Here is a 57,671-nt window from a genome sequence, read left to right as displayed (position 1 = left end):
TTTGATCATTTATAAATTACAGCGCATTTCAAATGAATCAACCACGTTTTTTTTCTCGCAAAGGCGCAAAGGCGCAAAGAGAATCTTTATGACAATTAAAAGTGTAGTTTAATGACATGAAAAATGCTGTAATTAAAAATAATCTTAGTTCAATTTATTGAACGAAACACCGTTAGCAATTCATTACACGGTGGGTAAATTGCGAAGACACAATCTTTTTATAAAAGATTTACAGAACTTGATATAGACTTAAAAATGAATAAAATTAGAGGCAAATAATCCAAAGCCTAAGTTAAACTGAAAAATGAAACCGTCAGAAAAGTAATTTTACGATGAATATTCGCTTTGCCATCGCTTCTGATTTGCATATTGCCTTACCAGAAACCATCGAAGACAAGCCCAACCGTTTCCACTTAACGCAGTATAGCACCTCCGCATTAGATGCAGTCTTAAATCACCTTAACAATCTCCACCTCGATTTTTTACTGTTACCCGGCGATTTGACTCAAGATGGTGAAGCAGTCAATCATCAATGGTTACAAAAAAAATTAACTTCTTTACCCTATCCCGTTTATGTCATACCGGGTAATCATGATATTCCTTTCCTAAATCCTCCAGCTGAAGTAATTAAATTTAGGGAATTTGCCGACTATTATTCACAATGTGGTTATCAAAATTATACCGATACTCTGGACTACACTGTCGAAATAGCGCCCCATTTGCAATTAGTGGCGTTAAATTCTAATTATTTTGATGAAGAAGGCAAACAACAAGGGGGATTATTACCTTCTCAACTGATATGGTTAGAAGATACCCTGTCATCATTAGCGGATAAAGTGGTAATGGTGATGATTCATCATAACGTCATTGAGCATTTACCCCATCAATCAAAACATCCTCTCGGCAGACGTTATATGTTAGATAATTGCTGGGAATTGTTAGATATTTTAGAAAAATATAACGTAAAATTAATTTTCACGGGACATTTACACATTCAAGATGTTAGTAAATATCACAATATTTATGAAATTACCACAGGTTCATTAATTACTTATCCTAGTCCTTATCGAGTGTTAGAGTTACAAGATAATCATGGGGAATTATGTTTAAGTTTTACCTCTCACCATGTAGAAAGTTTACCAGAAAAAGAAGATTATCAGTTATTTTGCCGAGAGTGGATGGGAGGGCGCTCTTTTCCTTTTATCATGAAGTTATTAACATCCCCTCCTCTTAATTTGAGTGAGGATAATGCTTGTGAATATGCAATAATAATGCGTAATTTTTGGGGTGATATAGCTAAGGGTGATAGTGAGTTTAATTATCCTGAATTACCTTTTTTAGTTAATCAATATTTTCAACAATTTGGCGTGAATAAAATTAATGGTATTCCTCAATTTATTGACAATCAAGCTACATTAACTTTAGTTTAAATATAAAAATATTTTATCTTCGTAATTTCCCCACTGTGTAATGAATTACACGGAACCAATGGTATTTCGTTCAATAAATTGAACTAAGATTATTTTTAATTAGGGTGGGTGGGCTGAATAAATCAAAACCCTTGTCAAATAAAGGTTTTAGGTATTAGGTTTGAAAATTACACCTGAAACCTGCAACCTGAAGCCTGAAACCTAGTCATCTTTTAACCTTTCAACTTTGCCCTTAGAAAGAGTGACATTAGAACAAAAATCAAGGATAATGTAACTGATTTCAAGATATTTTATCGTATATGAAACCCATTGTAGTTAGTTTAAGTGTGATTTTGGTATGTGCGGTACTATTAATTTTTAGCACGATTTTTAGTAATCCCAAAGTAAATGCCAGCGCCCCTCAAACTATGCCAACCACCAAGGAAGCGCCCATCACGGTAGCTTCTGCTAGTCAACTTATGCCCCAAGGAAATATGGACATCGATTTATCACAAGCACAAACCACAGCCACTGGCTTAATGTATTTGGAAACCCAAGCTGGAGAGGGAGAATTCCCCACTAGAGGGCAAAAAGTAACGGTGCATTACACCGGCTATCTTGCCGAAGAAGGTTTTAAACGAGGCAAAAAATTTGATAGCTCAAAAGATCGTGGTCAACCTTTTAGCTTTACCATTGGGGTAGGGCAAGTCATTAAAGGTTGGGATGAGGGTGTGGCAAAAATGAATGTCGGTAGTAATGCCACTTTGATTATTCCCCCCGATTTAGGTTATGGGGCGAGGGGCGCTGGTGGCGCTATTCCTCCTAATGCTACTCTTATTTTTGATGTGGAATTATTAGGAATTAAATAGCCGTTGATGAAAGAGTGGAATCGTGAAGGTAATGGATAATTGAGAATAGATTGGATAATTGACAATTAATTATCCATGTCATGATTTCACTCCCTGTATTTTTAAAAAATGACCCAATAAATACAATGAACCACATAGTACAATCGTACCTTGTGTTTTTTGTTTTAAATCCAGCGCCCTCCGCAACCCTAAAAATAAATCGTCTTTAGTCTCAACGGTTGCTAAATTAGGGCATATCTGTGAGGCGAGGGGCGCTAAATCGAGGGGAAGGGCGCTACTATGGTCAGGTACTGGTACTAAAATTAAATGGTTTTGGGGTTGCAAAATTGCCTCAAATATGCCTTGATGATCCTTTGTTGATAACATTCCCATCACCCAAATAATGGGATTCGGTAAACTATCCACATAGTGGCGTAACACTTCAGCCGAAGCCACATTATGCGCCCCATCGATGAGAATATCCACTCCTTGCCATTGTCGCCACTCCATGCGCCCTGCCCAGCGCACTTCCTCCATTCCTTTTCTTATCGCTTCCGTAGAAATCCCCCAGCCTTGTGATTGCAAAACCTTGATTACTTCCAACGCCAAGGCAGAATTTTGCAACTGTATATCACCTTGCAACATCAAAGGATACTCAAAACCTTGATAAATGGCGCGTCGTGGTGCAAGGGAGATCATTTGTGCTGGTTCAACCCACCGACAGGGAGAGTGGAGGGCGCTGGATTTTTCTTTTACCACCGCTTCGGCTTCCGCTGGTAATTTTCCAGCTACTATCGGGCGCTGGGCTTTAATCACTCCGGCTTTTTCTCCCGCAATTTTCCCTAACGTATCCCCTAATCTTTGCCAATGCTCTCGACTGATGGATGTAATCACGCTGACGAGGGGGTTATCATTAACGTTAGTTGCATCCAAGCGCCCTCCTAAACCCACTTCCATAACGGCTATATCCACCTTACTCTGAGCAAAATAGAGCCATGCTACGGCGGTTATTATTTCAAACTGAGTAGGAATTTCATAATTAGGATCATTTTCCGCAATTCTTTGCTTAATTTTATCATTAATTAGCATTAATAATTCTGCTAATTTTTCATAACTAATAGGTTGATTATTAATGGTAATTCTTTCAGTCCAACTAACGAGATGGGGTGAGGTGAAGCGCGCTGTTTTATACCCTGCTTCCGTGAGAATTGAAGATAAATAAGCACAAACAGAACCTTTGCCATTAGTACCGGCCACATGAATAAATGGCACTTTTTGTTCAGGATTATCTAAGTCTTTTAGTAGTGTTTTAATACGACTTAAACCCAGATTAATCCCAAACTTTTGAAAAGGTTGTAATAAATCGTTAATTTTTGCTTCTTGGTCGAACATTTAATAATAGACAATGGGTAATTGATAATAAGTTAAAAGGGCAAAGGAAATTCATAATTCATAATTCATAATCTTCCCCCTCTCCCTTTCCCCAAATTACCTATTGATAGGCTTTAACACATTCTGCGACGAGGGGCGCTACCTTATCAATATCCTGCCAACCTAAAATTTTAGTTTCCTTTTTCTCCAAATTTTTATAACTGCGGAAAAATTCAGCGATTTCCTCCAAACGATGAGGAGCAATATCTTTTAAAGATTTAACATGATTGTAGCGAGGATCATCAGCAGGAACGCAAAGAATTTTCTCATCACGATCGCCACCGTCTATCATTTCTAACATACACACAGGACGAGAAGCGATGACACAACCGGGGAAGGTAGGCTCATCCATAAGTACCATACCATCTAAAGGATCGCCATCATCAGCGAGGGTATTAGGTACAAAGCCATAATCATAAGGATATTTGACGGAAGAGAATAACACTCTATCGAGGATAAAAGCATTCATATCCTTATCAAATTCATATTTATTTTTGCTACCACCGGGGATTTCGATTAAAACATTAATGATACCGGGTTTAGGTTGTGCGGGAATGCGAGATAAATCCATGACTGTAAACTCCTTGATTGATACGGTTTTTATTTAATCATACATCGGTATATTTTTGCTATTTTTTAAGCTACAGTGGAATTTAAAGCTAAGGTGATAATATCAAAATTCAGCAAAGCCTACTTCAATATTTTATGAAAAAGCAAAATAAAAGTCTTACTATTAATATTTTCCTGATTCTCTTTACCTTTGTCTCATCTATTTCATCAGCAGTAGCTCAAGATGCACAAACATTAACTCCTCAACAAGAAGACATTTACTTACTAATAGAGCAGTATAACCGAGCCAGAGAAAATAAAGATGTTACTGAATTAGAGAAAATTTTAACCAGTGATATTGACCAATTAGCTTCTTCGGGAGAATGGCGAAGGGGTATAGAAAGTTCGATAAATGGTATGTTACGCAGTTCTAATCAAAATCAAGGTAAACGAACAATTACCATCGAAAAAGTTAGATTATTGGATGCCAGTGTAGCCATTGTAGATGCGCGCTATCAGATAGAACTTAATAATAATACCATCAGAAATTTGTGGAGTACCTTTATTGTTGTACGTCAGAATAATGAATGGCAAATTAGTGCCATCCGCAATATGTCTCCAACTCAAAACCCTTAAAATTGAGTAATTTTTGTTAAAATTAAAGTTAAGATTTGTAAAGAATCTTAAAGAAAAAAATAAAAAAAGTAATACTTCCTGAATAACTATGCAAAATCACCCCTTCCAGAAAATTACCCTTGTCTTGATTGTTAGTATCTTATCTTTGGCTACTTGGTTGGTTAACCCCGATCCTGCTTCGGCAGTGAATAATCCTGAACTGTTACCGGCAGAAGTCACTCCTGTGGTAGATTTAGCCAATTATTTACCTGATTTACAAGAACAATCATTAATTGAACAAATCGAAACCTTTGAACAGGAAACAGGTTGGAAATTAAGGGTTTTGACTCAATATGATCAATCTCCGGGACGAGCGGTAATTCCTTTTTGGAATTTAGATGATCAAAGTGTGTTATTGGTGGCTGACGGCAGAGGAGGAAATCTACTAGCTTTTAGTGTTGGTGATAATGTTTACCCTCTTTTACCTCGTACTTTTTGGATTGAATTACAAACTCGTTTCGGTAATATGTATTATGTACGAGAAAATGGTGAAAATAATTCCATCGTCACTGCACTTGGCACTGTTAAAACTTGTTTAGCTGATGGTGGTTGTTTGGTTGTACCGGGATTACCTCAAGAGCAATGGATTTTAACTTTGATTACTTCTGTAGTTGGTGGCGTTATTTTTGGTTTAGCGGCGCTTCCTCGCAAAAAAGGACAAGTTTTCGCATGGCAATGGGTGCTAATTATTTCTCCTTTGTGGGGTATTTTGTTTATTGCTTTCGGGATGGGACCTGTGGTTACTCGTACTAGCGACTGGCTTCCTCTTTTTCGGAATGTGATGGGGTTTGTGTTAGGGGCGCTGGTGGCTTATTTTTCCCCTCTACTCAATCAAGAATCCCCTTCTGAAACTTAAAGATAAAAAAGGGCAAAGGTTAAAAGATGACTAGGTTTCAGGCTTCAGATTGCAGGTTTCAGGGGTAATTTTCAAACCTAATACCTAACACCTGATACCTGACACCTTTACAGCTATGCTTAAAAGAGACGTTAAACTATTTTAAGAGGTCAAGAAAAATAGTGGCTTGTGTTACTCCATTTTCTGTGCCTTCACTGGTAATAGTCAGAGATTTTAGGTTATCAAATAGTGGTTTAAAACTTAATTTAGCTACTTTTAAAATAGGAAATTCCTTAATTAAATAAGGTTCTATTTCCTGCCATTGTAAATAAAAATAACCATTATTTTCTACAGGCATATCAGCAATAGTTTCCTTAAATATTTCGTTATTTAAAAGATTTTTTTCCGGTTCTGCTAAAAGATCGCTTAAAGTGTCCACGGAGTTTGTAATAATTTCGTAAGTGTCTTTTTGGGTATGAACTCCTTTAACTTGAGCTTCTAGTTTTGCAAAGTTATTTTCAGCTGTAGTAACTAATTTTGTCCAAGCGGTAATGGTGGTATTTTCTAATGGTAATTTGCCAACACTTAAACCTCTATTTTGAGCAATTAGATCAAAGTTTTCTCCTAATGATTGTCCTAGATTTTCGTTGACAAATAGCCAGTCTAATTCTTGAGTCATTTTATCTATCGACAGGGATAACCCATATTCTCCTGTTACTAAAGGAAAAACATCTTCTGCAAAATTTAAATTGAGAGAAGATTGTAAGGGTTTCAGGCTTTGGGTGATAAGTTGTTGCAAAGGGCTATTTTCAGGTAATCCTTGTTTAATCAGCGCCCACAACCCTTGCAAGTTAACCCCACTGGTAGCAAAAATACTATCATCAGGGATATATTGAAGGGCGCTGGGGGGATGGTTTAATGCCGGTGGTTGATTTTCATTTCCTGTTACTCCTGATAAAGCGGAGTGCGCTATTAAGCCATTTTCACTGACAGCGAGAGAAATTATTAAATTTTGTTCGATGGGTTGATTTTCTGGTAAAGGTTGACTCGTAATCCAAGCAGAAGTAGCCGGTAAATTAAGATAAGCTAGACTAACTTTAGGTTGCGTGATGGTTTCCAGCGCCCTCCCATAAGGTTGATAATGAGATAAATTAAGATTAATGGCTTGGGCGTTATTGATAGCATCCTTTAATACCAGTAAGTCATTCGCAAAAAGAGTATAATTGGCGATAACGGCGGCGGCAACTTGGGGAATATCAGCAGTTTTGGGTTTTTGATAAATTAGATTAACCCCTTGATAGGTGTCAAAAATTAATTTAGCTTCCGTGGATACTGCCTGTTTAGCGTAATAATCCCGCAAAAATTCCCTAGCTAAACTAGGATTATTATTTTTTACTACTAATAAATATCCCGTTTGAACGCCGTTATCTCGGTTATGATCTAAATCAAGGGATGTTACTGCTAAAGTTATCTCATCTCCTAACCAGTCTTTTAAGGCTTCGGGATCATCAATTTTAACTTTATTTAGTAATTTTGTTCTAATTTGCTCTACGGCTTGAAGGACTTTTTTTTGATCACTTTTAGTAGGTAAAAAATTAGGTAAAAGATTGATTTTTTCAGGATTAACTAAAAGGGATACCATGAAGGGAGACTGTCGAGAGATGAAAATAGTGCTATCAGGATTTTTTTTCACTCCACCACTGGCAAGATAATTATTAAAAGTTTGATTAATAAACACTAACGCAGTGATGGCAATTAGCACAAAAGCCACAACAATAGGTAGAAATTTTTTAATGGTGGAGTTTTTACTCATACTGATAGCTGTTTCCCCTCAAATATGTTACTAAAGTTATATCCCTTCCAAGATAGCAAATGGTGGACATCGGCAAATTAGTAATTTTGGCTTTGCTGAGTTTAAATTTTAATTTTTTTCTCTTGACTTAGTTTTTCGATTAAACTATGTAACACGAAACCTAAAACAGTAAAGTGCTTGACACCTGATACCTAACACCTGACACCTGACACCTGACACCTGAAGAAAAGAAGGGAACTAAAATTTAATAAATCAATCTATGATAGTAACATAGCCAAGAAATAAGCTGAATATTCTCACCAAAAAACAGTTCTATCAAGCTCAAATTATCTTATTATTGATTATTTATCCACATATATTATGGTTACTAAATTGAATAGTTGGCAGAAAATAAAAATATCCTCTCCTCAAATCCTCTTGGTAATAGGGTTGAGTGCGCTGGGAGTCTTCACAGGAGTAACCCCCCAATATGATAGCCTTAATCATCAACTCACCCAAGAGAATGAAGTTTTAGCACAAAATATAAGTAATGATGAATTACAGAGATATGCGCGCGCCGCCGTAGAAATTGAGCGATTAAGACAAGCAACATTTGCTAAAGTAGAAGGCATTGTAGGGAAAGGGCAAACTAATCAATTAGCCTGTCATCAACAGGAAAACATCACCCAGTTACCTACCAGCGCCCGCACCATGGTAACAGATTACTGTCAAATCTCAGAAAGTATCGTCCGTAAAAACGGCTTGAGTATTAATCAATTTAATCAAATTACCCAACAAGTCAGAGAAAGTGACGAATTAAAAAACCGTTTAAAAGAAATTACTCGCCAACTCTAACCATCTGGTAAAATTAACCCCAAGACGTTAATTTTAAACAGAAATAAAACTGATGGCATTAGCTAATCAACAAAAACCAGTCGAAATTAGACGACTAGCACATAATTCCCTGATGGTTGATGAAGGGAAAGAAATCAGAGAGGGGTTAAGCAATACCATCAAAAGTTTACCCCCAAAATACTTTTATGACCATCTTGGTTCTCAATTGTTTGAGCAGATTTGCCAACTACCCGAATATTATCCCACTCGCACCGAAACTGCCATTCTCTCAAATGTAGCCACAGAAATTGCTTCTCTGACGGGAGTATGTCAACTGGTAGAATTAGGTAGCGGAAGCTCCACTAAAACCCGTTTACTGTTAAACGCTTACGAGAAATTAAGTAATCCATGGCAATATGTGCCTATCGATGTCAGTGGTACAATGTTAGAAAAAACGGCTTTTCAATTACAGAAAGACTATTCTTACCTTTCCATTATCGGCTTAGTTGGAACTTATGAACAAGCCCTAAAGCAGTTACCTTACCATTCTTTACCCCATCGATTAATTATTTTTTTGGGTAGTAGTTTAGGCAATTTTACTCCTCAAGAATGTGATTCGTTTTTTCATCAACTTGATATGATTCTTCAAGAGGGAGATTATTTTTTGCTAGGAGTCGATTTGGTGAAATCAGTGGATACTTTAGAGAAGGCTTACAATGATTCTCAGGGTATTACAGCAAAATTTAACCTCAATATGTTATCTCACTTGAATGATCGTTTTTTAGGTAATTTTGATCTTGATTTATGGCATCATGAAGCGATTTTTAATCAACAAAAAAGTCAAATTGAGATGTATTTAAAATGCCAAAAACCTCATAGGGTAAATTTCAAAAAGTTAGATTTTGAAGTTATTTTTACAGCTAATGATTTTATATTAACGGAAATTTCTCGTAAATTTCAATTAGAAAATATAACTAAAAATCTTGAATTATTTAATTTAAAAACAGTTAAATATTGGACTGATACAAATAATTGGTTTGGCTTAATTTTATTTCGTAAATAGGTTATGCTGAAAAATTTTAAACTAAACATAATCAGAGAAGTGTAAAGACTTTGAAGATTGATTTTACGAGTAAATCTAAAGTCTTTAATTGATAACCCTTTTCACTATCCACTTCCCACTCCCCTAACGACACCACTTTTTCAGCAACCCCTAACTAATAATACTTTTACTTTTTTTTCCCATGACAAAGCGCCCTTCACCGCTCAAATCATGATAAGTAGTAACATCATCATATTGATTTTCTTGTTTAAATAAGTCCATCACCATGGGTGCTTGTCCTGCCATGATCTCAATTATTAAGATACCATTAGGAATGAGGTAGGAGGGCGCTGTAGTGATTAAATGACGTATATCTCTTAAACCGTCTTCTCCACCATCTAGCGCCCTTCTCGGTTCATGATTTGCTACTTCTGGTTGCAATTCTCCGATGATTTCACTGGGAATATAAGGGGGATTTGTCACAATACCGCTTACTTTCCCTTGTAAATCCGTAATTGGTTCAAACCAATTGCCGAGACGAAAATAAATATTTTTGGTAATGTTTAAAAGATGACTATTTTCTTGAGCAATAGACAGCGCCCCTCGACTTTTATCCACCGCAAAAATATTACTATTGACAAGATGCTTTGCTAAACTGAGGGCGAGGGCGCCGCTACCAGTTCCCAGATCAAGCCAGTTTCCTGCTCTTAAAGAAGGATTTTCAGAGATAAGGTCTAAAACTATATCGATAATTAACTCCGTTTCTGGTCGAGGGATTAATACATCTGGAGATACTTTTAAAGTTAAATCTCGCCAAAAACAACTACCAATTAAATACTGAATAGGGACTCTTTTTTCTATTCTTAAATCCCATTTTGCTTTTAATTCTTCAAAACTAATTAATAACTCAATAGTATGATAATTTTGATAATTTTTAAGTTTAAGATCAAGATTACTAAGGTTAGTATAAAATTGCAAAAAAAGGTCAATTTCTAGGGGCGAAATAGCCAAAAAAAGCGCCCGTCGCCGTGCATCTTGATACCAATTAAATAACTCAACCCCAGAAATAACCTCAGTCATGATGTATTAAGTTAGTTTGTATCTAAGTTTATTGGTAGAGGTAGGCAAGAGGCAACAGGCAAGAGGCAATAGGTAAGGCTTTAATATCAAGTTCGTTTGATCAGCCGAAGGCTGCCGCTGCGCGATCACTTATAAATCAATTAAAAATAATCTTAGTTCAATTTATTGAACGGGATATATTAGCCGTGTAATTCATTACACGGTGGGTGTAAGGCGAAGAGATAATCTATTTGTAAATAATTATCCGAACTTGACATAAGTCGTCAAGTGAAGATAGGCAATAAGTAAGTAAGCCTCAAAATGCTTTGCCCTCACCCCCAACTCCTCTCCCACAGCAGGGTGTTTTCAAAGTCAGGATCAAAATTGATTTGTTTTTGACAAGAAGACAATATAAGGATGATCCCCCCCAACCCCCCTTAAAAAGGGGGGAGATTCAGGGAGACAGGAGGATTTTTTACTATTAATTGATTTATTAGTAGTTAAAAACCTCTGAATTTCAGATTATTGGCTAGTTTGAGAAACTAACATTTTTGAGAATGAAAACGCCCTGCTCCCACAGGAGAGGGGAGTAATATTTGAAAATAACTAATCAACTAACTTTAACACCCTTCCAAAAAGCAATATAACCTTTAATATTACTGGCTTTTGGTTTGGGATCGGGATAATACCAAGCACAATCAGGATTTTGTTGACCATCAACTTCAACAGTATAGTAACTGGCAACCCCTTTCCAACCGCAAGTAGTATGGGTATCACTAGGTTTAAAATATTCCTCATTGATGCTGTCAGGGGGAAAATAATAATTACCCTCCACTACTTCACATTGATTACTTTGCGCTAAAATCGTACCATTCCAAGTTGCTTGTACCATCATCTTTTAACCATATTTTATCTTCACTTATCATAACCATAATCGGTAATCAAAAGGGAAGTAAGAATTATGAATTATGGGTTATGAACTTTTAATACTTATCATCGGTGCGTAAATTGCCCTTTGCCCTTTGCCCTTTTGAGTAATTATCCATGTATCCGTAAATTGATGTTAACTACTATTCGTATTGATAATTTTGCCTTGGTGGATCATATTGATCTGGAATTGGGAAAAGGTTTGAATGTTTTAACTGGGGAGACGGGCGCTGGTAAATCAATTATTCTTGATGCGATTGATGTGGTATTGGGGGGAAAAGCCAGTAATCGCATGATTCGTCACGGCGAAACTAAGGCGGTAATTGAAGGTACTTTTCTTTGTTATCCTAATTTGGAAGAATGGTTAGAATTACAACAATTAGAGTCTTTCCATGATGGTACTGTAATTTGTAGTCGGGAGTTAACTTATAAAAATGGGAATTTTCGTTCCCGTTGTCGAGTAAATGGCGTATTAGTTAATAAGCAGGTAATTAATGCTTTACGAGAGCTTTTATTAGAAATTACCGTGCAGGGAGAAACAGGGGAATTGTTTTCCAGCGCCCCTCAACGAGACTTATTAGATGCCTATGGGGGGCAAGAAATCTTACAACAAAGAAAATTAGTGGCAGTGGCATTTAGCAAAATGCACAGCGCGGAAGAAGCGTTAATTTCGCGCCGACAATCTGAGCAACAAAGGTTACAACGTCTCGATTTACTAAAGCATCAAATCAAAGAATTAAATAGCATGAGGCTTCAGGATGCTGATGAATTAGACACCCTCGAAACGGAAAGCGATCGCCTTACCCATGTGGTAGAGTTGCAACAACTCAGTTATCAAGCCTATAACTTGCTTTATCAGGGGGAAGGGGAAGAGAAGGCAGGGGCTGACATTTTGGGAGAAGCGGAAAAAGTCTTGACAGATATGGCAAACTATGATAAGGAATTAACCAGTATTTTAGAAATGGTGCAAGGGGCGCTGAATCAAATCGTCGAAGCTGGACATCAAATTCATAGTTATGGTTCAGCGTTAGAAGGCGATCCAGAGCGATTGGTGGAGGTAGAGGAAAGAATTAGGACACTAAAGCGTATTTGTCGCAAATATGGACCTAGTTTAGCGGAAGTAATTAATTATCATCACGGTTTGCAACAGGAATTATTAGATTTAGAAAAAAATGAACGCTCCATCGAGGATTTAGAGCAAGAATATGAGGAAATTAAAACGGAAACCCTTGCTCTGTGTGAAAAATTAAGCCAAATGCGCCACCATGCCAGTAGTAATCTGGAGAGTCAATTAACGGCACAATTAAAACCTTTGGGCATGGAGAAAGTGATCTTTGAATGTCGTCTTACCCCCATTAACCCTACGGTGACGGGCGCTGATCAAGTGGATTACTACTTTAGCCCCAATCCGGGGGAAGAATTACAACCCCTCGCCATGACAGCATCAGGAGGGGAAATGAGCCGTTTTCTTCTCGCCCTCAAATCTTGTTTTAGCCAAACCAAAACCGATGCTAAAACGTTAATTTTTGATGAAATTGACGCTGGAGTTTCGGGGAAAGTCGCCCAAGCCATTGCGGAAAAACTGCACCAATTAAGCCAACAGCATCAAGTTTTATGTGTCACCCATCAACCCCTCGTGGCGGCTATGGCAGATCATCATTTCCGAGTTAGTAAACATTTGATAGAATCTAATTTAAACGGTGAAAAGGATATTAGGACTATTGTTAAGGTAACATCTCTTGATGACCAAAATTTACGGCGCAATGAGTTAGCGGAGTTAACTGGTGGGCATTCTGCCACGGAAGCCATCGCTTTTGCTGATTCTCTCTTGGCTAAAGCTAATCTTAGTAAAAATCATTGATAACAATGTTTTGAAAAAAGTTTTCCTTCTCCTTGACAAAAATAATATGGTTTCTATCACAGATTACCTGAACTTGATATCGCAGATACGATAGTAAAGCCTCATTAATCAATGGATTCAAACTGAAAACCAGCGCCCCCCGACCCACTTTTGCCCGGCACTACTTGTACCAAAGGCACTTCCGAAAAAACCTGAAACTTCGTAGTAGTATCAGGTAAACGAATACCATCCTTAAAGGCTTTAGCAATAGCCCGGCGCTCAGGATTAGAAGCAATGGCATATACTAAGGCTTTAGTAGTATCATAAGCGGTGGCGGTGCGCCAACTAACTCGCCCACGCCAATTTTTTTCCGCCTCTTGCGCAAATTCGTCATCAGGATTAAAACTCCAAGGCACAGCTAATACTAACTGATCCACCGCTTCTTTTCCTTGCGTTAAAGTATTAGGATGAAACAACTCGTCACTACCTACCGCCGTCAAGAAATGATTATTTACCTTTAAAATTTCAATGGCAGGAGTAAGCTCATTTTGCCCTAAAGCGAGAAAAATAGTATTAGTATCTCCCGGATCATTTAAAGCCTCTTGGGGATTACTATTAGTTTTAAGATCAATTTCCTTGACTAATTCTCCCTGAAAATTAGGTAAAGCATCTAACATTTTCTCTCGTAACTGCATTCCATAGGGATTATCAGAGTGATAAAATAACATCACACGGGGAGGAGAGTTAAAATCATTAGCAAATGTCAGCAATGTGTCACTAACCGATGCTAAATAATCTCCTAATAATTCATTAGATTTCTCTTGGGGTGAGATTCTTTTCAGTATAGAAATATTATCCTCTTCCGTTACGCTACTGGTGAGGGGAGAAAGTACCACTAAATCACTGTCATTATACTTATCCAGCGCCTGTTGACTACCAATATCCACACCGTAACCCATGACTCCTAACACTTTTGTCGCCCTAATCATTTCTTGGGCAAGGGCTTCGGCTTGATTGTAGTCACTACTATCAATAATTACCACTTCTAATAGTCTATCTTCTGGAGCAACTCTAGGCTTGTTAAAATCTTCCTGATAACTGGCTACTCCCCGTAGTATTTCCAAAGCGGAATTATTATCGCTGTTGACTTCTAGGGCTACGGCTATTGTCATGGGATTGCCGTTTTGATTGGCTTTAGCATTTTGTAAATAAATTTTTGCTTCTGGATCAGTAGAGTTAGTTGCTATGTACTGCTCCAATAAAGTTACAGCTTCAGCCCAGTTTTTTTGAGTAAAGGCTTCCACAGCTTGTTGTTTGACATCCCCTGATTCAAATAAAATCTTTTCCCCTTGACTGATAAATTCTGGCAATTCTGACTCTAGGGAGATAATTTGTGCTTTATTGGGATTTTTCACTGCGGTGATATTATTACCGTTATCACTGGCACTATTTTTATTTAACAACTGATAACCCACAACTCCAAAAGCACCTGAAATTATTACGCCTATACCTATACCAATGCCAAGATTTAATAAGTTATTCCCTTTTTTTGGTGGCTGTTTTTCCTCAACTTTCCCCCCTGAAATGCCAGTTTTCTGGCTATCATCATCTAAAAAAGGCGGGGGCGGTATATTTGTTTTATGATAGTTGGAGGGCGCTGGAGAAACTCTTGTGGCATCATTATTAGGGGGAGAAACCCTTGTGGCATCATTACTGGGAGGAGAAACTCTTGTGGCATCATTGTTAGGGGAAGAAATACGAGTAGCGCCTGTATAAGGCGTTAATAACGATGCTTCTTGCGGTAAATTACAAATGGGGCAAACTGAGCTAAAATTCTCACAGGGGTAGTGTTGCCCTTTTGCTTGAGGATATTCTAAGCCGTTTTTGGGAATGCCGTCACAAATCCAAGAATCTAAATTTCCCATTTGATTTACTATTTAATAATCAGTGATGTCAGGTAATTAATTTTACTAATTTCCTCTAATTTATTCTAGTATTAATAGGTAAGTATTTTCCCTGACTTTTTCAAGTTATCATAACTTTAGTTTCCTTACCCATAACAGCATGAATCACCATGAATCGAACAACTTTTCTTTAACTGTTACCTTAGTCATATTTGCTTTATTTACTACTTTTTTCGCTGTTAATTTAAATTTACCTGCATCTTGGTTTATAACTCCCTTATTTATAGCTATTTTATTTAGTTTAAAAACAAAAGATTCTTTTAATTTACATCCTTTTTTCTCTATTTTTGGTCAAATTATTCTTGGTATTGCTACTGCTAGTAGTTTTTCTTTTGATAATTTTTTATTAATGAAAAGCTATATTTTTCCTGTTTTAATTTGTATATTTTTTACCAGTTTTTTTAGTTTAATTAATGCTTTATTAATTGCTAAATTTACTAATATTGATTTTTTTTCTAGCTTTTTAGGTTCAATACCGGGTGCTAGTGCTAGTTTAGTTGCCATTAGTGAAGATTTAGGAGCAAATACGGTAGCGGTAACTGTTTTACAATATCTTCGTCTCATTCTTATTGCTTTTACTGTGCCTAATTTTATTGGTTTTTATTTTCCTTCTACAATTAATGTCGCTTCCCTTTCTCCTCATTTTGTATCCATTTCTCCTGATTTTGGCTTTCATCTTTCTACTATTAAGTTAACATGGTTGGGCATACAGGGAAGGGCGCTGGTTGACTATTTCATGGTGAATTTTATTGATAAAATTAGTAGAGAAATATTTTCTTTACACCATTGGTTAAATGTTTCTTGGCAAGTTTTGCTAATTATTTTTGTATCTTTTTTAGGTATAAAGTTAGCTGAAAAAATTAATTTACCTTCTAAACTATTTTTAGGGTCTTTTTTCGGATGTTTAATTCTCTTTAATCTTAATATTTTTTCGGTTCATATGCCTCCAGCTATTGTTTCCCTAGGCTTATTTTTATTAGGTTTAGCCATCGGGATTAAATTTGATCACCAATCCATTGGGGATTTAATTAAAATGGTCATAATTGAGGTGATTTTAGTAATAATTTTAATTATTATTTGCTTAATTATTGGTTATGAATTTCATTTATTAACCGGAGTTGATATTGTCAGCGCCCTCCTCGGCACAACTCCGGGGGGGTTAAATGTCATGACGGCTACCGCCATCGAATTAAACGCTGATGTTAGTATTGTCTTAACTATGCAGATGATGAGAATGTTTTTAATCCTTTGTTTAAGTCCTTTTTTAGCTCGTTTTGTTATGGAAAAAACTTCATCATTAAATAATAGTTACGAGGTGCTGAAAAAGTAATATCAGGGGGGAGGGAAGAGAGAAAAGTGAAGAGGGGAGGGGTTTAAACCCCTTGTTGCCAAATTTTACTTTGCTAATAATATTGCTTACTACAGCAGTTTTCATTTCCTTAAACCACAGGATTATTACAAATATATCTTTGCGTCTTTGCGCCTCTGCGAGAAACAAAAAACGTGGTTTATTCATTTGAAATGCGCTGTAAACTATCTTTTGAGATGACAGTTTAAACCCCTTGTTGCCAAATTTTGCTTTATCCGTTGCGTTAAAATTCTAAATACCAAAATTCCTCTTTTAATTCCCTAGCCATCAAATTTTCTACCGCTTCTTGAGCAGTAATTTTCCCTTTCAGTAATAAATATACTTGATAGGCGATGGGCGCTGGAATTTTCTCTTTACTAGCTAATTTAATGACGACATTAGCCGTATTTACCCCCTCTGCTGTGCCTTCGAGGTGCGCTAAAATATCATCCAAACTCTTACCTTCAGCTAATCCAGCGCCCACCTGATAATTACGAGATAAAGGGCTATCGCAGGTTGCCAGTAAATCTCCTAACCCTGATAAACCGAAAAATGTTTCAATAGATGCACCTAAATGAGTACCAATTCTAATCATTTCTGGTAGCGCCCGTGTCAACAGCGCCGCCTTAGCGTTAGTACCCAATTTTAAACCATCACATACCCCAGAAGCAATAGCCATGACATTTTTCAAAGTTCCACCCAACTCTGTACCAATGGGATCGCTATTGACATATACTCTAAAAATATCGGAAGCAAACATGGATTGTGCTAACTCAGCGCCCTCCACCACATTACTAGAAACCACCGTGGCGGCAGGTAAACTTCGGTCAATTTCCTTCGATAAATTAGGACCTGATAACACCACAATAGTATGATCTGGAAAAGACTCTTGCCAAATCTGCGAAGGAGTGCGAATAGTATCAAAATCTAAGCCCTTGGTAGCGGTAATAATCATGGCTTTTTCTTTGATGCCGATTTCCTTTAACTGCTGTATGATAGGTATAACCCCTTTCATGGAAATAGCAGATACAATCACATCCGCATCCTTAATGGCTTCGGTGAGGGAGATGTCTGAACGGCGACTCCAAATGGTACACTTAGAACAAGCATGATTTAACAAAAAGGCTAAACTCGAACCCCATGCACCAGCGCCCAACACCACAGTTTTTAGATTTTCACCCATAATAATTTCTTCAGATTCTACACTCTTCATTCTACATTCTTCATTCCTTCTACTGTCCATTGTGATGTTATGTCCCCTGTATTTCTTTGGTTGATTGTCGGTGCTATTTTTTGTTTTATGGAATTAGTATTCCCCAGCGCCTTCGTGGAGTTGATGATGGGGTTAGGGGCGCTGATAGTGGCTATTTTGGCGTTAATCATCCCTTACCATAATATTTTGATTGTCCTTTGGATGGTTATTTCCTTCTTATTAATTTTACTTGCTAAAAAATATTTTACTCCCAAACGTCAAAACTCATTGCTCCTAGAAGAAGACGAAGCCGTTACCATCACTACCGTTGAAGCAGGAAAAACAGGAAGGGTACTTTATGAAGGTACTTCATGGATGGCGAAGTGCGCTGATGAAAACATTGATATAGAACCAGAAGAAAAGGTTTATATTGTCAGTAGAAACGGTAACACCTTATTAGTGTTACCCCAAAAACTATTATAAAATTAGAGAATCTTAGTCATGGAACAATTATTTATTATCGTTGCCCTAGCCGGTTCAGCAATGTTTGGTAGTGTTAAGATTGTTAACGAAAAAAACGAATATTTAGTAGAACGTTTAGGCAGTTATAACAAAAAACTTTCTTCTGGTTTAAATTTTGTTGTCCCTTTCCTCGATAAAATAGTTTACAAGGATACCACCAGAGATAAAATTTTAGATGTAACTCCTCAATCCTGTATTACCAAAGATAATGTGGCTATCAGTGCCGATGCCGTCGTCTACTGGCGCATTGTGGACATGGAAAAAGCCTACTATAAAATTGAAAATTTACAATTGGCAATGGAAAACTTAGTTTTAACCCAAATTCGCTCGGAAATTGGTAAATTAGAACTAGATGAAACCTTTGTGGCGCGCGCCGAAATCAACAACGTATTATTGCGAGAATTAGACGTTGCCACCGATCCGTGGGGTGTTAAAGTCTTGAGAGTAGAATTAAAAGATATTACCCCTTCTACTGCCGTACAACAATCCATGGAACAACAAATGGCAGCCGAAAGAAAAAAACGTGCCGCCATTCTCAACTCAGAAGGAGAAAGAGACTCCGCCGTCAACTCCGCCCAAGGTAAAGCAGAAGCCAAATTATTAGAAGCAGAATCCCTGAAAAAAGCTGCCATCCTAGAAGCAGAAGCCCATAAACAACAACAAATCTTACAAGCCCAAGCCACGGCAGAGGCGCTACAAATTGTAGTCAATCAATTACGAGGTGATACCTTAGCCGAAAAAGCATTACAATTCTTGCTAACTCAGCAGTACCTAGAAATGGGTAAAGTCATTGGTAGCAGTAGCAGTAGTAAAGTGATGTTTATGGACCCTAGCAGTATAGTATCTACCTTAGAAGGTATTGGTTCACTCGTTGATCGTGGCGTAGAGATTCCCACTAAATCGATGATTAATTAATTGGTAGTGTGTAGGTTGGGTTATGCTGTCGCTAATCCAACCATAATTTTTCTGAATTTATATCAAGTCCGCTTGATTACTTACAAATCAATTAACAATAATCTTAGTTCAATTTATTGAACGATCGGGTTGTTGGTTCCGTGTAATTCATCACACGGTGGGTAAATTGCGAAGATAGAATCTTTTCAGAACAAATTACCCCAACTTGAATTTAGTTTTTTGTTTGAATTAGCTCAATTTTATAGCCAGTAGGGTCTTCCACAAAAGCGATCACTGTTGAACCATGCTTCATTGGACCCGGTTCTCTCACTACTTTACCACCCAAATCCTTAATTTTGTCACAAGTACCATAAATATCATCAACACCTAAAGCAATATGACCATAACCATCGCCTAAATTATAACTATCTTGCCCCCAGTTGTGGGTTAACTCAATCACCGAATTATCCGACTCATCACCATAACCCACAAAAGCCAGAGTAAATTCTCCTCCCGGATAGTCTTTTTTCCTTAATAACTTCATTCCCAACACATCACAGTAAAACTTGATAGATTCTTCCAAGTTACCAACCCTAAGCATTGTGTGTAATAAACGCATCAAAACATCTCCTTGAATTATTGATAATTAATAAATCTGTAGGTTAGATTAGCGATGGCATAATCTAAGTAAGTAAGCAAAATTAATTGTGATTTTTATTTTTCTCAAAGCTATGATAACAGAGGAAGGCAAGGGGCTAATATCAAGTCCGTTTGATCAGCCGAAGGCTGCCGCTGCGCGATCACTTACAAATTAGTAATATCAGTATCTTAGTTCAATTTATTGAACGTAAACCTGTTGGTTCCGTGTAATTCATTACACGGTGGGTAAAGTGCGAAGAGATAATCTATTTGTAACTAATTATCAGAACTTGATAAATACTGCGGTGAAATGATAAACCTCATAATTGTCAATTATCCATTGTCCATTGTCCATTTTCCTAATCGTCTTTTTCCATAACCAGAATTTCTTGAATAATAGGCGATAAATCATTACCTAATTCCCCCTTGAGAATTAAATCGGCATAAGTATCAGCTTCAATAGTTAGTAAATTTTCCCGCAATTTCTTCATAGAAATAGTTTTTAAATCAGGATTAACCTTTTGCAAATCGATAATTTTTTCCTCAATAGTATGTAATTGCCCTTCAATTAATTTGGTTTCATAGGAATAAAAATCAGGCTCAATTTCAGGAATTTTACTAGGAGGCATTGATGTTAAATAATCAAGCACATTATTCAAAGCCGTGCGCCTTGCGAGTAATTCAGAATATCCCTGCTTGACATCTTGATCGCCCACTAAATTCAATGCCTGTAACAAATATTTAGTAGTCAAACCCTGTACTAAAAGTGTAAATAAAACAACTCCAAAAACCGTTTCAATAACTACCGAACGATCAGTTAAAATTACAGGCACACTTAAAGCTAAAGCCACAGAAACAGAGCCTCTCAAACCTCCCCACCAGAGAATAAGTTGTTCACGCCAACTAAGATCAATAACTGTAATTAAATTACTGATATAACAAAGTATAAATACTGCGACAAAACGACTAATTAACAAAGAAACAATCGCTACTAAAATTAAATTCCAGTTAGTAATAAAGCTGGAAAAAATAATTTGGTCGCCAATGAGTAGAAAAACAATGGAATTGACAAAAAAAGCTAAAAAATCCCAAAATTCAGACACACTTAAACGGGTGCGAGGATTCATGCCAATTCTTGAGCCAAAATTTCCCAGAACTAACCCTACCATTACCACACCAATAACCCCTGAACCGCCTAAATTTTCGGTAATTAAATAAGTACCATAGGCAGAAACTAAAGTCAAAGATTGTTCTACTAAGGGTAAATCAAAGCGTTGAGTTAGATAGGAAATGCCAAAACCGACCAGTAAACCAACAGCAACCCCTACCCCAGTGAAGGTAAAAAATTCGATAATGGAATCAGTGATGGAAAATTGTTCTTCTCCGAGGGGAATTCCCACTAAAAGTAAAAAAGCAACTACTGCCACACCGTCATTAAATAAACTTTCTCCTTCCATGACGGTGGTTAATTTTTTCCCAGCGCCCAACTCCCTAAACAAAGCGATGACAGAAACTGGATCACTTGCTGATAAACTAGCGCCCACCAACAAAGCAGTTGCCAAGGAAAGGTTAGTAAAATGACTGAGGGCAAAAGAAACTCCAGTTACAGAGATAATCACTCCGACAATAGCCAGTAGGATGATGGGAGTAAGACTAGCTTTCAATTCCTTCCATTTGATATTCCACGCTGCTTCAAATAGTAAAGGAGGTAAAAATATTTCTAAAATCAACTCAGGGGAGAGGTTAACTAAACGAATATTGACGAAAGCTAAACCTGAACCGACAATTACTAATAATAATGTGTAGGGGATTTGTCGAAACCAACTAAAAACCCTTGAAATGGTTGCTACCGCTAAAGATACGGACAAAACAATCAAAAACTGTTCTAAGTTTTGCTCTATGGTAACTTCTGCTAAAGATGAGGCAATAATCATATTGATTTTAGATAATTTACTTCGTCTTTATCATAATAGTCAAAATCATAATATTCAAAACAACTTGGCTGTTTCTTTCATAGCGACCTAAAATGATCACTATAAATAGTTTATACTTTAGTTTATCTTATTTCTTTGTTTAAGTACCGTTAGAATGAAATAGCCCTGGCTTATATACAATTAATTTTGAGCGAGAACTTACTAAATTTGAAAATAAATAATGGGCAATGCCTACAATAAGATAATATGACCAAAAAAATTATATTTTTCGGAATTTGGTTAATTTTTTTAACCTATGGATTTTTCTTTTCTCCTGCAGATGATCCAGAAACTTTGAATCTAATTATCAATCTTTCTTCTGGTAAAGTAGAAGGTATTAACCCCTTAATTGTTAGTTTATTTAATCTCATGGGAATTTTACCAATGCTTTATGCCACTATGCTAATTATTGATGGTAAAGGTCAAAAAATAAATTCAGCGCCCTTCGTCGTTGCCAGTTTTTTTGTCGGTGCATTTGCTTTATTGCCTTATTTTGCTCTAAGGGAATCTCAAGATAATTTTACAGGAGAAAAAACAAAATTAATTAAATTTTTAGATAGCCGTTTCTTAGCCATAATCTTATCCATAGGAGCGATAATCTTATTGTTTTTTGGACTAACAAATGGTAACTTTTCTGATTTTATTTACCAATGGCAAAATAGCAAGTTTATTAATATAATGAGTCTCGATTTCTTCTGTTTATGCTTACTTTTTCCCATCATTATCAAAGATGATTTAGCCTTAAGAAGTCAAGAAAACCAGCATAATTGGTTATGGTGGATTAGCTTTATACCATTGCTAGGGGCGCTGGTTTATCTTTGCGCGCGCCCTCCACTCAAAGCAGGGTATTTTCAAAGTCAGGATCAAAATTGATTTGTTTTTGACAAGAAGACAATATAAGGATGATCCCCCCCAACCCCCCTTAAAAAGGGGGGAGATTCAGGGAGACAGGAGGATTTTTTACTATTAATTGATTTATTAGTAGTTAAAAACCTCTGAATTTCAGATTATTGGCTAGTTTGAGAAACTAACATTTTTGAGAATGAAAACGCCCTGCCCCTCAAAGCAGGAGAGTTATGAATTATGAATTAATAGCTAGGTCAATAATTAATCATCCATTATCCATTATCTTCCACAGGTATTTAAATGTTGTTGGGCTTTTTCTGTAGTAACTCGCCCCCGTTTCGTGCGATTAAGAAAGCCAATTTGTAGCAAATAAGGCTCATAAACTTCCTCAATGGTTTTCACATCTTCTCCCGTGGCAGAAGCCACCGCTTCCAAACCCACAGGACCACCGTTAAACTGTTCTATGATAGTTGATAAGATCAAACGGTCTGCCCAATCTAAGCCCATAGGGTCAACATTATGTAAATCCAGCGCCCTCCCCACCAACTCTTGATCGATTTTTGTTTCCCCTTTCACTTGGGCATAATCTCGCACTCGGCGCAGTAATCTATTGGTAATACGAGGTGTGCCACGAGAGCGTTTGGCAATTTCCAGCGCCCCTCCCTCGTCAATATCAAGGTTGAGAATTATGGCAGAACGTAATACAATTTGTGTTAATTCATCCCACTCATAAAATTTTAGCCTTTGGATTAAGCCAAAACGGTCTCGCAAAGGAGAAGTAAGAGAGCCAACTTTAGTGGTAGCACCAATGAGGGTAAAGGGTTTTAGGGGAATACTGCGGATTTTTGCTGATTGCCCTTTACCGATGGTAATATCCAAGCGCCCGTCTTCCATGGCAGGATACAATAATTCTTCCGTGACACGATTAAGGCGGTGGATTTCGTCCACAAATAAAATATCCTGAGCCTGTAACCCAACCAGTAAGCCAATTATATCCCTTGGACGTTCGAGGGCGGGGGCGCTGGTAATCTTACATTTAACCCCCATTTCCTCTGCTAAAATTAAAGACATGGTAGTTTTACCTAACCCCGGTGGTCCATAAAATAAAAGATGGTCTAGCGCTTCCTGACGCTGTTTGGCTGCCGTAATAGCGATGGTTAACACTTCTTTTAAGTCTTTTTGTCCGATATAATCCGCAAAACGGTGGGGGCGAATTTTCTCCTCATTTTGTTCTAAATCATCGGGGAGGGCGCTGGGCAAGAGAATCTCAGCATCTTGAGTAGTAGGGATTTTTATACCTGATTTATTTTTTCTTTGTTGGGGTAGTTTTTCATTTTTACCCTCAGAAGACGATCTTTTAATAGCCATAAATAATGGACAATTGATAATGGATAATTGCAGAAATGCAAAATGTAGAAGTAATTGTTTTCTAAATTCTACATTCTAAATTCTACATTCTAAACTTTATCTCTCTCTGCTTCCCCTTCTCCCCTTGAAAAAAAAGCCGCCTATCGGACTTGAACCGACAACCTCGAGATTACAAATCACGCGCTCTGCCAATTGAGCTAAGGCGGCAAGGTGTCAAACTAACACGCAGAAACTATTATAACTTAGGTGATTGGGGATTTGTCAAGACTGATTTAAACTAATTGTGCTTGTATTGCCCATCTCGATAACTCAGTGCGGTTATGAAGTCCAGTTTTATTAAGCATATTAGAAACATGACTTTCTATGGTGCGCTGACTTACCCCTAACTCCGTAGAAATTTCTCGATTAGATAATCCTTGTGCCACTAAATTAACTACCCTCGTCTCTGTAGGAGTTAACTCAACGGATTTTGGTACTTGAATGCGAATGCGATTATCACTAATAATAGGATTACTACCCATCAATCGATGAGTTTGATTTAGGGTTGATTGTACTTGTGCCACTAACTCTTCAGGCTCGAAAGGCTTAACCATATAAACATCAGCGCCCGTCGTCAATCCCTTAATTTTATCCTTACTTTGACCTTTAGCAGAAAGAAAAATAACGGGAATGAGATTCCATTGGGCGTTATTTCTCACTTCCTCCACAAAAGCATAACCATCCATTTCCGGCATCATGACATCACAAATGATTAAATCAGGAATTTCCCGCCCTAAAACTGTCAATGCCTCTCGCCCATGACTTGCTGTGGCAACCTCATAACCACTAAATTCCAGATAATCTTTCACCAAAAGAATAAGATTAGGATCATCATCAATTAAAAGTAACTTAGCATGAAGGGGGTTTTTTTTGCTGGTCATGGTTTTTCAGGGTTTAAAAATTCTTGCTGATTGGTGCAGAAAAGCCTCTATCTGTAAACAAATAACAGTCATCCCATTTTAACGCAAAAGTAGTTTATTTTTATAGGTTGGAGAATGCAAAACCTTTAAGTAAAGGTCGATAAACGGGTTTAACTTATTGTTAACACTTATGGCAAAACACTTCACTTCGGAGAAGGCAAAGAATGACTATGAAACAAATATTCTTCTACCACTTCATTCTTTAGTAAATGTTGTTGAATAATCAATTCTATTACTTCGGGGGTGGCGTGACGATACCAAACTCCATCAGGATATACTAATAAAATAGGACCATCACAACAGACTCTCAAACAATCTGCCTTAGTTCTAAATACACAAGTATTATATTCAGAAGAGGGTTGATGGATGCCCAATTCTTTTAACCTTTGTTTCAGGTATTGCCACGACTCTAAACTATCTTCACGAGAACAACATTTAGGTTTAGCTTGATCGCAACAGAGAAAAATATGGCGCTCAATTTTGTCTAAGTGTAGTTTTTGGACAATCTGCTGTATATTTTCACTCATTATTTGTTTTGACTTATCCAATAGACATCTCCCACAATAGCTATTTTAAACTATGAAGCCCTGTAAGGGTTGAATAATATTCAACCCCTACCAAAAATAAAAAATAATTTCTGGAGACCTATAATAATAAAGGGTTTCAATCTCCTATTTAGAGAAGTGAGCAAATTTAATGGTAGTCTAACTCATCTTTTAATTCACCTTTGCTCTTCAAAAATCATTGTATGACAATCCTATAATAGTTTAGGCTTGTTTATAGTTCTATTTTTCAAGTAATTATGATTAAATCTATCTTTACTATTCTCATTGCCTTTTTTTGTTTGGTGGTATCACCGGCAATGGCAACGGAAACGATTATTACGCCAGATGATTTGGCTAGGGGAGAGGCGCTGACGCAACAGGCGCTTGATGCTACCCAACAAGGGGATTTCGTTACGGCTGAAGCCTATTGGAGTCAGTTAATTGAGGCTTTTCCTAGTAATCCGGCGGTGTGGAGTAATCGGGGAAATGCGCTTGTCAGTCAAAATAAATTGACGGAAGCTATTGCTGATTATAACCAAGCTATTGTTCTAGCGCCCTCCGCCCCTGATCCATATCTCAATCGTGGCACTGCTTACGAGGGTTTAGGGGAATATGAAAAAGCCATCACTGACTATAATCAAGTCTTAGCTATTGATCCTCAAGATGCCATGGCATACAATAATTTAGGTAATGCTAACGCTGGTTTAAATAATTGGGATTTAGCGGTGGAATATTATCACAAAGCCACGGAAATCGCTCCTAATTTTGCTTTTGCGCGCGCCAATGAATCCCTCGCCATGTATCAACTGGGGGATAAGGCAGGGGCGCTGAAACAAATGCGTAACATTGTGCGAAAATATCCCATGTTTCCTGATATGCGCGCCGCTTTAACCGCCGCCCTTTGGGAAGTGGGTAAACAAGGGGAAGCGGAAAGTAATTGGGTGGCAACCATCGGCATGGATAGCCGTTATAAGGATTTGGATTGGTTAAGGGAAATCAGACGGTGGCCTCCTAGTATGGTAGATGCTTTGGACAAGTTTTTAACCATTGAGGTTGGTAAAAACTAGAATTAATTGTTGGTGTCGCGGTGTTAGGTTAGAGAATTGACAAGAAACTTATCTTTATTGATCTTTTTCTTGTACAAGAGTCTATGGAGGGAAGGGTTTTAAACCTGAAACCTGCTACCTGCTACCTGAAACCTCCCTTAATAAAAGTCACAATCAAATAAACAGCAATATGTGCGCCTAAAATGCCCCAGTTTAAGGTTAAATTGGACAAAATTGGTTCATAACTTAGGGATGCTTCTATGCCTTGGGCAATTTCCTTACCGTCTGGGGTTTTGATAGGCTCTGGAATCATACCATTAATATCCACTAATGTACCATAAGCGCCCACCGACCAGCGACTAATCATCAGCCATGACAAAAATTTGGCAATCCCTTCCATTTTAAATAATACCCCTGAAAAAATAATTTGCGGTATCAGTAAAAGGGGGAGGGCGCTGTTGGCTTGGGTACTATTACTTACGGCAGAAGAAACCATCATGCCAAAATTGTTACTAGCAAAAATGGTCAAAAAACTGGTAATTCCTACCCCTAATATCCAAGAAAACATTTCTGGCTCAGGAGATTTAAAACCAATTAAAACTACTATTACTACTAAAATACTCTGTAATAAAGCAATGATTCCTAACACAGATATTTTAGATAATAAATAAGAAAAAATACTTAAATTAACTAACCTTTCTCGAAAATAAATATCTGCTTCTTTGACTATTTCTTGTAATGAACCGGATAAACCTACCCATAAATTAGCACAGGTAAAGACGAAAACTACACTCAAAGCGATAGAAGCTAGTTCTGGATTGTCTTTTGTTGGAATAATTAAAGGGTCTAAATCATTAATGGCAAAACTGATTAAAGAGATACCGACGGGCGCTGTTAGTAAAGCAATTAATAAATTAATTTTATCCCTTAAAACTATTTTTTTGTAACGTTCAATTAAAGTTAAAATTTGTTTAAAAACAGATGCTTTAACTTGTTGAGGATTATCATTTTTTGATGAGGTGGAGGGCGCTGGGGAAATTTTTTGCGAACTAGATTTGTCATTTTGCAACTCAAATAATCGGTCAGTAACATTTTTTTTGTACAACTCCGATTGTTTAAACTCTTGAGTTTTATTAATTACCGCATCAGTGGTTTCTAAACTAATATAAATATCGGCAAAATTATTACTAGCAATATTAAAAAACTTAACCGCCGACTCTGGCTCTCCATAATAACAAAGATTACCGCCTCGACCTAGAAAAACTAAACGATCACATAAGCTAACATTACTGGTAGCATGGGTAACAAGAATGATCGTGCGCCCCTCATCCGCTAAACGGAGCAATAACTCCATCATTTTCTTATCCAAGCCCGGATCTAATCCTGATGTTGGTTCATCCAAGAAAAATAACTTAGGATCAGCTAACAATTCCACCCCAATACTAACTCGTTTTAACTGCCCTCCGCTCAACTTTTTTACCAAAATATCTTTATAATCGGTTAACTCAATTTGTTGAAGAGTTTTATCGACAATTTCTAACAAATTAATATCAGGAGGTAAACGTAATTTAGCAGCATACAAAAGCGCCTCAGCCACAGTCAAATCTTTATGAATAATATCCTGTTGTGGAACATAACCAATTTGGCTACGATAGATATTAAAATTTTTGTGCAAATCCTGCCCATTAAGATATACTTTACCTTCCGTAGTCGGTTCAATGCCCAAAAGAGTACGCATTAAAGTAGATTTTCCAGCGCCACTCCCCCCCACCAAAGCGACAAACTGCCCCGGTTCAGTGGGTAAAGAAATATCATTGATGATAGTACGATTTTTACCCGTTTCATCCTTCACCACTCGCAATAAATCAAAGGCATCAAGGCGAATATTATCACCCAAATCCGCCACCACTAACTTATCACCCTGAATTATTAGGGTGTAAGGACCAATTTTGATGGTAGAATTATCAGCTAGTACAGTAGAACCACTAACTTTTTGACCATCGACAAAAACACCATTAACGCTAGTATCTGTTAAAACATAGCGCCCGTCATTGTTAGTATCAATAGTGGCGTGTTGGCGAGAGACGGTGGGCGCATCTAACCGTAAATTAGCGCCCTCATCCCGACCTAAGACTACCGATTTATTTTTCAACGAGATAGACTGTAGAGGTGGAGGGTTGAAACCCGTACTCACATCCATGGAATGATACTCGATCATCACCCAATCTTTGGGATTTTGACCAAATAAAGACGATCACCAGCCCTTAATAAATGACCTTCTGCAGGAATTAAGCGATTATTCAGAAAAATACCATTAGAACTGCGTTTTTGTCCATCCCCATCAAAAATATAATAGCTTTGACCATGTTCTACTAACAACGCTTGAAAACCACTAACTAAACCCCAAACCTCATCATCTTGGGGTACAGTCAAATCAGCAAATTGTGGATTTCTACCAAGACGGTGCTCCATTTTATGTAACTCCATAGGGGCAAGAGTTGCACCATGACTACTTAACACTAAATAAGGGTTAGCGGTATCGAGGGTTGTTTTTTGATTGGCAGACGAGTTCATACACTATTTAAGTGGTTAAATTGATCAAATCATAGCAATGTACTTATCAAAAAGATCAATTATTTAAGGTTCGATAAAAAGTGTAGTCGTGAAGTGAAGGGAAAAGGGCAAAGGTTAAAAAAGGGCAAAGTTGCAAGGGCAAGGTGCTTATAAATCAAAGATATTAGCATAACTAGAGATTTTTAGAAATTCCTAGTTTTCATGAATAATTGTTGATTTAGAAGAAGGTAGATTGACAATTATAGGGAAAACTGCGAATAAACTTATCGAATAGAAGGCTGATGACAGACAAAAGTATCTGCATCAAAACTATTAATCATCTTAATCATTTGGTAAATACGACTGAATTTACGCTCATTGAAATAAAACCCAATACAAGGTAAATCATTGAGTAAATAAGGATCATGGCTCAACTCACTGTTTATGGTATTACTATCAACGCTAATAATTTTTCCTTTGGTTAAAATATCACTAAATTTATCATTTAATAACTCAATTTGTTCATCTTTTAATTGACAATTTAACCTCATTAAGAAAAAGTCTTTAACATACATACTCGAATGATAAACCCGATAAAAGTCTGTAATAATTTTACAAGCGCCCTCCACCGTATCAGTAATCGTATAAATTTCTGTATCTTCTGGGTTAATATAACCTTCTGCGACTAAATTTTCACAGAGATAGTTATGCCAATTATGCCAGTAATTTCCGTCCGGTTTATCAATCAAAATTAAAGGTATAGGCGGTTGTCTTCCTGTTTGACAAAGAGTTATGGTTTCAAAAGCCTCATCTTGAGTGCCGAATCCCCCCGGAAAAAGAGCAATGGCATCGGTTTCTTTCAAGAAAAATAATTTACGGGTAAAAAAGTATTTAAACTTAACTAATTTGTGATCATTTTCAATAAAATCATTGGCGCTTTGTTCAAAGGGTAATTTAACATTTAAACCAAAGGAATTGTCAGTCCCAGCGCCCTTATTCCCCGCTTCCATTATCCCTCCTCCAGCGCCCGTCAACACCATAAAACCTAGTTGACTGATCTTTTTCGCAAATTCTACCGCTAAACCATATTCTGGAGCATCGCAAGGGGTTCTAGCAGAACCAAAAACAGTGACTTTGCGAGTATGACGATAATTAGCAAATACCCGAAAACCTTTTTCTAAATCCTTGAGGGTAGAAACGAGAATTTTCCATTCTAAACGGTCAATTTGATTTTTTTTTACAATTTTAGCGAGGGATTTAAGAGACTTTTTTAACCATTTATTATGAGAATAAGGAGGTAAATTAGTGAGTAAATTATCAAGGTAACTAGAACGATAAAAAGAGTTTAAATCTAACTTTTTTGACAAAACAATAACCTCAAAATATAAAAATAAAAAACTTCCCACACTCCAACAAGGTGGGAAGATTACGGCATCACGAGAAAAAATCCTATAGATGTTGTTCCAAGGTTTTAGCGAGGCTAGTTTTAGGCACAGCGCCCACCAACATATCCTTTTTCTCTCCGCCTTTAAACACCATTAGGGTAGGGATGCTACGAATACCATACTGACTAGCGATTTGAGGGTTTTCATCGGTGTTTAGTTTAACAACCTTGACTTTACCTTCATATTGTTGCGCGATTTCTTCCACGACGGGCGCTACCATGCGACAAGGGCCACACCAAGGCGCCCAGAAATCAACCAACACAGGAAGTTCATTATCTAAAACTTCTGCTTTAAAATCTGCTTCTTTTACTTCTGTCACTTCTGACATCTTATTTATTCCTTAGCTAAACTATATGGGCATCTAAAATGCTATCAGATTTTACCATAACAAATTATCTGATTTCATTCTGCAATTATTTCTATATTTTTACAATTAGGCTTTAAGTAAAAAGTGTTTTAATGGTAAAGGTAAGCAAAAAATAGGCAATCAGGAATAGTATTAAAGGCTTATTAGGTTATCAGTTTGGCTTATAATCTTTGTTTGATAAGACTTATAAGGTAATGTCACAGCTTTCTCCTTGTTCCCAAAATCAAGGATTTGAGATTATTTGGTTTTGCTTGACAGTTTTGGCTCATCGGGCTTTAATCTTATTCAATCCTTTCAATAAAGTAATTTTTTAAAATCCTGCTTTTTGAGAACTTATTTTTAAAATTCCTAATCATCCTAAATTCCCTTCATTGAGGATGACTTTTCCTCAAATGCCAGCGCCCTTCACACAATTTCAAGAATTATTGATAATGTTACTATTTAATTTTTTTTGCATATCAGCGATTTTAAGGGAAGTGTTATTATCTTGATTTCTTTCCCATGCTTCTTTAAAATAATTTAATGCTGATTGCCAGTCTTGCATTTTTTCATAAACTAAGCCTAAATTATAATAAATATTGTCTAAATTATCAGCAAACTTTAAAGCAGTAAACAGGTATTTTTGAGCCGTATTTAATTCCCAAATTTCATAAGCATCATAACCACAATCATTAAAATAAATTGCTAAATATTTATTTAAAATATGCTCATTAAGCAAGGTTTTTTCATCATTAATTAAACCTAATTTTTGCCATAAATCACTTAAAGTTAATTCTTCAAAATTAAAACTTTCTATAATTAACTTACTTTGAATTTTTAACTGTTGTGCCAAAGAAATTTTAAGATCATCCCCTAAAATAAATTTATTTTCACCATCAATTTTTGTCTCTTGTAATAAACCTTGTTTCAGCATTTCCCCCACCATAATCAATATTTCCCCCAAGCTGACACTAGGGAAAATATCCTTTTGAATTACTGTTAAATCAATTCCTGATTTATTCAGCAGTAAAACATAAAGTAATTGCATCTCTTGCTTAGATAAATAAGATAAACTAATATCTTCACTTTCTATGCTTATATCCATCTCAGCCTTCTGAGATTCATTTTGGCGATATTTTTGATATTCCTCCACTAATCGCTGTTGTAATTTAGCTAATTTTCCCGGTCCAAAACCGAGAATTTTGAATTTTTTATAAACTTCCCCTAGTCTTTTTTGCAAGGCATCTCTGGAAATGCCTAATTCTTGGGCGATGTCGTCGAGGGATTCCCCTTGAATCGCCCTTGATAATACTTCTGATTCTCCTTCGGTGATGCCAAAAGGTTTGGTTATGTTCTGTAAAAATTTTTTGGGTATCATTTTTTATTTATTTTGTTTGTAATCAGCGCCCTCCCCCTCACACCAAACCCTGCGCCCTCCACTCCTGCGGGAGAGGAGGAATATTTTTCTATAAATAATTAAGTTAAAGAAAAAACAATTTTTAAGGCATTATCTATTTGTTGAATAAAATCATTTTCTAATTCTCCTCTGAAACTGACAAATCGAGAATTATAATCAATGGGGCGAGTTTGTAAACAGTCAGCAATAGATTTTTTATCTAAATTATTTACTAAAGAAGGGGTAATTTCAATGTTAGTTTTTATTTTAGCTTTTTTTTCAGTCCAATTTGTTATGGGGACGACTTGAATTACTGGAACTCGTTGATTATAAATATTATTTGTTACTATGACACATGGTCTTATTTTTCCTGTTTCTGAACCTAAAGTCGGATTAAGATTGACATTGATAATCATACCTCTAGTTAAAATCATTCTTCGATAAAATCCTCACAAGCTATCTCCGTTAACTGTTGTAAATCTAAATCTTCTTGATAAATTTCAGCGTATAAATCGGCAGATTTTTTTAATTCATTGATTAAGTAAAATTGCGAAGATTCATCAATTACTTGAATTTGATATTCTTTATCTGTATCTAAGTTTAATTTATCTTTGGGTTTTAATACTTTTCCATCGTAGGTTACGGTAATTAGCATAATTTCATTAATTGACTATTAATTATTATTCATTATAGATGATGATACAGCGCCCTCCACCCTCACCTCCTCACCCTTAAAATTTGCCCAACCCCTCTCCCACAGCAGGGGATTTTCAAAGTCAGGATCAAAATTGATTTGTTTTTGACAAGAAGACAATATAAGGATGATCCCCCCCAACCCCCCTTAAAAAGGGGGGAGATTCAGGGAGACAGGAGGATTTTTTACTATTAATTGATTTATTAGTAGTTAAAAACCTCTGAATTTCAGATTATTGGCTAGTTTGAGAAACTAACATTTTTGAGAATGAAAACGCCCTGCTCCCACAGGAGAGGGGCTAATGTTGTTTATTCGTTGTAACCTCATTTAAAAAATCTTATCTCATGTATTGACATTCTCTGATAACTGAGATTATAATAAAAATGTCGAAATTAAAAATAAAATCATGGCAAAATGGCGGAGGGCGCTGGGGGTAGCAAAACAAGCGTTATCACAACAGCAAGGGAAATTTGCTGATACTAACACCTTTGCTGACACTAACACCATAGAAACTATCACAACGGAGAATCTTCAACCAGAAACATCCGATAATATCAACACTGACAAGATAGAAACGGAAGTTGTTAAAACAGAAACCTCCGAGAATATCAACACTGACAAGGTAGAAACGGAAGTTGTTAAAACAGAAACCATTGATAATATCAACACTGACAAGATAGAAACGGAAATGATTGAGTCAAAAAGTGTTGATGGTGGTAACACGGAAACCATTGAAACGGAAAATGTTGAAGGTGAAGATATAAAAGTCAAGAAAAGTTGGCGACAAAGATTATCCCCTTCAAACAAGGCGAAGGGCGCTGGGAAAAAGGCATGGAAGGGCGCTAAATTCATGGGCAGATTTTTTAAACAATATGAACCCATACCAATGACATTTGGCGAGGTAATGACTGTAACATTTGGCGTTTTAGTTATTTTAACTATTGCCTTTCTTTATGTTTTAGGTTTATTTCTCGAAGTAGGAGGTTGGTTAGGTTCGATTATTGATCTTATTACCTTTATTATCAATAGTTTCTCCAGATTATTTTTTCGAGCATCCTTTCCCCATTAACAACGGAAAAATTTTAATTTCAGTAAATATTGCATAAATCTGTATTTTTTTACTGATAAATAAATAGCAACATATAATTTTAATTACTACGGAGAATCAATCAAGTTCATGAATATTGACAACAAACTAGAAAATACTCGAAACATCCTCAGCGAATTAGGGAATGCAGTTTCTAACCTTGTTAACTTCTCCCCTGAAGTGTTTGAAGATGAAACCATCAAAAATAATTTAGACGACTTCCGCACAGCGCACGCCGAAGCAACCCAGCGCCTGTCACACCCCACCTTATCCATTGCCACTATCGGCACAACTTCATCAGGAAAATCAACAGCAGTTAACGCTTTGATGGGAAGAAGTATAGCGCCCATCGAAGCAGGGGAAATGAGTGGCGGTGTATTGACATTAAGACATTCTGATGAGCGTAGATTAATCATCGAGCCTACTCCCGATGCAGTTTGGGAAACGGGAGAATGGACAAATTTAAGTGATGACGAGCTTTATAATAAAATTCAAGTGGTAATGCACAGTTACCATGAAAGAAGGAAGAAAAAAGAACTAATTGCCCCTAAAATTCAGGCTTTTGCTCCTCTTTTCCCTGCCAATGAATTAGGTTTATCAGGCTTCCTCAAGGTATCGGAGTTGAATTTTTAGACTTACCCGGACTAAAATCCATACAAGACAGAGATAATTTAAAAGTAATCAATCTTTGTTAATCTTGATTTTTGTCGCTATCAGAAAATAAGCTACAATCAAGTTTGGTACTAAGCAATATAAATCAACTTATGGTCATTAGTAAAGAGTTAATTTCTAGTTTAAAAATTGAAAATAGTAATGAAATAGGTAATTTAATTTCTAAACAAAATGATGTATCAACCATTAATTTTATTCTTGAAAATTTAGGGAAACTACCTTCAAATTTTGATGGAAAATTTTTATTTAATTTATTAAATCATTCTCATAAACAAGTTAGAGTCAATGCAATTAAAGCTATTGGAAAACTTGTTTATAAATATAACTTAGACAGCTTAAAACAACTTTTTAAAGAGGAAAAAGAAACTATTGTTAAGAGAGAAATAATTTCAACAATAGGAAGACAAAGAGATTTTAAAAACGTTGATTTTCTTTTATCTGTTTTAGAAGATGAAGATCCAAAAATTGTATGTCAAGCAATCCGTAGTTTGATGATTTTTGATGACATTAAAAAAGTATCTCAAGAACTAAAAAAATTAATTAATCATCCTAATGAAATGGTAAGAACTGCTATATATATAAAATATTTTTCTACCGAAGAAAATAATAAAAGTAAATTACCTCATACTAAAACTTATGAATTTCTTAAAAATGTAGTTGTTAATGGAGATGTTTTAAAAATATTAGAATATGTACCAGATGATAGTATTCATTTAACCTTTACTTCTCCACCTTATTATAATGCGAGAGATTATTCGATTTATCCTAGTTACGAATCATATTTAGAATTTTTAAATCAAGTTTTTCAACAAATTCATCGCACAACAAAAGAAGGTAGATTTTTAATTGTTAATACTTCCCCTATTATTATTCCGAGAATAAGCCGAGCGCATAGTAGTAAAAGATATGGTATTCCGTTTGATCTTCATTATTTTTTAGTTAAAAATGGTTGGGAATTTATCGATGATATTATTTGGTTAAAACCTGAAACTAGCGTCAAAAATAGAATTGGTGGATTTATGCAACATAAAAAACCATTAGGGTATAAGCCTAATCCAGTGACTGAATATTTAATGGTTTATCGAAAAGAAACAACTAAATTATTAGATTGGAATATTAGACAATATTCAGAGGAGATTGTAACGGAGAGTAAAGTTACTGGAGATTATGAAACATCTAACGTTTGGAAAATTGATCCATGTTTTGATAAGGTACATTCAGCAGTTTTTCCTCAAGAACTTTGTCGCAAAGTGATACAATATTATTCTTATAAGGGAGATTTGGTTTTCGATCCTTTTGGTGGTAGTGGTACTGTTGGAAAAGTAGCAAAAGCATTAGATAGACTATTTTTTTTAACAGAACAAAATGTAGAATATTTTAATTATATTCAAAGTCAAGAATCTACTCCTTCTTTATTTCAAAAGAGAAAAACAAAATTTTTAACTTTCACTGAGTTTCAAAATATTTCTTTCTAAGAAAATGACATTAACAGACCAAGTTATTAAAAATATTATTAAACGTTTAATAAAAGGACAGGACTATAGAATAGAAGTTATTGCTTTAATTAATGCTGAATTTTTACAGTTTGCTATAGAATTTTTCAAACAAATTGTTGATGCTAAACTCAAAAATAAAGATTTAACTCAAGATTGGTATAAAAACTATTTTTTAGATACGAAATTAACGTCAAAGGAAATAGCAATTAATTCTGGTTTAAATACAAAAACCATTACTAATATGTATAATTCAGCCTCTAAACAAATAGTTATCAATGCTTCTAATGAACATTATGACGTTTTATATGAATCAATTAGTAACTTAATAGAGAATGAAAATGAGATTGATTTAACTCTCACTATTAAATTTAGGGGTGTTAGCGTTGATTTGAATATAAATGAAAGTCTAATTGTTATTAATACTTTAGCGGTAAAAAGGGCAGCTTTAAGAGGAGGATTATGGAGTACGGCAGGGAAAAAAGTAGAAAAATATTTAATGGCTTCTTTATGTTATTTATTTGATGTTCCTTTGGTTCATTTTGATCAAACTAATATTCCTGAAAGTATGAGAGAAGTTGATTTTTATTTAATAAATAATGAAAACTATTATCGTTGTGAAGTGAAATTAATGGGTAAAGGCAATCCAGAAAGTGCTGATGCAATCTTTGCCAGAGAAACCAATATTTTTGTTGCCGATAAACTATCTGATTTAAACAAACAACAAGCGAATATTTTAGGCGTAAATTGGATAGAATTAAGAGGAGAAAATGGATTTATGAAATTTGCCAAAATTTTAGAAAAATTAAAGATTCCTCATCATTCTTTAAGTGAAGATTTAGACACTAAAGTAACTAAAATACTTACTCAATTAATAGATATAAAATAAAAATAAGCTCATGTACAAAAAACCTTAGAATAAGGCTTTAATGCGGTTAATAATCGCCTTGACAAAATGTCTGGACAACTGGCTTATTTATACTTATTAGTAGAAGATAGTAGAGACAAACAAAACAGTTTAGCCAAAGCAATTTCTAACATTCATAAAGCCATATTAATCAAAGAAATTGCCCATTTACAAGCAGAATTAAACGACTTAAAACGCTTTCCTAATGGATTCCCAAGACAAGCATTAAAAACAGTTTCGGCGGTGCGCTTATTTCTTAGTAGTCAAGCCATGCAATGCACCCCAGAATTAGAAGCGGAATTGATGTTAAATACGGATATTGCCATTCAAGGTTGGGCAGTGGCAACAGCAACGGAAGCTAATTTATTATTAGAATTAGGAGAATTTGCAGAAGCAAGAGATTTATTAGCGCAAGAAGTGCCAAAATTTCAGCAAGTGACGCAGAATTGGGGGAAAGCATTAATTAGTGTTGATATGTTTAGGAATGATAATTCTGCTTTAGCAACGGCTTATCGCTTTTCGGCATTGCCTTTTCGGGAATATATCACAGAGGAAAGAGTCAAAAGAATTACGCAAATTTCAGAAGCAGATTTAAGGTTAAATGATGACAAAATTCGCCGTCAAAAAAATGAAATTGAGGTGGAATTTGAGATGTCTTACGCGCCCGAAAGATATAATCAAATTTGGCTACATCAACAAATCGCCATTGCGGGATATTTAGACACTTTAAGCGAGTTAGGCGCGCGCCTCGACAGCTTACAATATTTTGCTCAGTTATGCGAAGATCAAGGGGTTAAGAGTAGTAAGGATTTATTACCGTCGGAGGGTGCTGAACAGGGTTTATATTTGCTGTAATGGTGGAGGGCGCTTTTTAAGTAAGAAGTAAAAAGTAAGAGGTTTTGGTGTGGGGTGGAGGGCGCTGAAAATAAACTAATATTGATGATTAAACATCCTATCAATAACCGCATTTTAGATGACTTTAGATAAAGATTTTTTTTGGACATTACATCCATTAGAAAATTTACAAAAAAGGTTAGAAATCAAACCGTTGTGGATATTTCTAACACTCAATTATCCCGACCGTACTGATTTCATTACGGAAAAAATCTATTACTATAAAACCATAGCAGATTTTGATGATCGAGTTTTAAAAGTTGTTGTATCACACACCACACCACCAAGAATTATTACATTTCACTTTCACAGAGGTTTAAAAGGAAAAATATGAACATTAGATATGATAGTGATATAGACGCTATTTACTTTGATTTAATTGATATACCATCTTATGATTCTGACGAAATTAATGAAGGCATAATCATAGACTATGATAAAGAAGATAAAATTGTGGGAATTGAAATAATTGATTTTAAGAAAAAAGTAGAAAAAGGTTTAACCGTTGATGATTTACCTTTTTCAGACTCTGACAAGTTAACCGCTTCTCAATATTTTAGTTATTCTATGGCTGTTTGAGGGTGGAGGGTTCATTTTTGGGGTTGAGGGCGCTGGAGCAGGGTTGTATTTGATTTAAGATAAAATAAATTATTAATTAATTAGACATTAAGCCATGAATCAATTAAATATTTCTGTTGCTGAAGATTTACAAGATTTTATTGATGAACAAATCCAAACAAAAGGTTATAGTAACCTCAGTGAATACATTAATTATTTAATTCAAAACGATAGGGAAAAACAAGCAGAAAAGTATTTAGAAGAATTACTTTTAGAAGGATTAGAAAGCCCTGAATTTATTGAAGCAAATGATCAATGGTGGGAGGAAAAAAAACTCAAATTAAAAAATCAAGTTAGTAGTAAAATTTTATGAGCTTATTAATTAAAATATTAACTAAAGCAAGTCAAGATTTAGAGGATTTATTTAACTATTTAATACGAGAAAATGAAAATATTGCTTTGAAGTTTTTTGATTCCTCCAGAGAAACCATTGCTTTACTTGCTAAAATGCCAAATCTTGGTAAATCTTGCCAAATTAATAATCCTAAATGAAAAGGTTTACCTCAATATCGAGTGAAAGATTTTAACAAATTGTTAATTTTTTATTTTTATACTGATGATTTGCTGATTATTGTGAGAATCATTCAGGGAAACCGTGATATTGAAACTATTTTAAATAAAGAATAATGATAATAATTATATTAAAAACTATTTATTCAGCAAACCCTAATTAAAAAAGTAGCGATCTGGATTAAACCAAATCAGCTACTATAAAAATATAGATAAATAAGCTATGGACAAATTTCCCAAATTGTCCGTCAATAGTGAGAAAGGCAGTATTTGTCAAATGTAGTAGTCCTTTCTCACTATACTTTTTCTAGGCTTCCAGAGACTCAAAGGCTTTTTCTACTCGGCGAAAATCAAAGCCTAAAGCGCGAATGGCGTGCCAAAGATGACCTTGTAAGAAGAAGAAAGCGAGGAAGAAATGCGCATTTGCTAACCACGCACGAGAAGTATTTTGTCCGTAGGGTAAATCGATGGTATCGGCAAAATAGGGCATGATACCCAGCTTAACTTCCAAAACAGGACCATAAAACTCAGGGGGATAAGCGAGGGTATTCACGGCACAGAAATAGGCAGCAACGAAACCAGCTAAGGCAATTCCTCCTAAAGAGTAGGATAAAATTGCTTCTCCTGAGAAAACTAACACCTGCTTTGCCCATTTCAAAGGCGGTACGAGAATATGCCAAATTCCTCCGCCAATCAACATAATACCGACATAAATATGTCCGCCCACCAAATCTTCTAAACTGCTGATACTAGCAAAGTGGGTTTGATAACCGTAAATGGTGGCAATGTCAAGGGTAGGATTGGTAATCAAGCGCACGGTTTGGGTGGTGGAATCGTATAAACCGCCCCAATACATGGCTTTTCCTGCTAAAAGTAGCGCCCCTGCCCCTAAAAATAATAAATGGTGTCCTAAAATTAATCCTAGTTGCTTAGGATCATTCCAGTCAAAATGAAATTTTTTAGCTTGTCCAGAGGCTTCGCTCAGGTCGGAGGGCGCTTTGAGGGTATGGAATAAAGCCCCAGCGCCCAAAAATGCTGACGAAATCAAATGAATTGCCCCAATGACAAAATAAGGATAAGTATCCACTACTTGCCCCCCGTCACCTAACCCCCAACCGAGGGTAGCTAAATGAGGCAACAAAATTAATCCTTGTTCACCCATCGGTAAACCGGCATCAAAACGAGAAATTTCAAACAAGGTAAAAGCGCCCGCCCAAAACACAGTTAAAGCCGCTTGAGCGACGTGCGCTGCAATAAATGAACCGCTAAGGGCCGCAAAACGGGCATTTCCTGCCCACCAGTCATATTTTACGTTCGGATTATCGTAAGTTTGCATACAATAGTTATGTTTATCTTCTTTTTGTTTTACAGGCTTATTAAGATTTTTATTCAATAAGCCTGTACATAAATTAACTTACTTGATAATTTTATGCAATAAAAATAAGTTAAGTTTTATTACAATCCAAACTCGGATTTAATTTGTTTTACCCAAGCCTGAATGCGCTCATCAGTCAAGTCAGATTGGTTATCTTCATCAATGGCTAAACCAACGAACTTGCCATTTTTAACAGCTTTAGATTCATTAAAATCATAACCTTCTGTTGACCAATAACCAACGGTTTTGCCACCATTGGCGGAAATTTTTTCTTCTAATAAACCCATGGCATCTTGGAAGTTATCACCATAGCCAATTTGGTCTCCAGCACCAAAATAAGCAACCTTTTTGCCTTCAAAATTGAGATCGTCCAAATCTTCGTATAAACCTTCCCAATCGCTCTGTAATTCTCCTACATTCCAAGTAGGACAACCGATAATTAAATAATCATAGCCTTCAAGATCACTAGGTTCAATATCAGCAACATCATATAAATCAACGATACTATCACCACCAAGGGCGCTTTGAATTGATTCGGCGAGAGTTTCGGTGTTACCGGTTTGAGTGCCATAAAATAAGCCAATTTTTGCCATATTCTTTATCTGTTGTTAATTTGATCGTTAATACTAATTATTAGTGTTAACTTAATAACTACCTTAGCTCAGTTGCTATATATTTGCAACAATTAAGCAACACTGAATTATTACCTCCTTTACGTCTGCTTCCTTTAGATTTTTTAATGGGTTAGCAAACAAACACATCAATTCAAGCTATCTTTACCATTGCCCTTTATTTTTGTAGAAAAATATTACAGCGCATTTCAAATGAATAAACCACGTTTTTTGTTTCTCGCAGAGGCGCAAAGACGCAAAGATAATATTTGTAATAATCCTGTGGTTTAAGGAAATGAAAACTGCTGTAAATAAAATTAATATGAGGGTATGAAGAAATTAAGGGTCTTCACTAGATAGTATGCTACCGAGACTGTAAGCCTTACTCTCTCGTTCTCAAAATGCAATTTGCATACCAAGTAATGAAGAGCCGAAATTAACAAATATCAAAAAAAGGTTATTTTAAACAATTAAAAGATAAGATTTAGTAAGACATAGCGTATCTTAACTAAACTAAAAATGAGTTCAAAAAATATATTATCCTCGCAATACTACGCCAATTTAAAATTAGGGCAAAAATTAACGGCTGTTTTAGGAGGGATTTTCATTGCTGGAAGTATCCTCAGTGGTTTGGCTTTATCGAGTTTGTTGAATCAAAGCGCCCAACGGGAAATTGCTTCCCAAGCATTGATTTTGATGAATACCATGAATTCCGTGAGGAATTATACAACTAATCAAATTCAACCGGAGTTGGTGGATCGTTTGGATGAGGAGTTTTTACCACAAACTGTACCGGCTTACTCGGCAACGGAAGTATTTGACCATTTTCGCACTAATGAAAATTATGAACAGTTTTTTTACAAGGAAGCTACTCTAAATCCCACTAATCCTCGTGATCAAGCTGACGAATTTGAAACTCAAATTGTTGAACAATTTAGAAATTCTAATGATTTAGATATTTTACAGGGTTTTCGTAATAGTGATGGTCAGGAAATTTTTTATACGGCTAAACCTTTGAAAATAGGAGCGCAAAGTTGTTTACAATGTCATTCTACCCCTGATATAGCGCCCGTCACCATGATCGAAAAATATGGCTCTGAAGGGGGTTTTGGTTGGCAATTAAATGAAATTATTGGCTCTCAGGTGGTTTTTGTTCCTGCTAGTATAGTAATTGACAGCGCCCGTCGTTCATTTTTCTTGAGTATGTCTATTGTGGTGGGCATTTTTGCGTTGGTAATTGTGGCGGTGAATTTTTGGTTACGCAAAACCGTTGTTACTCCCATTACTCGCATGACACAGGTGGCGGAAGTGGTTAGTCATGGGGATTTAGAGGCGGAATTTCAGCAACGTTCTAATGATGAAGTTGGACAACTGGCGGAATCTTTTAGCCGAATGAAAACCAGTTTCCAACTTGCCATGAAAAAATTAGAGCGTTTAAAACAAAAATATTCCAGCGATTAAACTCGACAATATCGTTTAAATTCTTCTTTTTGCTCTTGTTTGGGAATCTCCTCACAAATTAGCTCTACTAATTCTGTTTTGCTAAGGTGGGGATTTTCTTCGTATAAATCTTCCACAATCATTTTACCAATAGGTCCTACATATTCGATTAATCTTTTTTCACAAGCTACGATAAAGTTTTGGTCGATAAGAGGTTTTGGTTTGTTTTTTTTCTCTGATTCAATTGGCTCTGATTTGGCGGTTTCTGGTGAGGTGAAGGGCGCTGGTTTATCCGCAGGAGAAGGCGTTGGTAGGGTGAAGGGCGCTGGTTTTTCTATTTCCTCTGGTGTGGGAGTGACTTTTTCTTTCCACAAAATAAAGTTATAGTTATTTTCAATAGCAATACATAAACATCCAGTATTTTGTTCTTCTTGACAAATCTGTAAGACATTTTCCCTTGACTTTTTAGACATTGCCACACTAGGTACTAATGTTTTTCCTTGAAAAACTATCTCATTAGATTTAGTAACAATTATGCTGTTTTCTTCTAACTCTTCTGCTTTGTAAATAAACATATTTTGGCTCTCTTATTATGATAAATTGCTGGTTGAGAGAGGAAAAAAGTAAGAAGGAAAAGGAGAGAAAGGGAAGCAAAAATTTAGAATTTAGAAAATAATTACTTCTATATTCTGCATTTCTTCCATTATCAATTGTCAATTTGTCCTCATGGCTCGATTTTTTCAGCACCACCTAATTATCTCATAAAAAAACCCCTCTCAATTATTGAAAAGGGCTTTATAGAAAAGGTTTAATAAAAATTAAACTTTAAGAAACCTTTGTGGGTAGTCTGGAGGGCGCTAGTTTGATATTTTTAGCTAAACCAAACAAAGACAAAAATTGAATGGTAACCCAAGTTAAATCAACTTCCCACCACTGTAAACCATGACGAGCAGAGTATTGATAGGCATGGTGATTATTATGCCAACCTTCTCCAAAAGTTAAAATAGCCACCCACCAGCAATTACGAGAGTGATCATCGGATTCATGACTCTGATAACCAAATTTATGGGTAGCGCTGTTGACAAACCAAGTAACGTGGAAAACCACCACTAAACGAAGGAAAATCCCCCAAACAACATAAGACCAGCCTCCAAACGCAAATAGTAATAGACCTAAGACTACTTGGATAGGGATAAAATAGCTATCACAAAATTTATAGAAAGGATCATTTTGAATATCTTTAGTATATTTAGGAACTAATTTATTCGCCGGATTTTTGACAAACATCCAACCCATGTGACTCCACCAAAAACCTTTATTGGAATCATGGGGATCGCCATCATGGTCGGAAAATTTATGGTGTACTCGGTGTAAACCAACCCACTGAATAGGTCCACCCTGACAAGCTAGAGAGCCACAAAGGATTAAAAGGTATTCTAACCATTTAGGAGTCTCAAAACTGCGGTGAGACACAAGGCGGTGAAAACCTAGGGTAATCCCAATACAGGCGGTTAACCAATAGAGTACAAAGAAAATGCCCAGCGCACCCCAGCTAAAGTTGCTAGGTAACAATGCGAATAGGGCTAATATATGGATACTAGCCATATAGAGAATTACGTTCCAATCTAGGGGTAATTTTTCTTGTGAAGTTGTAACTGTCATTTTTGTGCTTAAACTCGACTATTCTTTATTTATCTTTTTTTATATCTTGTCAAGGGAAGAAGTTTTGAAAAAAATTTATTTTTAAACTTTCAATAAAACACACAAGACAAGTACAAAATAGGTGTATATCATGGCGTATGATTACCACTTTTAACTATTTTGCGATTTTAACATCACTGTTAATGACCTTAAATCATAGCTCAGAAAATGATACCATTGAATTATAAATCACGATGATGTATTAGGACAATTTTTTTATTTTTATTGATCAAATCCTGATTAGTTTAAGTTTAAGACAAATTGTTCAAAAAATATTACATACTATTTTGCAAATGAATCAAACTTTTGTCACTCCTTCTCAAAGACAAGTCAAGGAAATCCTAGATTTTTGTAACCTTAATAATATCGAATTGATCGAATTAACTCAAGATACACAATGGCAGAATAAAATTAAAATGGCAATGGTAGATGAGAATGGTTGTCCTAACTACCTTATTTTACCGAATACCTACGCTATGCTATCACAATTAGTTACTTTTGCCTATGATACTAAAAGGTGTGTTTTCCTCACTGGAAATGGTAGTAAATTGGGCTGGGGCGCCCTCCGCACTGGTATAGATTTTGTCATCAGTACCCAAAATTTAACAAAAATTTTAGATTTTCAAGAAGAAGATTTGGTTATCAAAGTTCAATCAGGGTTAAAGATTAAGGATTTAAACGCCTTTTTAGCCCAAAGAGGTCAATTTTTACCTATTGACGGTTTTTTTGAGGAAGAAGCGACGGTGGGGGGAGTGGTAGCTACGGCAAATACGGTAAGTTACCGTCAACGCTATGGGGGAATCCGTGATTTAGTGTTGGGTATTTCGGTGGTGCGTAGTGATGGGGAAATCGTCAAAGCTGGGGGAAAAGTGGTTAAAAATGTTGCTGGTTATGACTTGATGAAATTATTTACGGGGTCTTATGGTAGTCTTGGGGTAATTGCTGATGTTACTTTTCGTTTATATCCTATGCCGGCGGATTCGCAAACTATCATTGTTTTCGGTGACAATTTGGTTGAGTTGAGAAAAAAGATAGTCAACTCGGGGTTAACTCCTACCATGGCGGATTGGTTATCAGCGCCCCTCACCTCTAAGCTAAACTTAGGAAATACTCCTAGTATGGCGTTAAGATTTCAAAGTATTACTCCTAGTGTAGAGCAACAAATAAAACAAATTCAGCAATGGAATAATGATTATTTATTATTACAAGGGGAAAAAGAAACGCAATTTTGGCGGGGAATTAAGGAAATGGTGGAGGGCGCTGGGATATTATGTAAATGTGGTATTTTACCTAGTGAAATCAGCGATTTTTACCATACTTTTTCTTGTCTTGGATTAATTAATATTAGTAGTGGAGTAGGTTATTTAGGATTAGCAACGGATACTAGAAGTCACCAAATTAGACAAATAAGAGCATATTGTGAAGAAAGAGAAGGTTATCTGTCAGTGTTGAGGGCGCCTGACTCTCTAAAAAAACAAGTTGATGAGTGGGGTTACATCGGTAATGGCTTAACTGTGATGAAAAAATTAAAAGAAAAATTTGATCCTCAATCAGTCTTTACCAATCGCTTATTTTAATTAGGGGTTGCTGAAAAAGGGCAAAGGGCAAAGGTTTAAAGGTGAGCAGGTTTCAGGTTGCAGGTTTCAGGTGTAATTTTCAAACCTAATACCTAATACCTGACACCTTTACAGCTGTACTTAAAACCTTTGTTTTAAAAGGGTTTTGATTTATTCAGCAAACCCTAATTATTCAATGCGCAAAGGATCAACATCAATACTAAAAGATACCATGGAGGGACAATATTCCCTCAGTGTTAGTAAACGATTTTTTACTTCAGTAGAGAAAATTTTAGGAGATTTGAGCAAAATTTGCCACCGATAGCGCCCTCCAACCCTCATAATACTAGCTGGTGCTGGTCCTAAAATTTCCACTTCATCCCCTAATATCTCTGTGCAAACATCGGTAATAGTTTCCGCCGTCTCTCTCACCTTGTGACTATCAACCCCCGTAAATTTGAGTAAAATTAAATAACCAAAAGGGGGATAATCCAGCGCCCTCCGCCCTTGCAGTTCTTCCTTGATAAAGCTATGATAATCATGGTGTTGAACGGTTTTAATGACAGGATGCTCAGGGGAATAAGTTTGAATGATAACCTGCCCCGCATTGTCACCGCGCCCTGCCCTTCCCGCCACTTGGGTTAAGGTTTGAAACGCCCTTTCACTGGCACGATAATCGGAATGAAATAGTAAACCGTCAGCAGATACCACCCCAACTAGGGTGACGCGCGCTAAATCGATACCTTTAGTTAACATTTGTGTACCAATTAAGACATCCGCCCTACCTTCAGCAAAATCATTTAAAATGCGTGTATGGGCGTTTTTTGTGGCTGTGGTGTCACTATCAAAACGAAGGATTTTTAAGTCAGGAAATGCTTTTTCTAGCTCCAATAGCACCTTCTGAGTGCCTGTGCCGAAGAATTTAAGATAGGGTGAACCACAGTCAGGGCAGACTTTGGGATGAATTTGGCTATGGTTGCAATAATGACAGCGCAATAATTGGGTAGCGCCCTCCTTGGGATAGTGATAGGATAACGATACGTCACAATGGGGACATTCCATCACATAACCACAACTGCGACAAGATACAAAGGTACTATGACCGCGCCGAGAAATAAATAAAATCGCCTGTTTATTATCCTCTTTTAAACGGTGGAGGGCGCTGGTGAGAGAGTGACTAAAAATACTGCGGTTGCCGCGCCGTAATTCTTGGCGCATATCGACAATTTCTACGGGGGGGAGAGGGCGCCCTTCAATCCTTTCTGGAAGGGCTAAATAATGTCCTTCTTGCCCTTGTTGCCAAGTTTCCAGAGATGGGGTAGCCGAGCCTAAAATTAAGGGGCAATCCGTTAATTCTGAGCGCCACTGAGCTATTTTTTTGGCGTGGTAGGTGGGCGCTGGTTGGCTTTGTTTAAAACTGGTATCGTGTTCTTCATCTAAAATGATAATACCTAAATGGGGCAAGGGTGCAAATACGGCGCTTCTCGTGCCAATTACCACTTGTGCTTCCCCTGTCAACATTTGTCGCCAAGTATCATATCTCTCGCCGTCGCTGAGGGCGCTATGGTACACGCATACTTGATCACCGAAGCGCGCTTGAAATCTTTGGGTAAGTTGGGGAGTCAAACCAATTTCTGGCACTAAAACCAACGCTGATTTTTTTTGCTCTAAAATGGGTGCAATTATTTGCAAATATACTTCTGTTTTTCCTGAGCCAGTTATACCATGTAATAATACTTGCTGAAATCCTTGTAAATTTTGAATATAGTTAACTGCACTTTCCTGCGCTTTAGTTAATTTTTTCGGTAAATCTTGGGTGACGGGCGCTGTTTGTAATAATCTTAAACTTTCACGCTCTTGAACAATAATACAATCTTTTCTTGCTAAACTATTGATAATTGAATTACTATTTAGTTGACACTTTTGCATCAATTCTTGTAAAGGTAATTCACTGCCATTATTTTTGAGAATAACTAAAACATCTCTTTGTTTTTCTGTGATTTTAGCTTCTTGATCTTCACCAATATAAGTAACAACTTTAATAAATTTAGGTTTGGCTTTTTGCGGTGGATTAAGATAGCTTTGCGCCCACCCCCGTTTGATTAAATCCTTGATGCCACGAGAAGCGCCCTTCACCTTTTGATTAAGAAAACTATAACTATAATCACCAGTTTTACTACTTTGTAATAATTGTAAAATACGCCAAGTTTGAGCGGAACAAAAGTTTTCTACACCATCGGGAATATTATTAGTTAAAAGTTTGATTCTTTTTTGAGATTTACCTAATAATTTTGGTGGTAAAGCTACTTTGACTACATAGATTAAATCAGTTAAATAATATTCCGCAACTCTTTCTAAAACTTGCCAATAATGGAGAGGAAAAAATCCTGTAGTGATGACATCTTCAATATTTTTTACTGCTTCAATAGATAAATCAGGCGGTAATTGATTAGTAAATTTTAAAGCAATGCCTCCCAGGATAGAATTACCAAAAGGCACACTCACAATGTCACCTATTTTTACTTCTAAATCGTCAGGAATATTATAAGTATATAAACCTTCTCCATAAGGGCAATCTACCAACACTTCTACCCAATGGTGAGGGGCGCTGTAAGGCTTTTTCATTTCCGCTACAGTGGAATAAGATGAGGTAGAAGAAGGATACATGATCATAATATTAATTTTTCTATCTACAGAGTAACAAGTTAACTACTATGACATCTTAGTTCAATTTATTGAACGATAACTTATTAGCCGTGTAATTCATTACACGGTGGAGTAGCAACGGTGGAGGGCGCTGATTTTTAGTCGCTTTAGCAGACTTCAGCTATAAGCCATGAAATTTATTTTTTGGCGGATTATGGAATTTCCTTTTATTTATGTTAGCATCAAATTCAATACAAATTTAGTGCGATGTAACTCAACGATGATTAATCTAAGTCGAGATATTCAATCCCTTTCCACTTTTAAGCGCAATACTAATGAATTAATAGCTCAAATGAAAGAAAGTGGCAATCCTCTTATTTTAACGGTTAATGGCAAAGCAGAATTAGTGGTACAAGATGCTATGTCTTATCAAAAATTGCTCGATACTATTACACATTTAGAAACAATTATTGGGATAAAAAAAGGATTAGATGATATGGCAAAAAATGATACTCAATGTCTAAATCAATTTATGGAGGGCGCTGATCAATTAAAATAAGTAATTAACTAGCTAAAAAGTTTTATCATGAGTACACTAACAGACAACGATTTAAAAGAGTTAAAAGATTTAATCAATCTTAAATTTGAGAAAATGTCTGAGGATTTAACCAATATTAAAGTTGATATAGCTACCCTCAAAGAAGGACAAAATAATATTAATCTCAGGATAACGGAAAATAAAGAAGCACTTAGTCAAAGGTTAAACAGTGTTGAAACTCGGTTAAATACTATCACTTTAGGAGTATTTGGTATTATTGGCGTTTTAGTGACAGGTTTACTTGGTTTTGTTGGTAAAGTTATCTTTTTTCCGAATGTTTAATATAAGTTATCGTGCAAAATTAATTGTATATAGGCAAGGGGTTTAAACCCCTTGTTATTATAGCTTTGAGAAAAATAAAAATTACAATTAATTTTGCTTAACTACTTACAAGGGTTTACCCCCTCCTGTAGGAGAGGGAGACAATAAAACTATTTTTTCTTAGTCAGAAAACCCAGCGCACTCAACCCAATTAAAGCAAATAAAAGTGAAGGCTCAGGAGTGGTAGCAATATCTCCTACTGTAAACTCTACAGGTAAATTACCTTGTAAATCAGATAAATTACTCGCCCACTGATTCGTAGTAGTTGTACCAGAAGCAAACTCATTAATATCCACCGGTGCAATACCGAAACCACTAAAACTCAGATTAGTACCAGCAGGGAAACCATAATTACCTTGTGAAGCCGTTGCATCATCAATGGCAATGCCAAATAGTTCATCTGGATTAGTAAACTCAGCGCCCACCCCCAAAATATCATAGGTGGTAGTGCCATCACTCAAAGTAGCAGAAGTGCTAGTGAAGTCGAGATTGGTATTAGTTCCGGTATAGAAAGGCGAACCAACAACCCATCCCCAGCTAACGCCACCGTCATTATCATCAATATCAATAGGAGCATTTGTTACCGTTGCTGATCCCGAAAAAGTCCAAGTAGTTTCACCTGAACCCGGAGTACCAGTAACATTAACTAAAACAGCGCCCTCCGCCCCATCTGTCATCGTCACCAGCGAAGCCAAAACACCGACGGCTAACCCCAAAGCCTTATATTTGTAGGGGGGTAGAAATACTTACTAACTTTTCTGTAATTTTCGTCATATTTTTAGGTCAATAAAAACTGCCTTCATTGTACACCACATAAAATAACTATTGACAATGTGAAAAAATGATTAATTTTATTAGTTTTAATATTTTTTGTGTAAGAATAAAAAATGAATCAATGGTTAATAAATTGTGGCAGATCGAGAAGGAGCAATGCCAAAAAAAATAAGAGAATTAAAAGCAATGGTATCTGTAGCAGGTTATGTTCTTCAGCCAAAACGAGGTAAAGGAAGCCATAGTTTTTGGAAACATCCTTTATTGCCTCAAGAACCTTTAACTATTTCGGGAAAAGACGGTGATGATGCGCCATTATACTTAGAAAAAGCAATTCAAAAAGTCTTAAAAAAATTAAAAGATACAGAAGAGGGTAAATAATGACACATAAATATAGTATGGTGATTCAATGGTCACAAGAAGATCAACTTTTCCTAGTTCACTTACCAGAGTTTCCATGGCAAGAATTTCACACCCATGGAAAAACCTATGAGGAAGCAGCGAAAAATGGAGAAGAAGTAATTGATAATTTAGTCGAAATCCTCATTAAGGAAAAACAACCCCTTCCCAAACCAAGAATACTTCTTGGTGCTTAAAAATGGCATAAATGCAGTTTAGTGGACTGGGTGGGGCAATGCCCACCAGTTTTTTTCATTGTGGAAAACTTTTCTACCACTGTCAAACTAATAACCTTTATTGAGCGCAAATTCCACTTGCTTAAACTCTTGAGAAAGACGCTTTTTGAGCTTATCAGGTAAAGGACGATTACCATAAGAAGTATAATAACCAGCGAGAGAATTAAGCGCCGTTTGCATGGTAGTAAAAGACTTTAAACCACCATAATTAGCATTTTTACGGTAACGGGAAATATAATCGTTAATTTGTTTTCTGGTTTCGTTTTGAATTTCTTTTTTCTCCTCGATGCCAGTTTCCGCAGGTAAATCAATAGCTAACTGCATTTTTTCCAATACCGTCAAAGTATCCTGAGTGTAATTACCAGTTAAACCAGTGGTACTACCACAACCGTATAAACCCACTACAACCACTAAAAGAAGGGCAAATAACCTTGATAAATAAGATTTTATCTTCATAAATTTAATTTAGACTTTTGTATTTAAACGTTCTTAAAATTTTATCAGACGATTGATACATTTCTATCCTGTTGGTGAGATGAGAAAATCTTTGCTCAATGAACAGAAAACTGCTATCTTAACGTAAGAAAAATTAATCAAAATAACAAAGCACAACTGACAATGATTTACCAACGAGTTTTACTGAAGTTAAGCGGTGAAGCACTAATGGGTAATTTAGGCTATGGAATCGATCCTAAAGTCGTTGCCGACATAGCTGAAGATATTGCCGAAGTAGTCCAAGAAAAAGTTGAACTTGCCATTGTCGTTGGTGGTGGTAACATTTTTCGGGGGGTAAAAGCCTCCGCTGCGGGGATGGATCGCGCTACAGCGGATTATGTGGGTATGATTGCTACTGTGATGAATGCTATGACTTTACAAGATGCCTTGGAAAGACTGGATATTCCCACTAGGGTGCAAACGGCCATTGCCATGCAAGAAGTTGCCGAGCCTTATATTCGCCGACGTGCCATCCGTCATCTTGAATTAGGTAGAGTGGTAATTTTTGGGGCTGGTAGTGGTAATCCTTTTTTTACCACTGACACCACAGCAGCCCTGAGAGCGGCGGAAATCGATGCTCAGGTCATTTTTAAAGCAACAAAGGTGGATGGCGTTTATGACAGCGATCCTATGACTAATCCTCAAGCCAAGCGCTTTCAAAGTTTAAATTACAGTCATGTATTAACCCATGATTTGCGGGTAATGGATGGTACAGCTATTGCCCTTTGTAAAGAAAATAACATCCCCATTGTGGTTTTTAATTTAGGAGAACGTGGTAATATCATTCGTGCCATTAAAGGCGAATCCATTGGGACAATTATAGGAGAAAATTATGACGTTAATTGATGATTTAAAAGCTAGTATGCAAAAAAGTGTCGAACGGACACAACAAGATTTTAATACTATTCGGACGGGGCGCGCTAATGGTAGTTTACTGGATAAAATTACAGTGGATTATTACGGCTCAGAAACTCCCTTAAAAACTATTGCTGGGATTAGCACTCCCGATGCTACAACTATTTTAATTCAACCTTTTGATCGAAGTAGTATGAGTCAAATTGAAAAGGCAATTTCTCTTTCTGACATTGGTTTAACTCCCAATAATGATGGGCAAGTTATTCGTTTAAATATTCCTCCCCTTACGGCAGAGCGTCGTCAGGAATTTGTTAAATTAGCTGGTAAATATGCTGAAGATGGTAAAGTCTCGGTGCGTAATCATCGCCGTGATGCCATTGATAAGGTAAGAAAACAGGAAAAAAATAGCGAAATTTCTGAAGATGAAGCCAGAGATTTACAGGATCAAATTCAGAAGGTGACTGATACTTTTACGGCTAAAATAGATGACCTTTTAGGGGTGAAAGAAAAGGAATTAACCAATATTTAATTATTACCTGACGTAAAGTTAATTGTATATAGGCAAGGGGTTTAAACCCCCTTTTACTCTGAAAATGAAATCTCTAGCTTAATCGAAAATCATTGATATAAAATAGCAATTTGTGGGTAATAATTATTATGGTAAGGTCTTTAATCTATAAGTATTTCACCTGACATCTGAAGCCTCCCCTCATCAAAATACTTTTTTATCACCATCTAAGTATTTTAACCTTTACCTCTTACCCTTTGCTCTTCACCTCATAACTGCCACTTTTTACTTTCAGGACTTATAATCAACGCTTTGAGATTCCTTCGCTCCCCTTGGAATGACATAATATCCTTGTGATTGCGTAAGTCCTAACATATTGATCAAATTCTGAGTAACATACCTCTTTGCTCACTTTCCGAAAACATTTATTAACAACCCTCACAATCTCAAATAAATTTAGGTTAAGATAAAGTTAAGAACAAGTTAAACTTTGTTTAAAACACTAATAGAGAGGTAGAAATGGATAATATAACTCAGAACAATAAACACAATTTTTTGTACCCCAAAGCGCGCTACCACGGGCAAGATTATATGGGGGGGTTACTTTTTAATGATAATTTACAAGAATTTACGCACAAAATTAGTTATATTTCCGCCCTGCATACTAACGGGAAACTATCTTCAAAAGAAGCATACGACTATATTGAGCAACTTTGGGAAAAAACTTCTCTTTCACCGCCTAAACCTTGGCGCTCATCAAAATAGGTATGATGACAACCGTTTTCCTGCCAATATTCCTTCAAGTCATGGTGAGGAGTGTGTAAACTTGCTTTGGCTTGATAAAGAATCACTTGGCGATGATTCCCTCGATTAGTTTTGCGACTGGAATCGACGTTAATTAATGTACCACCTAATACCTCAAGGTAACATTCAAATCTTTCTATCATTGAATACTCTACTGTTTCGAGGATAAAAAAGCTACCGTTACAGATTAAATGCTTACTTTTTATCCATGTTTGTAATTTGCGAATGGCAGTAGATTGACTAATTTTTTTCTCCTTAGTAAAAGTTTGCATTATCTTCCAAGATCAGGTTAATTAAAGCCAAAATTATTTATAGTAGGGTGGGCAATGCCCACCACATATATACCTAAAACCGATTAGACTTCTCCATTAATTAAGATTTTAAGGGCTAAAGCCGTGCATGGGTTGAATAATATTCAACCCCTACAAAACAATTAAAAATAATTTTTGGAGATGTATATTAGTTAACAGGAGTAATAGAGGCAATAGCGCCCCCCTGTTGATGAACTTTTTGGTAAATATCCGAAAGCTGGTTATAAGGAATCATATAAACTTTATTAGACCAACGGAATTTAGGTTGACGATTGAAAGATTTAGCACGATAGCCAGTAACTTCGACTCGGAAAATTTGACCGTCGTCTCCAGCGCCCACCCCCTGACGAGTAGCGGAAGAAAAATCATCATTACCTTGAAACGCCCAACCGTAGCCCACAGCACCGCCAGAAGGAGGCACAATAGGCACAGCGGTTTGAGTTAAAACGTTTTTATGAATGGCAGGGGAGCGTAAATTAGTACCATAATCGCTACTGGCTACACCGCGCAACATAGCAAAACTGTGGGTAAATTCTACCATGGTGCGATTTTTAGTGGTTTTATAGCCACGGAAATAGGGTACGATATTATCGCCAAAGGCTTCGGAATACTCTTCAGAATCCACATAAGCGTTAATATCCGCTTCATAACCGTAAGTATCGAGAATGTCACTATGAAATCTCATTTCGTCTTGGTTTTCGGGAGTGCGCCCTAGTAAATGTTTGAAATTTAACTCTGTAAAACGATAACGAGGAGAATTTTCAAAGAAACGACGACGATATAAGTCAGAATTGGCAATTTGTCTGACAAAATCTCTGACGCTTAATTGCCCATTACGAAAACGGGATTCAGCATTAACTACTCTTTCTTGTTTCATGATGTAGGAATTACCTACTACTTGACGATACACCGCATTGATAATTTGGGTGATACGCTCATCTGAATCATTAGGTTTTCTTTCTAAGATGTTATTTTCTTCGTAGAAACTTAAGCCTAAACTGGCACTTTTTGCTAGAGACATTAATTGTCCTCCTATGGTTTTTTTATTAAGAAAATTTTTAAGTTTTATGACAAAATCTTGATTTTTGTAACAAAATTTTCATTTATCCATGAACCTTTTACACCCTAATTATCAGCTTTATCATTGCTACATAAAGACTAAAACCTTTTGATAGTAGGGTTTTTATCTTTTTTGCTCAGGGTTCAAAGTAACTTGATTTACGTCTCAGTTTTTGAACTATGACAAATCTGTTATACAATGTATTGCTCAGTTTTACCGTCAACTTTTGTAACAATTTTTACTTAAATTACGCAACATTACGTTAAAGTTTCACCTTCGTAGTTTACCCAGCGTGTAATGAATTACACGCCTAACAGGATCACGTTCAATGAATTGAACTAAGATTATTCTTAAATTGCCATGAATCATTCAGAAATGCTATGGATTCGGGGTAGAAGCCCAAAATACAATGAAAAAATACTTTTTTATGACATTTAGTTTTGGTTTGAAAAAAGATTTTTGATTAAATTAATACTATGATGATTAACGTCAAAATTAATTAATTTCCCTGAAAATTCAATGAGTTGAAATGGAATAAATTCCACAACACTATTACTATAACCCAGCGCCCGTAACCCCTGAATAAAATCTTCATGCCAAATATTTTCAGCTACCGTAAAATTAGCATTATCAAGGATAAATTTTCGAGCAATGCCGGGTAACAATCCTTGGGGTAATGACGGCGTAAACCAACAATTATCACGATAGCCCCATAAATTTCCGGTGGTAGTTTCTAGCCAATTATTGTGATTATCGGTTAATATTCCTTCTCCAAATCCTAATTTTTTTACTTTTTCTAGGGCTAAATAAGGGATTAAATAATTACCCGTTTTATGTAGTGGTAGAGGGCGCTGATATTGATTTTCTATTAATACTTTGCCTTTGATTCCTTTCTGTTGTTTTAACTGTAATTGCGGTGGTAATTCTCTAGTTAAAATCAACTCTTTTCCGTCTGGAAAAATGGCAATTCTCAGCACGGGGTGAAGGGCGCTTAAATTTTCTGCTTCTCGGCGAATTTGTTGCCAATCAGGCTCAACCCATTCAAAATCTATGATACTATTTTTCAATCGTAACTGATGTTCTTGCCACTGGGTTAAGGGATGATCTAAATTCTGATGATATACCCTTAAAGTGGTGAAAATACTTGCGCCATAAAGCAAACTTGGACTATATACCGATAAACTGATGTTATCATCGTTAATCAATTTGCCATCAAAATAATACATTTTATAATCTGTTACAAATAGATAATATCTTCGCTTTACACCCACCGTGTAATGAATTATATCAAGTTCGGATAATTAGTTACAAATAGATTACATCTTCGCAATTTACCCACCGTGTAATGAATTACACGGAACCAACAGCCCAATCGTTCAATAAATTGAACTAAGATTACTTTAATTGATTTATAAGTGATCGCGCAGCGGCAGCCTTCGGCTGATCAAACAAACTTGATATAAAACCCCATCTTTTAAGACGTGAGAAAATTTAATAATAGTCCAAGCTATCTTTAAATTTACCTTTGCCCTTTTGACTTAATTCTGACAATGGGTGCAAAAATGGGAAGTGCGCCCTTGTAATTTTACTTTCTGAATCAAGTTACCACAAATACGGCAGGGTTGATTATAGCGCCCGTAAACCCACGCCATCCCCCCGTAATTACCATTAACACCAGTCACCTGCAAAAAATCGCTAAAGGTAGTGCCACCAGCGTTAATAGAATCGGTTAACACGGCAATAATGGCTTTTCTCAATGCCTCCGTTTGCACAATGGTTAAATCACAGGCTTTGGTTTGGGGTAAGATACCGCTTTTAAATAAAGCCTCATCAGCATAAATATTACCGATTCCAGCGATGATGGTTTGATCTAATAATACTGTTTTAATACAACGATGGGTTTTTGCTAATTTTTGAGCTAAATAATCCCCAGTGAATTGGGGGGAAAATGGCTCAACTCCCATTTTTGCTAACCCTGTAATGATGGTGTGAAGGGCGCTGGTATCATGAATAAACCACCATTTGCCAAAAGTGCGGGTATCCACAAATCTCAATTCTTTATCGTCAGGGAAAAATAAACGGATACGAGTATGTTTTTGTATTTCACTATGCTGATTTACCCATAATAACTGCCCTGTCATGCGTAAATGTATCCCTAACCATCCCTCATTTAATTCTCCTAGTAAATATTTTCCGCGCCGATGCCATGCAATAATTTTTTTATCCTTAATACCTTCTTCAAAAGTAATGCTATCGTGAGGATATGCCAAAGTGCGCGGTAAAAGGAGGAGGGCGCCCTTCACCGTTAACCCTGATGTTACTTGATTTAATCCACGACAGACAGTTTCAACTTCTGGTAACTCTGGCATAATTACATTACAAGTATTTAGAAGGGAATCTTAACACGAAAAAGCCCCTCTCCTGTGGGAGCAGGGCGTTTTCATTCTCAAAAATGTTAGTTTCTCAAACTAGCCAATAATCTGAAATTCAGAGGTTTTTAACTACTAATAAATCAATTAATAGTAAAAAATCCTCCTGTCTCCCTGTCAACCTGTCTTCTTGTCAAAAACAAATCAATTTTGATCCTGACTTTGAAAACACCCTGCGGTTGGGAGCAGGGCGTTTTCATTCTCAAAAATGTTAGTTTCTCAAACTAGCCAATAATCTGAAATTCAGAGGTTTTTAACTACTAATAAATCAATTAATAGTAAAAAATCCTCCTGTCTCCCTGAATCTCCCCCCTTTTTAAGGGGGGTTGGGGGGGATCATCCTTATATTGTCTTCTTGTCAAAAACAAATCAATTTTGATCCTGACTTTGAAAACACCCTGCT

At 36.3% G+C, this 57,671-nt stretch carries 56 protein-coding genes, 1 tRNA gene and 2 pseudogenes; 29 read left to right on the top strand and 30 right to left on the bottom strand.

From position 1 onward, the window contains the following. The first annotated feature begins 332 nt into the window (after nt 1-332). Nucleotides 333-1,430: a metallophosphoesterase gene (locus tag IGQ45_15345; protein MBF2058545.1), complete on the top strand. Its 1,098-nt coding sequence runs from the start codon at nt 333-335 to the stop codon at nt 1,428-1,430. A 299-nt stretch (nt 1,431-1,729) separates the two neighbouring features. Next, complete coding sequence (locus tag IGQ45_15340; GenBank protein MBF2058544.1) at nt 1,730-2,278, top strand: FKBP-type peptidyl-prolyl cis-trans isomerase; 549 nt, start codon at nt 1,730-1,732, stop codon at nt 2,276-2,278. A gap of 78 nt (nt 2,279-2,356) precedes the next feature. Here the strand turns inward: IGQ45_15340 and IGQ45_15335 are convergent, their stop codons facing one another. Together IGQ45_15335 and IGQ45_15330 are read right to left on the bottom strand one after the other, a co-directional pair. Further along, nucleotides 2,357-3,649: a bifunctional folylpolyglutamate synthase/dihydrofolate synthase gene (locus tag IGQ45_15335; protein ID MBF2058543.1), complete on the bottom strand. Its 1,293-nt coding sequence runs from the start codon at nt 3,647-3,649 to the stop codon at nt 2,357-2,359. Between the two features lie 100 nt (nt 3,650-3,749). Next, nucleotides 3,750-4,259 carry an inorganic diphosphatase gene (locus IGQ45_15330; protein MBF2058542.1) on the bottom strand — a complete coding sequence of 170 codons (510 nt, stop codon included), beginning with the start codon at nt 4,257-4,259 and terminating at the stop codon, nt 3,750-3,752. 134 nt (nt 4,260-4,393) lie between these two features. Between IGQ45_15330 and IGQ45_15325 the strand changes: the two genes are divergently transcribed. Next, entirely contained in the window at nt 4,394-4,873 is a 480-nt protein-coding gene (locus IGQ45_15325; protein ID MBF2058541.1) for a nuclear transport factor 2 family protein, read from the top strand. An 88-nt stretch (nt 4,874-4,961) separates the two neighbouring features. Continuing rightward, the gene (locus IGQ45_15320) at nt 4,962-5,768 is read left to right on the top strand and encodes a TPM domain-containing protein (GenBank protein MBF2058540.1); all 807 of its coding nucleotides are present in this window, start codon (nt 4,962-4,964) and stop codon (nt 5,766-5,768) included. Nucleotides 5,769-5,904: 136 nt separating this feature from the next. Here IGQ45_15320 and IGQ45_15315 read toward each other — a convergent pair whose 3' ends face one another. Next, on the bottom strand, nt 5,905-7,542 hold the full coding sequence (locus tag IGQ45_15315; protein ID MBF2058539.1) for a DUF3352 domain-containing protein: 1,638 nt from the start codon (nt 7,540-7,542) through the stop codon (nt 5,905-5,907). 378 nt (nt 7,543-7,920) lie between these two features. Between IGQ45_15315 and IGQ45_15310 the strand changes: the two genes are divergently transcribed. Both IGQ45_15310 and egtD read left to right on the top strand, forming a co-directional pair. Next, nucleotides 7,921-8,394: a DUF4168 domain-containing protein gene (locus IGQ45_15310; GenBank protein ID MBF2058538.1), complete on the top strand. Its 474-nt coding sequence runs from the start codon at nt 7,921-7,923 to the stop codon at nt 8,392-8,394. 52 nt (nt 8,395-8,446) lie between these two features. Continuing rightward, nucleotides 8,447-9,436 carry an L-histidine N(alpha)-methyltransferase gene (egtD, locus tag IGQ45_15305; GenBank protein ID MBF2058537.1) on the top strand — a complete coding sequence of 330 codons (990 nt, stop codon included), beginning with the start codon at nt 8,447-8,449 and terminating at the stop codon, nt 9,434-9,436. Between the two features lie 150 nt (nt 9,437-9,586). Here egtD and prmC read toward each other — a convergent pair whose 3' ends face one another. Then, entirely contained in the window at nt 9,587-10,495 is a 909-nt protein-coding gene (prmC, locus tag IGQ45_15300) for a peptide chain release factor N(5)-glutamine methyltransferase (protein ID MBF2058536.1), read from the bottom strand. 589 nt (nt 10,496-11,084) lie between these two features. Further along, a complete protein-coding gene (locus IGQ45_15295; GenBank protein MBF2058535.1) occupies nt 11,085-11,366 on the bottom strand; it encodes a DUF427 domain-containing protein in 282 nt (93 codons plus the stop codon). Nucleotides 11,367-11,534: 168 nt separating this feature from the next. On the opposite strand from IGQ45_15295, the gene recN reads away from it, so the two are divergent. Continuing rightward, nucleotides 11,535-13,262, top strand: a complete 1,728-nt coding sequence (gene recN / locus IGQ45_15290; protein ID MBF2058534.1) for a DNA repair protein RecN — start codon at nt 11,535-11,537, stop codon at nt 13,260-13,262. Nucleotides 13,263-13,366: 104 nt separating this feature from the next. On the opposite strand, the gene IGQ45_15285 is transcribed toward recN, so the two are convergent. Continuing rightward, the gene (locus IGQ45_15285) at nt 13,367-15,166 is read right to left on the bottom strand and encodes an amino acid ABC transporter substrate-binding protein (GenBank protein ID MBF2058533.1); all 1,800 of its coding nucleotides are present in this window, start codon (nt 15,164-15,166) and stop codon (nt 13,367-13,369) included. 139 nt (nt 15,167-15,305) lie between these two features. On the opposite strand from IGQ45_15285, the gene IGQ45_15280 reads away from it, so the two are divergent. Next, nucleotides 15,306-16,535, top strand: a complete 1,230-nt coding sequence (locus tag IGQ45_15280; protein MBF2058532.1) for an AbrB family transcriptional regulator — start codon at nt 15,306-15,308, stop codon at nt 16,533-16,535. A gap of 262 nt (nt 16,536-16,797) precedes the next feature. On the opposite strand, the gene IGQ45_15275 is transcribed toward IGQ45_15280, so the two are convergent. Then, a complete protein-coding gene (locus IGQ45_15275) occupies nt 16,798-17,736 on the bottom strand; it encodes an NAD(P)H-dependent glycerol-3-phosphate dehydrogenase (GenBank protein ID MBF2058531.1) in 939 nt (312 codons plus the stop codon). Between the two features lie 69 nt (nt 17,737-17,805). Here IGQ45_15275 and IGQ45_15270 point away from each other — a divergent pair, with 69 nt between their 5' ends. After that, complete coding sequence (locus IGQ45_15270; protein MBF2058530.1) at nt 17,806-18,228, top strand: NfeD family protein; 423 nt, start codon at nt 17,806-17,808, stop codon at nt 18,226-18,228. An 18-nt stretch (nt 18,229-18,246) separates the two neighbouring features. Beyond that, a complete protein-coding gene (locus IGQ45_15265) occupies nt 18,247-19,182 on the top strand; it encodes an SPFH/Band 7/PHB domain protein (GenBank protein ID MBF2058529.1) in 936 nt (311 codons plus the stop codon). Between the two features lie 211 nt (nt 19,183-19,393). Here IGQ45_15265 and gloA read toward each other — a convergent pair whose 3' ends face one another. Further along, the gene (gene gloA / locus IGQ45_15260; protein ID MBF2058528.1) at nt 19,394-19,780 is read right to left on the bottom strand and encodes a lactoylglutathione lyase; all 387 of its coding nucleotides are present in this window, start codon (nt 19,778-19,780) and stop codon (nt 19,394-19,396) included. 379 nt (nt 19,781-20,159) lie between these two features. Beyond that, the gene (locus tag IGQ45_15255) at nt 20,160-21,734 is read right to left on the bottom strand and encodes a Na+/H+ antiporter (protein ID MBF2058527.1); all 1,575 of its coding nucleotides are present in this window, start codon (nt 21,732-21,734) and stop codon (nt 20,160-20,162) included. Between the two features lie 246 nt (nt 21,735-21,980). Here IGQ45_15255 and IGQ45_15250 point away from each other — a divergent pair, with 246 nt between their 5' ends. Further along, nucleotides 21,981-22,646, top strand: coding sequence for a DUF2834 domain-containing protein (locus IGQ45_15250; GenBank protein ID MBF2058526.1), 666 nt, complete (start codon nt 21,981-21,983; stop codon nt 22,644-22,646). Nucleotides 22,647-22,898: 252 nt separating this feature from the next. On the opposite strand, the gene ruvB is transcribed toward IGQ45_15250, so the two are convergent. From ruvB to IGQ45_15230, 4 genes are all read right to left on the bottom strand, one after another. After that, on the bottom strand, nt 22,899-23,987 hold the full coding sequence (gene ruvB, locus IGQ45_15245; protein ID MBF2058525.1) for a Holliday junction branch migration DNA helicase RuvB: 1,089 nt from the start codon (nt 23,985-23,987) through the stop codon (nt 22,899-22,901). A 134-nt stretch (nt 23,988-24,121) separates the two neighbouring features. Beyond that, a tRNA-Thr gene (locus IGQ45_15240) sits at nt 24,122-24,194 on the bottom strand. Between the two features lie 65 nt (nt 24,195-24,259). Next, nucleotides 24,260-24,907 carry a response regulator transcription factor gene (locus IGQ45_15235; protein ID MBF2058524.1) on the bottom strand — a complete coding sequence of 216 codons (648 nt, stop codon included), beginning with the start codon at nt 24,905-24,907 and terminating at the stop codon, nt 24,260-24,262. A 182-nt stretch (nt 24,908-25,089) separates the two neighbouring features. Then, nucleotides 25,090-25,473 carry a ferredoxin gene (locus IGQ45_15230; GenBank protein MBF2058523.1) on the bottom strand — a complete coding sequence of 128 codons (384 nt, stop codon included), beginning with the start codon at nt 25,471-25,473 and terminating at the stop codon, nt 25,090-25,092. 275 nt (nt 25,474-25,748) lie between these two features. Between IGQ45_15230 and IGQ45_15225 the strand changes: the two genes are divergently transcribed. Further along, on the top strand, nt 25,749-26,558 hold the full coding sequence (locus IGQ45_15225; protein MBF2058522.1) for a tetratricopeptide repeat protein: 810 nt from the start codon (nt 25,749-25,751) through the stop codon (nt 26,556-26,558). A 121-nt stretch (nt 26,559-26,679) separates the two neighbouring features. On the opposite strand, the pseudogene IGQ45_15220 reads toward IGQ45_15225, so the two are convergent. From IGQ45_15220 to IGQ45_15195, 6 genes and pseudogenes are all read right to left on the bottom strand, one after another. After that, nucleotides 26,680-29,111 (bottom strand): annotated as a pseudogene (locus IGQ45_15220) (ATP-binding cassette domain-containing protein). A gap of 263 nt (nt 29,112-29,374) precedes the next feature. Then, a complete protein-coding gene (locus IGQ45_15215) occupies nt 29,375-30,457 on the bottom strand; it encodes an LOG family protein (protein MBF2058521.1) in 1,083 nt (360 codons plus the stop codon). 82 nt (nt 30,458-30,539) lie between these two features. After that, complete coding sequence (gene trxA / locus IGQ45_15210; GenBank protein ID MBF2058520.1) at nt 30,540-30,863, bottom strand: thioredoxin; 324 nt, start codon at nt 30,861-30,863, stop codon at nt 30,540-30,542. Nucleotides 30,864-31,317: 454 nt separating this feature from the next. Further along, nucleotides 31,318-32,259, bottom strand: a complete 942-nt coding sequence (locus IGQ45_15205; protein ID MBF2058519.1) for a hypothetical protein — start codon at nt 32,257-32,259, stop codon at nt 31,318-31,320. Between the two features lie 98 nt (nt 32,260-32,357). Continuing rightward, complete coding sequence (locus tag IGQ45_15200) at nt 32,358-32,693, bottom strand: type II toxin-antitoxin system PemK/MazF family toxin (protein ID MBF2058518.1); 336 nt, start codon at nt 32,691-32,693, stop codon at nt 32,358-32,360. A 14-nt stretch (nt 32,694-32,707) separates the two neighbouring features. After that, the gene (locus IGQ45_15195) at nt 32,708-32,932 is read right to left on the bottom strand and encodes a hypothetical protein (protein ID MBF2058517.1); all 225 of its coding nucleotides are present in this window, start codon (nt 32,930-32,932) and stop codon (nt 32,708-32,710) included. A 445-nt stretch (nt 32,933-33,377) separates the two neighbouring features. On the opposite strand from IGQ45_15195, the gene IGQ45_15190 reads away from it, so the two are divergent. From IGQ45_15190 to IGQ45_15150, 9 genes and pseudogenes are all read left to right on the top strand, one after another. Further along, a complete protein-coding gene (locus IGQ45_15190) occupies nt 33,378-34,040 on the top strand; it encodes a hypothetical protein (GenBank protein ID MBF2058516.1) in 663 nt (220 codons plus the stop codon). 108 nt (nt 34,041-34,148) lie between these two features. Further along, a pseudogene (locus IGQ45_15185) lies at nt 34,149-34,753 on the top strand (dynamin family protein). Between the two features lie 69 nt (nt 34,754-34,822). Beyond that, on the top strand, nt 34,823-36,205 hold the full coding sequence (locus IGQ45_15180) for a HEAT repeat domain-containing protein (protein ID MBF2058515.1): 1,383 nt from the start codon (nt 34,823-34,825) through the stop codon (nt 36,203-36,205). A gap of 4 nt (nt 36,206-36,209) precedes the next feature. Continuing rightward, the gene (locus IGQ45_15175; GenBank protein MBF2058514.1) at nt 36,210-37,112 is read left to right on the top strand and encodes a CfrBI family restriction endonuclease; all 903 of its coding nucleotides are present in this window, start codon (nt 36,210-36,212) and stop codon (nt 37,110-37,112) included. Nucleotides 37,113-37,178: 66 nt separating this feature from the next. Then, entirely contained in the window at nt 37,179-37,985 is an 807-nt protein-coding gene (locus IGQ45_15170; protein MBF2058513.1) for a hypothetical protein, read from the top strand. Between the two features lie 118 nt (nt 37,986-38,103). Further along, a complete protein-coding gene (locus IGQ45_15165) occupies nt 38,104-38,358 on the top strand; it encodes a hypothetical protein (protein ID MBF2058512.1) in 255 nt (84 codons plus the stop codon). Continuing rightward, nucleotides 38,355-38,603: a DUF2283 domain-containing protein gene (locus IGQ45_15160; protein ID MBF2058511.1), complete on the top strand. Its 249-nt coding sequence runs from the start codon at nt 38,355-38,357 to the stop codon at nt 38,601-38,603. Before IGQ45_15165 ends, IGQ45_15160 begins: the two co-directional genes overlap by 4 nt. Nucleotides 38,604-38,697: 94 nt before the next feature. After that, the gene (locus IGQ45_15155) at nt 38,698-38,955 is read left to right on the top strand and encodes a type II toxin-antitoxin system ParD family antitoxin (GenBank protein MBF2058510.1); all 258 of its coding nucleotides are present in this window, start codon (nt 38,698-38,700) and stop codon (nt 38,953-38,955) included. Then, nucleotides 38,952-39,134 (top strand): type II toxin-antitoxin system RelE/ParE family toxin, encoded by a 183-nt coding sequence (locus tag IGQ45_15150; GenBank protein MBF2058509.1) that lies wholly within the window; start codon nt 38,952-38,954, stop codon nt 39,132-39,134. The genes IGQ45_15155 and IGQ45_15150 overlap by 4 nt, the downstream gene beginning before the upstream one ends. Before the next feature lie 325 nt (nt 39,135-39,459). Here IGQ45_15150 and IGQ45_15145 read toward each other — a convergent pair whose 3' ends face one another. Both IGQ45_15145 and fldA read right to left on the bottom strand, forming a co-directional pair. Then, the gene (locus IGQ45_15145) at nt 39,460-40,488 is read right to left on the bottom strand and encodes a chlorophyll a/b binding light-harvesting protein (protein MBF2058508.1); all 1,029 of its coding nucleotides are present in this window, start codon (nt 40,486-40,488) and stop codon (nt 39,460-39,462) included. Nucleotides 40,489-40,607: 119 nt separating this feature from the next. Further along, complete coding sequence (gene fldA / locus IGQ45_15140; protein MBF2058507.1) at nt 40,608-41,120, bottom strand: flavodoxin FldA; 513 nt, start codon at nt 41,118-41,120, stop codon at nt 40,608-40,610. A gap of 537 nt (nt 41,121-41,657) precedes the next feature. On the opposite strand from fldA, the gene IGQ45_15135 reads away from it, so the two are divergent. Next, nucleotides 41,658-42,599 carry a DUF3365 domain-containing protein gene (locus IGQ45_15135; GenBank protein ID MBF2058506.1) on the top strand — a complete coding sequence of 314 codons (942 nt, stop codon included), beginning with the start codon at nt 41,658-41,660 and terminating at the stop codon, nt 42,597-42,599. Here the strand turns inward: IGQ45_15135 and IGQ45_15130 are convergent. Together IGQ45_15130 and IGQ45_15125 are read right to left on the bottom strand one after the other, a co-directional pair. Continuing rightward, a complete protein-coding gene (locus IGQ45_15130) occupies nt 42,596-43,153 on the bottom strand; it encodes a hypothetical protein (protein MBF2058505.1) in 558 nt (185 codons plus the stop codon). The two genes, IGQ45_15135 and IGQ45_15130, sit on opposite strands and share 4 nt — an antisense overlap. A gap of 250 nt (nt 43,154-43,403) precedes the next feature. Beyond that, the gene (locus IGQ45_15125) at nt 43,404-44,240 is read right to left on the bottom strand and encodes an acyl-CoA desaturase (protein ID MBF2058504.1); all 837 of its coding nucleotides are present in this window, start codon (nt 44,238-44,240) and stop codon (nt 43,404-43,406) included. Nucleotides 44,241-44,572: 332 nt separating this feature from the next. Here IGQ45_15125 and IGQ45_15120 point away from each other — a divergent pair, with 332 nt between their 5' ends. Further along, nucleotides 44,573-45,856 carry an FAD-binding oxidoreductase gene (locus IGQ45_15120; GenBank protein MBF2058503.1) on the top strand — a complete coding sequence of 428 codons (1,284 nt, stop codon included), beginning with the start codon at nt 44,573-44,575 and terminating at the stop codon, nt 45,854-45,856. A gap of 168 nt (nt 45,857-46,024) precedes the next feature. On the opposite strand, the gene priA is transcribed toward IGQ45_15120, so the two are convergent. After that, the gene (gene priA / locus IGQ45_15115) at nt 46,025-48,502 is read right to left on the bottom strand and encodes a primosomal protein N' (protein MBF2058502.1); all 2,478 of its coding nucleotides are present in this window, start codon (nt 48,500-48,502) and stop codon (nt 46,025-46,027) included. Nucleotides 48,503-48,761: 259 nt separating this feature from the next. Between priA and IGQ45_15110 the strand changes: the two genes are divergently transcribed. Together IGQ45_15110 and IGQ45_15105 are read left to right on the top strand one after the other, a co-directional pair. Further along, on the top strand, nt 48,762-49,040 hold the full coding sequence (locus tag IGQ45_15110) for a type II toxin-antitoxin system Phd/YefM family antitoxin (GenBank protein MBF2058501.1): 279 nt from the start codon (nt 48,762-48,764) through the stop codon (nt 49,038-49,040). 27 nt (nt 49,041-49,067) lie between these two features. Continuing rightward, nucleotides 49,068-49,361 carry a hypothetical protein gene (locus IGQ45_15105; GenBank protein ID MBF2058500.1) on the top strand — a complete coding sequence of 98 codons (294 nt, stop codon included), beginning with the start codon at nt 49,068-49,070 and terminating at the stop codon, nt 49,359-49,361. Nucleotides 49,362-49,510: 149 nt separating this feature from the next. Here the strand turns inward: IGQ45_15105 and IGQ45_15100 are convergent, their stop codons facing one another. After that, nucleotides 49,511-50,116, bottom strand: coding sequence for a hypothetical protein (locus IGQ45_15100; GenBank protein ID MBF2058499.1), 606 nt, complete (start codon nt 50,114-50,116; stop codon nt 49,511-49,513). A 214-nt stretch (nt 50,117-50,330) separates the two neighbouring features. Between IGQ45_15100 and IGQ45_15095 the strand changes: the two genes are divergently transcribed. Together IGQ45_15095 and IGQ45_15090 are read left to right on the top strand one after the other, a co-directional pair. Beyond that, nucleotides 50,331-50,552 (top strand): type II toxin-antitoxin system HicA family toxin, encoded by a 222-nt coding sequence (locus IGQ45_15095; GenBank protein ID MBF2058498.1) that lies wholly within the window; start codon nt 50,331-50,333, stop codon nt 50,550-50,552. Next, nucleotides 50,552-50,767 (top strand): type II toxin-antitoxin system HicB family antitoxin, encoded by a 216-nt coding sequence (locus IGQ45_15090; GenBank protein ID MBF2058497.1) that lies wholly within the window; start codon nt 50,552-50,554, stop codon nt 50,765-50,767. The genes IGQ45_15095 and IGQ45_15090 overlap by 1 nt, the downstream gene beginning before the upstream one ends. A gap of 87 nt (nt 50,768-50,854) precedes the next feature. On the opposite strand, the gene psb27 is transcribed toward IGQ45_15090, so the two are convergent. Beyond that, nucleotides 50,855-51,262, bottom strand: coding sequence for a photosystem II protein Psb27 (gene psb27 / locus IGQ45_15085; protein ID MBF2058496.1), 408 nt, complete (start codon nt 51,260-51,262; stop codon nt 50,855-50,857). A 132-nt stretch (nt 51,263-51,394) separates the two neighbouring features. Between psb27 and IGQ45_15080 the strand changes: the two genes are divergently transcribed. Then, nucleotides 51,395-52,147 (top strand): UMP kinase, encoded by a 753-nt coding sequence (locus tag IGQ45_15080; GenBank protein MBF2058495.1) that lies wholly within the window; start codon nt 51,395-51,397, stop codon nt 52,145-52,147. Continuing rightward, nucleotides 52,134-52,685 (top strand): ribosome recycling factor, encoded by a 552-nt coding sequence (gene frr / locus IGQ45_15075; GenBank protein ID MBF2058494.1) that lies wholly within the window; start codon nt 52,134-52,136, stop codon nt 52,683-52,685. Before IGQ45_15080 ends, frr begins: the two co-directional genes overlap by 14 nt. Before the next feature lie 677 nt (nt 52,686-53,362). On the opposite strand, the gene IGQ45_15070 is transcribed toward frr, so the two are convergent. The 4 genes from IGQ45_15070 to IGQ45_15055 form a co-directional block, all read right to left on the bottom strand. Beyond that, on the bottom strand, nt 53,363-53,740 hold the full coding sequence (locus tag IGQ45_15070; GenBank protein ID MBF2058493.1) for a hypothetical protein: 378 nt from the start codon (nt 53,738-53,740) through the stop codon (nt 53,363-53,365). Nucleotides 53,741-53,927: 187 nt separating this feature from the next. Continuing rightward, the gene (locus tag IGQ45_15065) at nt 53,928-54,800 is read right to left on the bottom strand and encodes a phycobilisome linker polypeptide (GenBank protein ID MBF2058492.1); all 873 of its coding nucleotides are present in this window, start codon (nt 54,798-54,800) and stop codon (nt 53,928-53,930) included. A gap of 473 nt (nt 54,801-55,273) precedes the next feature. Next, nucleotides 55,274-56,065: an aminotransferase class IV gene (locus tag IGQ45_15060; GenBank protein ID MBF2058491.1), complete on the bottom strand. Its 792-nt coding sequence runs from the start codon at nt 56,063-56,065 to the stop codon at nt 55,274-55,276. A 312-nt stretch (nt 56,066-56,377) separates the two neighbouring features. Further along, nucleotides 56,378-57,208, bottom strand: a complete 831-nt coding sequence (locus tag IGQ45_15055) for a DNA-formamidopyrimidine glycosylase (GenBank protein MBF2058490.1) — start codon at nt 57,206-57,208, stop codon at nt 56,378-56,380. Nucleotides 57,209-57,671: the final 463 nt, after the last annotated feature.

Source organism: Cyanobacterium sp. T60_A2020_053 (genome assembly GCA_015272165.1).
GTDB lineage: Bacteria > Cyanobacteriota > Cyanobacteriia > Cyanobacteriales > Cyanobacteriaceae > Cyanobacterium.
Note: the sequence above shows the minus strand (reverse complement) of the source record. Positions and strands in the feature narration are given on the sequence as shown.

Bases quoted from the DNA above. Each gene is read 5' to 3' on its own strand.
- IGQ45_15345 (MBF2058545.1), top strand. From the start codon at position 333: ATGAATATTCGCTTTGCCATCGCTTCTGATTTGCATATTGCCTTACCA.
- IGQ45_15340 (MBF2058544.1), top strand. From the start codon at position 1,730: ATGAAACCCATTGTAGTTAGTTTAAGTGTGATTTTGGTATGTGCGGTA.
- IGQ45_15335 (MBF2058543.1), bottom strand. From the start codon at position 3,649: ATGTTCGACCAAGAAGCAAAAATTAACGATTTATTACAACCTTTTCAA.
- IGQ45_15330 (MBF2058542.1), bottom strand. From the start codon at position 4,259: ATGGATTTATCTCGCATTCCCGCACAACCTAAACCCGGTATCATTAAT.
- IGQ45_15325 (MBF2058541.1), top strand. From the start codon at position 4,394: ATGAAAAAGCAAAATAAAAGTCTTACTATTAATATTTTCCTGATTCTC.
- IGQ45_15320 (MBF2058540.1), top strand. From the start codon at position 4,962: ATGCAAAATCACCCCTTCCAGAAAATTACCCTTGTCTTGATTGTTAGT.
- IGQ45_15310 (MBF2058538.1), top strand. From the start codon at position 7,921: ATGGTTACTAAATTGAATAGTTGGCAGAAAATAAAAATATCCTCTCCT.
- egtD (MBF2058537.1), top strand. From the start codon at position 8,447: ATGGCATTAGCTAATCAACAAAAACCAGTCGAAATTAGACGACTAGCA.
- prmC (MBF2058536.1), bottom strand. From the start codon at position 10,495: ATGACTGAGGTTATTTCTGGGGTTGAGTTATTTAATTGGTATCAAGAT.
- IGQ45_15295 (MBF2058535.1), bottom strand. From the start codon at position 11,366: ATGGTACAAGCAACTTGGAATGGTACGATTTTAGCGCAAAGTAATCAA.
- recN (MBF2058534.1), top strand. From the start codon at position 11,535: ATGTTAACTACTATTCGTATTGATAATTTTGCCTTGGTGGATCATATT.
- IGQ45_15285 (MBF2058533.1), bottom strand. From the start codon at position 15,166: ATGGGAAATTTAGATTCTTGGATTTGTGACGGCATTCCCAAAAACGGC.
- IGQ45_15280 (MBF2058532.1), top strand. From the start codon at position 15,306: ATGAATCACCATGAATCGAACAACTTTTCTTTAACTGTTACCTTAGTC.
- IGQ45_15275 (MBF2058531.1), bottom strand. From the start codon at position 17,736: ATGGGTGAAAATCTAAAAACTGTGGTGTTGGGCGCTGGTGCATGGGGT.
- IGQ45_15270 (MBF2058530.1), top strand. From the start codon at position 17,806: ATGTCCCCTGTATTTCTTTGGTTGATTGTCGGTGCTATTTTTTGTTTT.
- IGQ45_15265 (MBF2058529.1), top strand. From the start codon at position 18,247: ATGGAACAATTATTTATTATCGTTGCCCTAGCCGGTTCAGCAATGTTT.
- gloA (MBF2058528.1), bottom strand. From the start codon at position 19,780: ATGCGTTTATTACACACAATGCTTAGGGTTGGTAACTTGGAAGAATCT.
- IGQ45_15255 (MBF2058527.1), bottom strand. From the start codon at position 21,734: ATGATTATTGCCTCATCTTTAGCAGAAGTTACCATAGAGCAAAACTTA.
- IGQ45_15250 (MBF2058526.1), top strand. From the start codon at position 21,981: ATGACCAAAAAAATTATATTTTTCGGAATTTGGTTAATTTTTTTAACC.
- ruvB (MBF2058525.1), bottom strand. From the start codon at position 23,987: ATGGCTATTAAAAGATCGTCTTCTGAGGGTAAAAATGAAAAACTACCC.
- IGQ45_15235 (MBF2058524.1), bottom strand. From the start codon at position 24,907: ATGACCAGCAAAAAAAACCCCCTTCATGCTAAGTTACTTTTAATTGAT.
- IGQ45_15230 (MBF2058523.1), bottom strand. From the start codon at position 25,473: ATGAGTGAAAATATACAGCAGATTGTCCAAAAACTACACTTAGACAAA.
- IGQ45_15225 (MBF2058522.1), top strand. From the start codon at position 25,749: ATGATTAAATCTATCTTTACTATTCTCATTGCCTTTTTTTGTTTGGTG.
- trxA (MBF2058520.1), bottom strand. From the start codon at position 30,863: ATGTCAGAAGTGACAGAAGTAAAAGAAGCAGATTTTAAAGCAGAAGTT.
- IGQ45_15205 (MBF2058519.1), bottom strand. From the start codon at position 32,259: ATGATACCCAAAAAATTTTTACAGAACATAACCAAACCTTTTGGCATC.
- IGQ45_15200 (MBF2058518.1), bottom strand. From the start codon at position 32,693: ATGATTATCAATGTCAATCTTAATCCGACTTTAGGTTCAGAAACAGGA.
- IGQ45_15195 (MBF2058517.1), bottom strand. From the start codon at position 32,932: ATGCTAATTACCGTAACCTACGATGGAAAAGTATTAAAACCCAAAGAT.
- IGQ45_15190 (MBF2058516.1), top strand. From the start codon at position 33,378: ATGGCAAAATGGCGGAGGGCGCTGGGGGTAGCAAAACAAGCGTTATCA.
- IGQ45_15180 (MBF2058515.1), top strand. From the start codon at position 34,823: ATGGTCATTAGTAAAGAGTTAATTTCTAGTTTAAAAATTGAAAATAGT.
- IGQ45_15175 (MBF2058514.1), top strand. From the start codon at position 36,210: ATGACATTAACAGACCAAGTTATTAAAAATATTATTAAACGTTTAATA.
- IGQ45_15170 (MBF2058513.1), top strand. From the start codon at position 37,179: ATGTCTGGACAACTGGCTTATTTATACTTATTAGTAGAAGATAGTAGA.
- IGQ45_15165 (MBF2058512.1), top strand. From the start codon at position 38,104: ATGACTTTAGATAAAGATTTTTTTTGGACATTACATCCATTAGAAAAT.
- IGQ45_15160 (MBF2058511.1), top strand. From the start codon at position 38,355: ATGAACATTAGATATGATAGTGATATAGACGCTATTTACTTTGATTTA.
- IGQ45_15155 (MBF2058510.1), top strand. From the start codon at position 38,698: ATGAATCAATTAAATATTTCTGTTGCTGAAGATTTACAAGATTTTATT.
- IGQ45_15150 (MBF2058509.1), top strand. From the start codon at position 38,952: ATGAGCTTATTAATTAAAATATTAACTAAAGCAAGTCAAGATTTAGAG.
- IGQ45_15145 (MBF2058508.1), bottom strand. From the start codon at position 40,488: ATGCAAACTTACGATAATCCGAACGTAAAATATGACTGGTGGGCAGGA.
- fldA (MBF2058507.1), bottom strand. From the start codon at position 41,120: ATGGCAAAAATTGGCTTATTTTATGGCACTCAAACCGGTAACACCGAA.
- IGQ45_15135 (MBF2058506.1), top strand. From the start codon at position 41,658: ATGAGTTCAAAAAATATATTATCCTCGCAATACTACGCCAATTTAAAA.
- IGQ45_15130 (MBF2058505.1), bottom strand. From the start codon at position 43,153: ATGTTTATTTACAAAGCAGAAGAGTTAGAAGAAAACAGCATAATTGTT.
- IGQ45_15125 (MBF2058504.1), bottom strand. From the start codon at position 44,240: ATGACAGTTACAACTTCACAAGAAAAATTACCCCTAGATTGGAACGTA.
- IGQ45_15120 (MBF2058503.1), top strand. From the start codon at position 44,573: ATGAATCAAACTTTTGTCACTCCTTCTCAAAGACAAGTCAAGGAAATC.
- priA (MBF2058502.1), bottom strand. From the start codon at position 48,502: ATGTATCCTTCTTCTACCTCATCTTATTCCACTGTAGCGGAAATGAAA.
- IGQ45_15110 (MBF2058501.1), top strand. From the start codon at position 48,762: ATGATTAATCTAAGTCGAGATATTCAATCCCTTTCCACTTTTAAGCGC.
- IGQ45_15105 (MBF2058500.1), top strand. From the start codon at position 49,068: ATGAGTACACTAACAGACAACGATTTAAAAGAGTTAAAAGATTTAATC.
- IGQ45_15095 (MBF2058498.1), top strand. From the start codon at position 50,331: ATGCCAAAAAAAATAAGAGAATTAAAAGCAATGGTATCTGTAGCAGGT.
- IGQ45_15090 (MBF2058497.1), top strand. From the start codon at position 50,552: ATGACACATAAATATAGTATGGTGATTCAATGGTCACAAGAAGATCAA.
- psb27 (MBF2058496.1), bottom strand. From the start codon at position 51,262: ATGAAGATAAAATCTTATTTATCAAGGTTATTTGCCCTTCTTTTAGTG.
- frr (MBF2058494.1), top strand. From the start codon at position 52,134: ATGACGTTAATTGATGATTTAAAAGCTAGTATGCAAAAAAGTGTCGAA.
- IGQ45_15070 (MBF2058493.1), bottom strand. From the start codon at position 53,740: ATGCAAACTTTTACTAAGGAGAAAAAAATTAGTCAATCTACTGCCATT.
- IGQ45_15065 (MBF2058492.1), bottom strand. From the start codon at position 54,800: ATGTCTCTAGCAAAAAGTGCCAGTTTAGGCTTAAGTTTCTACGAAGAA.
- IGQ45_15060 (MBF2058491.1), bottom strand. From the start codon at position 56,065: ATGTATTATTTTGATGGCAAATTGATTAACGATGATAACATCAGTTTA.
- IGQ45_15055 (MBF2058490.1), bottom strand. From the start codon at position 57,208: ATGCCAGAGTTACCAGAAGTTGAAACTGTCTGTCGTGGATTAAATCAA.